54 protein-coding genes (1 of these 54 cut by a window edge) are annotated in these 55,543 nt (G+C 63.6%); 19 read left to right on the top strand and 35 right to left on the bottom strand.

Annotation, left to right across the window (positions count from 1 at the left end):
• The first annotated feature begins 189 nt into the window (after positions 1 to 189).
• Positions 190 to 318 carry a hypothetical protein gene (locus tag S4A8_RS15765; RefSeq protein ID WP_353220868.1) on the top strand — a complete coding sequence of 43 codons (129 nt, stop codon included), beginning with the start codon at positions 190 to 192 and terminating at the stop codon, positions 316 to 318.
• A 463-nt stretch (positions 319 to 781) separates the two neighbouring features.
• On the opposite strand, the gene glmS is transcribed toward S4A8_RS15765, so the two are convergent.
• The 17 genes from glmS to rsmG form a co-directional block, all read right to left on the bottom strand.
• Positions 782 to 2,614: a glutamine--fructose-6-phosphate transaminase (isomerizing) gene (gene glmS, locus S4A8_RS15760; protein ID WP_353220867.1), complete on the bottom strand. Its 1,833-nt coding sequence runs from the start codon at positions 2,612 to 2,614 to the stop codon at positions 782 to 784.
• A gap of 63 nt (positions 2,615 to 2,677) precedes the next feature.
• Positions 2,678 to 4,054 carry a bifunctional UDP-N-acetylglucosamine diphosphorylase/glucosamine-1-phosphate N-acetyltransferase GlmU gene (gene glmU / locus S4A8_RS15755; protein WP_353220866.1) on the bottom strand — a complete coding sequence of 459 codons (1,377 nt, stop codon included), beginning with the start codon at positions 4,052 to 4,054 and terminating at the stop codon, positions 2,678 to 2,680.
• A 32-nt stretch (positions 4,055 to 4,086) separates the two neighbouring features.
• Positions 4,087 to 6,585 (bottom strand): glucans biosynthesis glucosyltransferase MdoH, encoded by a 2,499-nt coding sequence (gene mdoH / locus S4A8_RS15750; RefSeq protein WP_353220865.1) that lies wholly within the window; start codon positions 6,583 to 6,585, stop codon positions 4,087 to 4,089.
• A complete protein-coding gene (locus tag S4A8_RS15745) occupies positions 6,582 to 8,189 on the bottom strand; it encodes an OpgD/OpgG family glucan biosynthesis protein (RefSeq protein WP_353179198.1) in 1,608 nt (535 codons plus the stop codon). The genes mdoH and S4A8_RS15745 overlap by 4 nt, the downstream gene beginning before the upstream one ends.
• A 131-nt stretch (positions 8,190 to 8,320) precedes the next feature.
• A complete protein-coding gene (locus tag S4A8_RS15740; protein WP_353220864.1) occupies positions 8,321 to 9,481 on the bottom strand; it encodes a hypothetical protein in 1,161 nt (386 codons plus the stop codon).
• 207 nt (positions 9,482 to 9,688) lie between these two features.
• The gene (locus S4A8_RS15735; RefSeq protein ID WP_353179202.1) at positions 9,689 to 10,102 is read right to left on the bottom strand and encodes a F0F1 ATP synthase subunit epsilon; all 414 of its coding nucleotides are present in this window, start codon (positions 10,100 to 10,102) and stop codon (positions 9,689 to 9,691) included.
• Positions 10,103 to 10,172: 70 nt separating this feature from the next.
• Positions 10,173 to 11,573 (bottom strand): F0F1 ATP synthase subunit beta, encoded by a 1,401-nt coding sequence (atpD, locus tag S4A8_RS15730; protein ID WP_353179203.1) that lies wholly within the window; start codon positions 11,571 to 11,573, stop codon positions 10,173 to 10,175.
• A 68-nt stretch (positions 11,574 to 11,641) separates the two neighbouring features.
• On the bottom strand, positions 11,642 to 12,502 hold the full coding sequence (atpG, locus tag S4A8_RS15725) for a F0F1 ATP synthase subunit gamma (RefSeq protein ID WP_353220863.1): 861 nt from the start codon (positions 12,500 to 12,502) through the stop codon (positions 11,642 to 11,644).
• A gap of 37 nt (positions 12,503 to 12,539) precedes the next feature.
• Positions 12,540 to 14,081 (bottom strand): F0F1 ATP synthase subunit alpha, encoded by a 1,542-nt coding sequence (atpA, locus tag S4A8_RS15720; RefSeq protein WP_353220862.1) that lies wholly within the window; start codon positions 14,079 to 14,081, stop codon positions 12,540 to 12,542.
• Positions 14,082 to 14,151: 70 nt separating this feature from the next.
• On the bottom strand, positions 14,152 to 14,688 hold the full coding sequence (locus tag S4A8_RS15715) for a F0F1 ATP synthase subunit delta (RefSeq protein ID WP_353220861.1): 537 nt from the start codon (positions 14,686 to 14,688) through the stop codon (positions 14,152 to 14,154).
• 2 nt (positions 14,689 to 14,690) lie between these two features.
• Positions 14,691 to 15,164 (bottom strand): F0F1 ATP synthase subunit B, encoded by a 474-nt coding sequence (locus S4A8_RS15710; RefSeq protein WP_353179210.1) that lies wholly within the window; start codon positions 15,162 to 15,164, stop codon positions 14,691 to 14,693.
• A gap of 53 nt (positions 15,165 to 15,217) precedes the next feature.
• A complete protein-coding gene (gene atpE, locus S4A8_RS15705; RefSeq protein ID WP_353179212.1) occupies positions 15,218 to 15,496 on the bottom strand; it encodes a F0F1 ATP synthase subunit C in 279 nt (92 codons plus the stop codon).
• Between the two features lie 54 nt (positions 15,497 to 15,550).
• The gene (atpB, locus tag S4A8_RS15700) at positions 15,551 to 16,390 is read right to left on the bottom strand and encodes a F0F1 ATP synthase subunit A (RefSeq protein ID WP_353179214.1); all 840 of its coding nucleotides are present in this window, start codon (positions 16,388 to 16,390) and stop codon (positions 15,551 to 15,553) included.
• Positions 16,391 to 16,442: 52 nt separating this feature from the next.
• Entirely contained in the window at positions 16,443 to 16,793 is a 351-nt protein-coding gene (locus S4A8_RS15695; RefSeq protein ID WP_353179216.1) for an ATP synthase subunit I, read from the bottom strand.
• A 182-nt stretch (positions 16,794 to 16,975) separates the two neighbouring features.
• On the bottom strand, positions 16,976 to 17,824 hold the full coding sequence (locus tag S4A8_RS15690; protein WP_353220860.1) for a ParB/RepB/Spo0J family partition protein: 849 nt from the start codon (positions 17,822 to 17,824) through the stop codon (positions 16,976 to 16,978).
• Positions 17,825 to 17,850: 26 nt separating this feature from the next.
• Complete coding sequence (locus tag S4A8_RS15685; RefSeq protein ID WP_353220859.1) at positions 17,851 to 18,696, bottom strand: ParA family protein; 846 nt, start codon at positions 18,694 to 18,696, stop codon at positions 17,851 to 17,853.
• Positions 18,697 to 18,760: 64 nt separating this feature from the next.
• Positions 18,761 to 19,408, bottom strand: coding sequence for a 16S rRNA (guanine(527)-N(7))-methyltransferase RsmG (gene rsmG / locus S4A8_RS15680; RefSeq protein WP_353220858.1), 648 nt, complete (start codon positions 19,406 to 19,408; stop codon positions 18,761 to 18,763).
• Positions 19,409 to 19,558: 150 nt separating this feature from the next.
• Here rsmG and S4A8_RS15675 point away from each other — a divergent pair, with 150 nt between their 5' ends.
• Positions 19,559 to 21,046 carry an acyl-CoA carboxylase subunit beta gene (locus S4A8_RS15675; protein ID WP_353220857.1) on the top strand — a complete coding sequence of 496 codons (1,488 nt, stop codon included), beginning with the start codon at positions 19,559 to 19,561 and terminating at the stop codon, positions 21,044 to 21,046.
• A gap of 407 nt (positions 21,047 to 21,453) precedes the next feature.
• Here the strand turns inward: S4A8_RS15675 and S4A8_RS15670 are convergent, their stop codons facing one another.
• Positions 21,454 to 23,148 (bottom strand): glutamine--tRNA ligase/YqeY domain fusion protein, encoded by a 1,695-nt coding sequence (locus S4A8_RS15670; protein ID WP_353220856.1) that lies wholly within the window; start codon positions 23,146 to 23,148, stop codon positions 21,454 to 21,456.
• 483 nt (positions 23,149 to 23,631) lie between these two features.
• Here S4A8_RS15670 and S4A8_RS15665 point away from each other — a divergent pair, with 483 nt between their 5' ends.
• Both S4A8_RS15665 and S4A8_RS15660 read left to right on the top strand, forming a co-directional pair.
• Positions 23,632 to 25,581, top strand: coding sequence for a sensor histidine kinase (locus S4A8_RS15665; protein ID WP_353220855.1), 1,950 nt, complete (start codon positions 23,632 to 23,634; stop codon positions 25,579 to 25,581).
• Complete coding sequence (locus tag S4A8_RS15660) at positions 25,565 to 26,299, top strand: response regulator transcription factor (protein ID WP_353220854.1); 735 nt, start codon at positions 25,565 to 25,567, stop codon at positions 26,297 to 26,299. The genes S4A8_RS15665 and S4A8_RS15660 overlap by 17 nt, the downstream gene beginning before the upstream one ends.
• Before the next feature lie 175 nt (positions 26,300 to 26,474).
• On the opposite strand, the gene S4A8_RS15655 is transcribed toward S4A8_RS15660, so the two are convergent.
• The 4 genes from S4A8_RS15655 to S4A8_RS15640 all read right to left on the bottom strand — a co-directional run bounded on the left by S4A8_RS15655 (position 26,475) and on the right by S4A8_RS15640 (position 30,918).
• Positions 26,475 to 27,980, bottom strand: a complete 1,506-nt coding sequence (locus S4A8_RS15655) for a WS/DGAT/MGAT family O-acyltransferase (protein WP_353179229.1) — start codon at positions 27,978 to 27,980, stop codon at positions 26,475 to 26,477.
• A gap of 303 nt (positions 27,981 to 28,283) precedes the next feature.
• Entirely contained in the window at positions 28,284 to 28,679 is a 396-nt protein-coding gene (locus S4A8_RS15650; protein ID WP_353179231.1) for an MAPEG family protein, read from the bottom strand.
• A gap of 66 nt (positions 28,680 to 28,745) precedes the next feature.
• Positions 28,746 to 29,879, bottom strand: a complete 1,134-nt coding sequence (gene prpC, locus S4A8_RS15645) for a bifunctional 2-methylcitrate synthase/citrate synthase (RefSeq protein ID WP_353220853.1) — start codon at positions 29,877 to 29,879, stop codon at positions 28,746 to 28,748.
• Positions 29,880 to 29,931: 52 nt separating this feature from the next.
• The gene (locus S4A8_RS15640) at positions 29,932 to 30,918 is read right to left on the bottom strand and encodes a YhdH/YhfP family quinone oxidoreductase (protein ID WP_353220852.1); all 987 of its coding nucleotides are present in this window, start codon (positions 30,916 to 30,918) and stop codon (positions 29,932 to 29,934) included.
• 131 nt (positions 30,919 to 31,049) lie between these two features.
• Between S4A8_RS15640 and S4A8_RS15635 the strand changes: the two genes are divergently transcribed.
• From S4A8_RS15635 to S4A8_RS15625, 3 genes are all read left to right on the top strand, one after another.
• Complete coding sequence (locus S4A8_RS15635) at positions 31,050 to 31,268, top strand: dodecin (protein ID WP_353179236.1); 219 nt, start codon at positions 31,050 to 31,052, stop codon at positions 31,266 to 31,268.
• Between the two features lie 43 nt (positions 31,269 to 31,311).
• The gene (gene pdxH, locus S4A8_RS15630; protein WP_353220851.1) at positions 31,312 to 31,956 is read left to right on the top strand and encodes a pyridoxamine 5'-phosphate oxidase; all 645 of its coding nucleotides are present in this window, start codon (positions 31,312 to 31,314) and stop codon (positions 31,954 to 31,956) included.
• 99 nt (positions 31,957 to 32,055) lie between these two features.
• Entirely contained in the window at positions 32,056 to 33,015 is a 960-nt protein-coding gene (locus tag S4A8_RS15625) for a L,D-transpeptidase family protein (protein WP_353220850.1), read from the top strand.
• 105 nt (positions 33,016 to 33,120) lie between these two features.
• Here S4A8_RS15625 and S4A8_RS15620 read toward each other — a convergent pair whose 3' ends face one another.
• A complete protein-coding gene (locus S4A8_RS15620) occupies positions 33,121 to 33,375 on the bottom strand; it encodes an Lpp/OprI family alanine-zipper lipoprotein (RefSeq protein ID WP_353179241.1) in 255 nt (84 codons plus the stop codon).
• Between the two features lie 185 nt (positions 33,376 to 33,560).
• Here S4A8_RS15620 and S4A8_RS15615 point away from each other — a divergent pair, with 185 nt between their 5' ends.
• Positions 33,561 to 34,682, top strand: a complete 1,122-nt coding sequence (locus tag S4A8_RS15615) for an enoyl-CoA hydratase/isomerase family protein (RefSeq protein ID WP_353179243.1) — start codon at positions 33,561 to 33,563, stop codon at positions 34,680 to 34,682.
• Positions 34,683 to 35,153: 471 nt separating this feature from the next.
• Here S4A8_RS15615 and S4A8_RS15610 read toward each other — a convergent pair whose 3' ends face one another.
• Complete coding sequence (locus S4A8_RS15610) at positions 35,154 to 35,354, bottom strand: hypothetical protein (protein ID WP_502950750.1); 201 nt, start codon at positions 35,352 to 35,354, stop codon at positions 35,154 to 35,156.
• 244 nt (positions 35,355 to 35,598) lie between these two features.
• Positions 35,599 to 35,979: a hypothetical protein gene (locus S4A8_RS15605; RefSeq protein ID WP_353179245.1), complete on the bottom strand. Its 381-nt coding sequence runs from the start codon at positions 35,977 to 35,979 to the stop codon at positions 35,599 to 35,601.
• 135 nt (positions 35,980 to 36,114) lie between these two features.
• Between S4A8_RS15605 and S4A8_RS15600 the strand changes: the two genes are divergently transcribed.
• Positions 36,115 to 36,561 carry an SRPBCC family protein gene (locus S4A8_RS15600; RefSeq protein ID WP_353220849.1) on the top strand — a complete coding sequence of 149 codons (447 nt, stop codon included), beginning with the start codon at positions 36,115 to 36,117 and terminating at the stop codon, positions 36,559 to 36,561.
• A gap of 12 nt (positions 36,562 to 36,573) precedes the next feature.
• On the opposite strand, the gene mscL is transcribed toward S4A8_RS15600, so the two are convergent.
• The 3 genes from mscL to S4A8_RS15585 all read right to left on the bottom strand — a co-directional run bounded on the left by mscL (position 36,574) and on the right by S4A8_RS15585 (position 38,252).
• On the bottom strand, positions 36,574 to 36,987 hold the full coding sequence (gene mscL, locus S4A8_RS15595) for a large-conductance mechanosensitive channel protein MscL (protein ID WP_353220848.1): 414 nt from the start codon (positions 36,985 to 36,987) through the stop codon (positions 36,574 to 36,576).
• A gap of 72 nt (positions 36,988 to 37,059) precedes the next feature.
• Positions 37,060 to 37,479, bottom strand: coding sequence for a hypothetical protein (locus S4A8_RS15590; protein ID WP_353220847.1), 420 nt, complete (start codon positions 37,477 to 37,479; stop codon positions 37,060 to 37,062).
• The gene (locus S4A8_RS15585; RefSeq protein WP_353220846.1) at positions 37,479 to 38,252 is read right to left on the bottom strand and encodes a glutathione S-transferase N-terminal domain-containing protein; all 774 of its coding nucleotides are present in this window, start codon (positions 38,250 to 38,252) and stop codon (positions 37,479 to 37,481) included. Before S4A8_RS15585 ends, S4A8_RS15590 begins: the two co-directional genes overlap by 1 nt.
• A 140-nt stretch (positions 38,253 to 38,392) precedes the next feature.
• Between S4A8_RS15585 and queA the strand changes: the two genes are divergently transcribed.
• Positions 38,393 to 39,421, top strand: coding sequence for a tRNA preQ1(34) S-adenosylmethionine ribosyltransferase-isomerase QueA (gene queA / locus S4A8_RS15580; RefSeq protein WP_353220845.1), 1,029 nt, complete (start codon positions 38,393 to 38,395; stop codon positions 39,419 to 39,421).
• 17 nt (positions 39,422 to 39,438) lie between these two features.
• Here the strand turns inward: queA and S4A8_RS15575 are convergent, their stop codons facing one another.
• A complete protein-coding gene (locus S4A8_RS15575; protein ID WP_353220844.1) occupies positions 39,439 to 40,233 on the bottom strand; it encodes a DUF1206 domain-containing protein in 795 nt (264 codons plus the stop codon).
• A gap of 95 nt (positions 40,234 to 40,328) precedes the next feature.
• Between S4A8_RS15575 and S4A8_RS15570 the strand changes: the two genes are divergently transcribed.
• Positions 40,329 to 41,186, top strand: a complete 858-nt coding sequence (locus tag S4A8_RS15570; RefSeq protein WP_353179257.1) for a phosphatase PAP2 family protein — start codon at positions 40,329 to 40,331, stop codon at positions 41,184 to 41,186.
• A gap of 10 nt (positions 41,187 to 41,196) precedes the next feature.
• Here the strand turns inward: S4A8_RS15570 and S4A8_RS15565 are convergent, their stop codons facing one another.
• Positions 41,197 to 42,993, bottom strand: coding sequence for a monovalent cation:proton antiporter-2 (CPA2) family protein (locus S4A8_RS15565; RefSeq protein WP_353179259.1), 1,797 nt, complete (start codon positions 42,991 to 42,993; stop codon positions 41,197 to 41,199).
• A gap of 77 nt (positions 42,994 to 43,070) precedes the next feature.
• On the opposite strand from S4A8_RS15565, the gene S4A8_RS15560 reads away from it, so the two are divergent.
• The 3 genes from S4A8_RS15560 to S4A8_RS15550 are packed head-to-tail and all read left to right on the top strand — an operon-like array spanning position 43,071 to position 45,558.
• Entirely contained in the window at positions 43,071 to 43,904 is an 834-nt protein-coding gene (locus S4A8_RS15560) for an MBL fold metallo-hydrolase (RefSeq protein WP_353220843.1), read from the top strand.
• A 47-nt stretch (positions 43,905 to 43,951) separates the two neighbouring features.
• Complete coding sequence (locus S4A8_RS15555; RefSeq protein WP_353220842.1) at positions 43,952 to 45,256, top strand: alpha-hydroxy-acid oxidizing protein; 1,305 nt, start codon at positions 43,952 to 43,954, stop codon at positions 45,254 to 45,256.
• Positions 45,257 to 45,267: 11 nt separating this feature from the next.
• Complete coding sequence (locus S4A8_RS15550; RefSeq protein ID WP_353179263.1) at positions 45,268 to 45,558, top strand: DUF3301 domain-containing protein; 291 nt, start codon at positions 45,268 to 45,270, stop codon at positions 45,556 to 45,558.
• A 9-nt stretch (positions 45,559 to 45,567) separates the two neighbouring features.
• Here S4A8_RS15550 and S4A8_RS15545 read toward each other — a convergent pair whose 3' ends face one another.
• Positions 45,568 to 46,143: a glutathione S-transferase family protein gene (locus S4A8_RS15545; protein ID WP_353220841.1), complete on the bottom strand. Its 576-nt coding sequence runs from the start codon at positions 46,141 to 46,143 to the stop codon at positions 45,568 to 45,570.
• Between the two features lie 287 nt (positions 46,144 to 46,430).
• Here S4A8_RS15545 and S4A8_RS15540 point away from each other — a divergent pair, with 287 nt between their 5' ends.
• From S4A8_RS15540 to S4A8_RS15530, 3 genes are all read left to right on the top strand, one after another.
• Entirely contained in the window at positions 46,431 to 46,952 is a 522-nt protein-coding gene (locus tag S4A8_RS15540) for an acyl-CoA thioesterase (protein ID WP_353179266.1), read from the top strand.
• A gap of 101 nt (positions 46,953 to 47,053) precedes the next feature.
• Positions 47,054 to 48,664 (top strand): OpgD/OpgG family glucan biosynthesis protein, encoded by a 1,611-nt coding sequence (locus S4A8_RS15535; protein ID WP_353220840.1) that lies wholly within the window; start codon positions 47,054 to 47,056, stop codon positions 48,662 to 48,664.
• A gap of 352 nt (positions 48,665 to 49,016) precedes the next feature.
• Positions 49,017 to 50,078 carry an Lnb N-terminal periplasmic domain-containing protein gene (locus S4A8_RS15530; RefSeq protein WP_353220839.1) on the top strand — a complete coding sequence of 354 codons (1,062 nt, stop codon included), beginning with the start codon at positions 49,017 to 49,019 and terminating at the stop codon, positions 50,076 to 50,078.
• On the opposite strand, the gene S4A8_RS15525 is transcribed toward S4A8_RS15530, so the two are convergent.
• From S4A8_RS15525 to S4A8_RS15510, 4 genes are all read right to left on the bottom strand, one after another.
• Complete coding sequence (locus tag S4A8_RS15525; RefSeq protein ID WP_353220838.1) at positions 50,067 to 51,302, bottom strand: patatin-like phospholipase family protein; 1,236 nt, start codon at positions 51,300 to 51,302, stop codon at positions 50,067 to 50,069. The two genes, S4A8_RS15530 and S4A8_RS15525, sit on opposite strands and share 12 nt — an antisense overlap.
• 174 nt (positions 51,303 to 51,476) lie before the next feature.
• Positions 51,477 to 52,640: a GGDEF domain-containing protein gene (locus S4A8_RS15520; protein ID WP_353220837.1), complete on the bottom strand. Its 1,164-nt coding sequence runs from the start codon at positions 52,638 to 52,640 to the stop codon at positions 51,477 to 51,479.
• A 180-nt stretch (positions 52,641 to 52,820) separates the two neighbouring features.
• Positions 52,821 to 53,330, bottom strand: a complete 510-nt coding sequence (locus tag S4A8_RS15515; RefSeq protein ID WP_353220836.1) for a GNAT family N-acetyltransferase — start codon at positions 53,328 to 53,330, stop codon at positions 52,821 to 52,823.
• Positions 53,327 to 53,782: an acyl-CoA thioesterase gene (locus S4A8_RS15510; RefSeq protein ID WP_353220835.1), complete on the bottom strand. Its 456-nt coding sequence runs from the start codon at positions 53,780 to 53,782 to the stop codon at positions 53,327 to 53,329. Before S4A8_RS15510 ends, S4A8_RS15515 begins: the two co-directional genes overlap by 4 nt.
• Positions 53,783 to 53,920: 138 nt before the next feature.
• Between S4A8_RS15510 and S4A8_RS15505 the strand changes: the two genes are divergently transcribed.
• On the top strand, positions 53,921 to 54,487 hold the full coding sequence (locus S4A8_RS15505; protein WP_353220834.1) for a cupin: 567 nt from the start codon (positions 53,921 to 53,923) through the stop codon (positions 54,485 to 54,487).
• A 1-nt stretch (position 54,488) separates the two neighbouring features.
• Positions 54,489 to 55,543: the 5' portion of an NAD(P)H-dependent flavin oxidoreductase gene (locus S4A8_RS15500; protein WP_353220833.1), read on the top strand. It continues 4 nt past the right edge of the window; only the first 1,055 of its 1,059 coding nucleotides appear in the window; it begins with the start codon at positions 54,489 to 54,491; the stop codon falls past the right edge of the window.

The raw sequence follows: 55,543 nt of genomic DNA, 5'->3' as shown, positions 1-55,543 counted from the left end.
CGCCCGCCCACGCGGCCGGCGAGTCGAGCGTCCTTCAGGCGTAGCTGCACACGGTGCCGGTGTGTTGCGGTAATCGCCAACGGCGAGCTGGACGATCCCGACAAGGCCGAAGCCCAGCTCGCTTCCGGCGGCGCGAGCCTGGCCGCGGTCGCGCGCGGGGCGCTACCAAATGCCAACTGGCGACAGCGCGTGGCCGAAGACACCGCCCAGAAGGCATTCGATACCGACATGATCCAGCCGCTCGCCACACTCGACAATCAGGCGGATTGGGAAACCAACCAGGCGCATATCTTCGAGCCTTTGCACAAATCACTTTAGCTCAGAGCCTGTTCATGATCCGCACGACGCCATCGGCGGCACCTGCGTGAATTTCAGCAGCCCCTTAGGTTCGTAGCCAGAACCTTGGTGTAACCGGCTCAATTCGAGCTAGATACATGCCGAACTTACGGAGAGGGTGCCGGACTCCGGAAGCGCACATCGAATCCGTAAGCCGGCGGTGCCGAGCCCACCATCACTGGTGCCCGTAACACCGGTCTTCCGCGCGTATTAACTGCCACAAGCCAGCCAAAGCAGTACGTCGTTAGCCAAGCAAGCAGCAAGAGCGGTAAATTAGCCGCCTGCACATTTCGTCGAAAAAAATTCACGACAGATGTACGGTTTCTTGTCGATAAAATCCCATGTCATTAAAAACAACCACTTAACTGGGGATTAGCGACGGACCTTATTGTCTATCGGACAGACCTTATTGTCTGACAACAAACGATATATGCGGCGAGTGTGGCTACTCCACAGTTACGCTCTTGGCCAGATTCCGCGGCTGGTCGACGTCGGTGCCCTTGGCGACGGCGACGTGGTAGGCGAGCAGTTGTAGCGGGACGGTGTAGGCAATGGGGGCCAGCGTTTCGTCGACGTGGGGCATGTCGAGCACGGTGATGCCGGGGCCGGTATCCAGGCCGGAGGCGGCGTCGGCGAACACGTAGAGCTTGCCGCCGCGGGCGCGGACTTCCTGGAGGTTGGATTTCACCTTTTCCAGCCAGTCGTTCTTGGGCGCGATGGCGATGACGGGCATCTTTTCGTCGACCAGCGCGAGCGGGCCATGCTTGAGTTCGCCGGCGGCATAGGCTTCGGCGTGGAGATAGGAGATCTCCTTGAGCTTGAGCGCGCCTTCCATGGCGATGGGATACATGGGCCCGCGACCGAGGAACAGGGCGTGATTCTTGTCGACGAATTCTTCGGCGAGGTTACGAATGGCGTCGTCGAGTTCGAGCACGCGTTCGACCGAGGTGGCCAGCTGATGAATATCCTCGGCGAGCGCGCGCCGATCGTCGGCGTTGCGTTCAAGCATGCCGGTGAGTAGCAGCAGGCACAGCAGCTGGGTGGTGAAGGCCTTGGTGGAAGCCACACCGATTTCGGGGCCGGCGTGGGTCATGAGCACCAGATCGGACTCGCGGGTGAGCGAGCTTTCCGGCTTGTTGCAGATGGCAAGTGTGGCCAGATAGCCGCCCTCGCCGCTGCCCAGCGATTTGGCGTAGCGCAGTGCGGCCAGCGTGTCGGCCGTTTCGCCGGATTGCGATAGCGTGACGAATAGGCAGTTCTTGGGCACCACCGGATCGCGATAGCGGTATTCGCTGGCCAGTTCGACATTGCAGGGAATACGCGCCATGGCTTCGAGCCAGTAGCGCGCGACCAGCCCGGCATGGTGGCTGGTGCCACAGGCGACGATATGGATGTATTCCACGCCTTGCAGCAGTTCACGCGCATCGGCGCTGATGCTCGAGGCGAAGATATCGTCGGCGGATACACGGCCCTGCCAGGTTTCGGCCAGCGCGCGCGGTTGCTCGTAGATTTCCTTGAGCATGAAGTGGCGATAGCCGCCTTTTTCGGTCGCCGACAGGGACAGGCCGGATTCCTTGACCGGCCGGTCGACCTGCGCACCGTTGCCATCGATAATCGTATAGCTTTCGTGGGTGAGCACCACGAGATCGTCTTCTTCGAGATAGACGAAATCGCGAGTGACCGGCAGCAGCGCCGCCACGTCCGACGCCACGAAATGCTCGCCGATACCCACGCCCAGCACCAGCGGCGAGCCGCTGCGCGTAGCGACCAGGGTATGCGGGTCGTCGCGACAGATCACGGCCAGCGCATAGGCGCCGTCGAGTTCTGCGACGGTGGTCCGCACGGCGGCGGCGAGGTCGCCACTGTCGCCCAGATGACTGTCGACCAGATGGGCGATGACTTCGGTATCGGTCTGCGAGGTGAATGCGTAGCCGGCCTGTTTCAGCCGCTCGCGCAGCGGTTCGAAGTTTTCGATGATGCCGTTGTGTACCACCGCGATGCGATCGGACGAGACATGCGGATGGGCATTGGTTTCGGACACACCGCCGTGGGTCGCCCAACGCGTATGGGCAATGCCGAGCACACCCGGGCGCGGCGCTTCGGCCAATTTGTCGGCCAGCGCCTGAACCTTGCCAACCGCACGGATACGATCCAGCGACCCATCGTTGACGAGCGCCATGCCGGCCGAATCATAGCCGCGGTACTCCAGCCGCCGCAGGCCTTCGAGCAGGATGGGTTCGACATTGCGCTGCGCACTGGCGCCGACAATTCCGCACATGGCGCTGATTCCTCTGGTCGATCGATCGCGCCGCAACCCGCGGCCCGATAGCAAGCGTATGGGTTACGAGTGGCCGGGGTTGTTCTTGCGCGGGCGCTTCCAGCCGTCGATGCTGAACTGCTTGGCGCGCGAGAGCGTGAGCGTATCGGGCGGCGCGGTCTTGGTGAGCGTGGTGCCGGCACCGATGGTGGCCCCCCGCTCGACGGTGACCGGCGCCACCAGCTGGCAATCCGAGCCGATAAAGGCATCGTCGCCGATGGTGGTGACGTGCTTGTTGGCGCCGTCGTAGTTGCAGGTGATCACGCCCGCGCCGATGTTGACGTTGGCGCCTACGACCGCATCGCCGACATAGCTCAGGTGGTTGATCTTGCTGCCCGCGCCCAGCCGGAGCTTTTTGGTTTCCACGAAGTTGCCGATCTTGGCGCGATCGGCCAGCTCGGTGTCCGGGCGCAGGCGCGCGAACGGGCCAATCTGGCAGCGCGCGCCGACGGTGGCATGCTCGATGACGGTATGCGAAAGCACCTGGGTATGATCGCCGATGGTGCAGTTGCGCAGCACGCAGTGCGGGCCGATATGTACGCCCTCGCCCAGCACTACCTCGCCTTCGATCACCGCGTTCACGTCGACCAGGCAATCGCGCCCGACGCGCAACGAACCGCGCAAGTCGAAACGCTCGGGGTCGCGCAGGGTCAGGCCCTGATCCATCAGCGCATCGGCCTGGCGGCGTTGGAGTAGCCGCTCGGCGGTGGCCAGGTCGCGCTTGTCGTTAATGCCCTGGGTTTCTTCCACGCTGCCGGCCTGGCCGGCGACGATCTGTACGCCGTCACCGGCGGCCATGGCGATGCAGTCGGTCAGGTAATACTCGCCCTGGGTGTTTTCGTTGGTCAGCCGCGACAGCCAATCGCGCAGATGGCGGGCCTGGGCACAGATCAGCCCCGTGTTCACTTCGCGGATATAGCGCTCGTCGCCGCTGGCGTCCTTATCTTCGACAATGCCCACCACGCGGTTGTTGTCGTCACGCCGAATCCGGCCGTAACCGCTCGGATCGTCGAGCACCACGGTCAATAGCGCCAGGGCATCGCGACCGGCGGCATCCACCAGATGCGATAGTGTGGCCGCGCGTACCAGCGGCACATCGCCGTAGAGCACCAGCACGCTGGCATCGTCGGGCACATCGTCGATGGCCTGGCGCACGGCATGGCCGGTGCCCAGCTGCTGCTCCTGATAGACCCAGTTGACCTCGAGATACCCCAACGCCGATTGCACCTGTTCGGCGCCGTGGCCGTAGACCACGTGAATTTGCTGCGGATCCAGCGTTTGTGCGGCCTCGACCACATGCTTGAGCAACGGCCGGTCGCCCAGCGGTTGCAGCACCTTCGGCAACGCCGAACGCATGCGTTTACCCTTGCCCGCGGCCAGGACGACGATATGCAGACCCATAACTAAAGACGATTCGACGGTTTGACGTGGGACTATACAGCCCGCGGCGATTCCTGCGTAGATGCTGCGGCCGGGCGCTCGGCCAGCCAGCCCTGCCAGGCGCTTGGCGCCTGAGCCCAGACTTCGCGATGCAGCCAGCGCATACGCTGCGGATCCGCCAGTAGACGACGCTGTTCGTCGGTATCGAGCACGTCCGGGCCGTTATCCAGCGCCCGTTCCGCTAACAGCTGACGATACTCGGCAATCGCCGCGGTAAGCGAACGGTCACGCCCCTGCATGCCGGTATGCAGGGCGTTGATGACCGGATCCACCACGGCCTGCGCAAAGCCGGCCTCGGCCGGCGCGCCCGCCTCCAGCTCGACCACGCGGGCCAGTTCCGGCGGCGCGTGGCGCTCTTCGGGAATGAGCTGCAGATCGTGGCGGCGCAACCAGATACCCAGATCGGCGCGCGCAGTGAGCACGGTAATCGCCGGGGCAATGAGCAGCGGCACGAGAATCGGTGCCAGCCAGGGCGCAAAACCCGGCGTATACCACAGCAGCAACGCACCCCAGCCCAGCGCCAGCAACATGCCCCAGATATGAAAACGCAGTGCGCGCGACCACGGCACCTGGGCATCGGCACGCTGCTGGGCATTCCATTTCACCTGCTTGCCGATGAGCGTGGTGAACACGAAACGTGTATGCGCGAGCATGCGAATAGGCGCCAGCAATGACGTCAGCAGGATTTCGATCAGAGTGGAGGCGACCAGATTGCCCACGCCACCGAACTCGCGCTGCTTGCGCTTGGCCACGATCATGACCACGCCCAGAATCTTGGGCAGAAACAGCACCACGAGCGTGGCCACGAACAGACTCACCGCCCATATCGGCTGCCATACCGGCCAGGCCGGGAACAACGCCCCCGCAACCGGGAAATAGTCCGGCGTGCGCACCGCCTCGAGCACCGCTTCGGTACTCGACAGCAGCAGGAATATGAACCAGATCGCAGCCGAGGTATAGGCCATCACCCCGTTGGCGAACAGCGCCCGATGGGCCGGCGCGAGGTTGTCGGAGAACAACAATCGGATATGCTGGATATTGCCCTGGCACCAGCGCCGGTCGCGGCCCAGCTCGTCGAGCAGAGTCGGCGGCACTTCTTCATAGCTGCCGGGCAGATCGTAGGCGATGAACACGCCCCAACCGGCACGGCGCATGAGCGCAGCCTCGACGAAATCGTGGCTGAGAATATCGCCCGATAGCGCCCCACGCCCGGGCAGGCGCGGCAACGCACAGTGGGCCATGAACGGCTCGATACGGATGATCGCGTTATGCCCCCAGTAGTGGGCATTGTCCAGATGCCAGAAATGCAGGCCGGCCGCGAACATGCGCCCGTACACGCGGGTGGCGAACTGCTGCACCCGCGCGAGCACGCTGTCGCGATTGACCGCCGTAGGCGGCGTCTGGATCAGCCCCACGCCGGGGTTGGCCTGCATGCGATCGACCAGCGCGGTCAGCGTATCGCCGGCCATGATGCTGTCGGCATCGAGCACGATCATGTAGCGGTAATGCCCGCCCCAGCGACGACAGAAATCGGCCAGATTGCCGCTTTTGCGTTTCACGCGGGCCCGGCGGCGCCGATAGAACAGCCCGCCGAAGGCATCGAGCGTGCGGCACGTCTCGGCCCAGGCGTTTTCCTCGGCGATCACCGTATCCGGCTTGACCGAGTCACTGAGCACGAAGAAATCGAACTCGTCGAGCCGGCCGGTCGCCTGTACCGATTCATAAATCGCGCGCAGACCGGCAAACGTACGGGTGACGTCTTCCTCGTAGATCGGCATGACGATGGCGGTACGTGCCGCGCCCTCGACCGGTGGCTTGCGCGGCGGTGGGCCGCTCGGCGCATCGCTGCGTACGAGATACCGATCACCCCGCCAGAGCACGAAAAAACCGGACAACGCCGTCCAGAAACCCACCAGAATCCAGGCAAACAGCAAAAACGCCGCGCCCAGAATGAAGGCTTCCAGCACGGTCGCACCGCGATGCGGCAAGACCGTGGCCATATAGGCTGCCGCGCCGGCTGCGGGAAAGGCGACCATCAGCGCCAGCAACGTCTGGCGCCAGCGCACCACGCCCTTGAGCCGGCTGGGTACCGACTTGGGCAACGCGTTACTGCCGCGGCCAAGCCAGGGCAGAATGCGCCACGGCCGGCGATCGATATCCGCCGGCGACATGGGCCAACGGTTGAGCGGCGGCATGGCGGCGGTACGCAGTGCCCCGGCGGTCGGCGCGCGCGTCTGCGACGCCTGCCCCATATCCGGGTAGCTGTCGTGCAAGCGGCCCATCAGCGCACGGTCGTCGGCCTCGAGCTCGGGCTGACCGTAGGCGTTTTCGAGTTCGGCATGCAGCAGGTCGAGCGCGGCACGCCGGTCTCCCGGCTGGGCATCGAGTACGCGGGCGCGCAGGCGGCGGCGTTTGTCGTCGGCCAGATCCAGATGCGAAAGATAGCCATCGATCGCCTGGGTCACCTCGGCGGCTGGGTTGGTATCGCTCACGGTGATAACGCGTAGCTCCAGGTCTCGGTCAACGCACCGCCATCGGCGCCGGCGAGATAGGCGCGCAGCTCAAGCGGCGTCTTCAACGAATCCGTGGGCACGAGGAAGGTTAATCGCCAGCCGCCGGTATGCGGATTGCGAATGGCCTCGATGTTGTTGATGGTCGCATCGCGCATGGCGTTCACACGCGGTTGCACACTAGCCGGATCGGTGAGCTTTTCCAGTTCGCCGCCGACGAAATCGATCGCCACACGAATGGTATTGCGCGGCTGGCCCGGGGTGACGGCGGCCCGGCCGATACGCGTAGCCGCGGTATGCGCCAACGACGCGGGACTGGCCAGTTCCATACCCCATTTGATCGTGTAGGCATAGTGCAGGCGCTCGCCGGCCGTCACCGGATCATTGGGTACCCAGTACAGCGCGACGTTGTCGTTGACTTCGCTTTCCGAGGGGATCTGGACCAGTTCCAGATGGCCCTTCCCCCAATCGCCTTCGGGCGTAATCCAGGCGCCCGGGCGTTTTTCGTATTCGTAGTCCAGATCCTGGTAATGATCGAAATCACGATCGCGCTGGAGCAGGCCGAACCCGCGGACGTTGTCGGCCGAGAGCTGGTTCATCGTCAACCGCTGCGGGTTGCGTAACGGGCGCCACAGCCATTCGCCGTTGGTCGCGGAGATGAGCAGCCCATCGGAGTCGTGCGCCTCGGGGCGATAATCGTCGAGGCGCGCAAGACTGTTTTCGCCCCACATGAACATGCTGGTGAGCGGGGCCACGCCCAGTTTCGTGATCGCCTTGCGCGTGAACAGCGTCGCCTCGACACGTGTGAGGGTGGAATCCCCCGGCGTAATCTCGAAGCGATAGGCACCGGCCGCACTGGGCGAATCCAGCAGGGCATAGGCAGTCACGGTCTTGTCCTGCGGCTTGGGCCGGACCAGCCAGAAGCTTACGAACGCGGGAAATTCCTCGCCCTTGTCGCTGCCGGTATCGATGGCCAGCCCGCGTGCGGACAGGCCATAGTGCTGATCGCTGCCGAGCGCACGAAAATAGGACGCGCCCAGAAACGAGGCGACTTCGTCGAGCTTGCCGGGGGTGCCCAGTTCGTGCAGAAACTTCAGACCGGCATAGCCGAGATCGTCGGGAATGCGGTTACGCAATTCGTCGTTGGGGTACTGGAAACGGTTCTTGTCGAACCGAAATTCGCCCACGTCCCCATCGTTGACCAGATTGATGCGCACGGCATGCGTGTAGTACGAGCCGGGGTGATAGAACATCACCTCGAAGGGCAGCTGCATGTCGTGCCAGAGCGCGCTGTCGGACTTGTAGCTGATCTGCTCGAGGGTGGAAAAATCGAAATCCTGCAGGAACTGCGGGATCTGGGCCGGCGCTTCGTAGGGCTTGCCCGCCAGCGCCTGGGCTTTGGCGACCACGGTGTCGTAGCCGAAGGCGCTGCGCTTTTTAGCCGCGTCGCTGCCGTCGGTGGTTTGTTGGGCAGCGTCCGGCTTTTTAGCCGGGGCAGACGAATCCTGTGCTGTTGCCGGCAGCGCCAACGCTGCGCCGAGCACGACGAAACCGGCAAGCATGCCGGCAGGCCAATGCCTTGTCATGTATCACTCCAATGTTGGCCGGCCACCCCGCCCTGCTGCTACCGACCCGGATAACGCGGGCGAGTTCCCCCTCGTCTACGCGTCATAATAACCCATCAAAACACGTGCCAGTTACACGCGGCCGCCGGAATCTAGCGCCGGCGCTGCCACGGCAGGCGCAGCGTTTCCGCCATGGTGCGAATACCCGGCAGGAGCGCACCGGTACTCTGAGTGAAATTGAGCGTCATCTGCAGGTCGTCGCCCAACTCCGGCGTGGGCGACCAACCGGCCGACAGATAATTGACGCTAAAATCGATACGGTCGCTCAGCTGAGACAGCCCCAGGTTCAGACCTGCGCGCGCGGCACTGCCATGAAGCTGATAACGGCTTTCGCCGAGGGCGAAGGTCGGCGACAACTCGGCCTCCAGGCCCGCGATGGTCAGACCGCGACTTGCCGACAGCCGCCAGAGCCGGCCGTCCACGGGCAGATCCAGCGGCGCGTCCATGCTCGCGTCGTACCAGCCGAGGCTGCTGTTCATGCGCCAGTCCCGCCATTGCAGCGTCTGGCTGGCCAGTTCAAGCGCCAGGGGCGTGCCGTTGTCCGCCCGGGTATCGATGGGCGCCCCCAGTTCCGCCCGTAGCTGCCAGGGCCGGCCGATATCTGTCGCGCGAGCATTGCGTGACAGGAGAAAAGTCTGGGCCAGGGCCGCCTCCTCGCGCAATGGCGATGGCTCGTGCAGACGCACGTCGTGGGACAACTGCCAACTGTCACCCAGCGGGCGGCTGGCCTGCAGGCCGAAACCACGATCGCCCGCAACCACCGAACTGCCCAGCGCATCGAATTGGGCATCGGCCTGGAAATACCGCAGCGTCAAATCGTTGGCGCCCAGCGACTGGGTCAGGCCGAGGCTGGCCGCACGCCCCGTGCGCACCGTGCCGTTATCCGCGGTGTTGTTCACCTGGGCGACTTCGGTGGCCAGATCGGGCATATACCAGCGTCCGCCCAGATCGAAGCGGTTTTCGGCCCGCAGCAATGTCTGGCCGCCCGCAAGGGTAGTGCCCTCGCCTTCGGTACGCAAGGCCGATAGATGCAAGCGCGAGCCATCGCTCGCGCCACCCTGCCACTGCAGGCCGCTGGTCAGATAGCGTTCGTCGCGGGTGCTCAGCGCATCGACGCCGAAGAAAGCTTCCGCGCGGCCCAGCCCCTTGCGCATGCTGGACAGATCCACTTCCCGTTCTTCACCGTGGATGGTGCGCTCGAACGAGGACGACATGAACGGGGAGATGGATTTCGTGGGTCCGGCGAGCGCCACTAACGGGCTCGCGAGCAACAAACCCAGCGCGAGCCGAATAGCGGTTCGAATTGCGAGGCCGTCCGACGGCATGCCGTATACCGAAACAGTAATGGAGTGTCGCAGTGCAACAACCTAGACGATTGTTGCGCAGCCGGCAAGTTAACCGTTATATCTCGCCTGATTTATTAGGTACCGCCGCGCCAGGCGAGCGGTACGCCCAACCGGCTAGTGGTTCGAACGCAGCTTCTTGACGATGCTCAGGCGCGCGGCCGCTTCGGCCAGTTCGGCCTGGGCCTGGGCAATATCCATCTTGTCCTCGGCCTTGGCAAGCTCTTCTTCGGCGCGCTGCTTGGCCTTTTCGGCCGCGGCCTCATCGATATCCGCGGCCCGCTCGGCGGTATCCGCCAGCACCGTGACCAGATGCGGCTGCACCTCGAGCACCCCGCCCGAGACAAAGAACTGCTGCTCGTCCTGGCCTTCCTGCTGGATACGAACCTGGCCGGGGCGCATACGCGTGAGCAGCGGCGCATGGCGCGGCGCGATCCCGACTTCGCCCAGTTCGGCGGCGACGAACACCATGGTCGCCGAGCCGGAATAGATCTGGCCTTCGGCACTGACGAGGTCAACGTGTAGTTTCATATCGCGGCTCTAGGAGAGGAAGAAGACCGATGCCACCGGCATCGGTCATGCCTTGCAGTTCAGGCGCCGATCAGGCCGCCTTCTTGCCCATATCTTCGCCCTTCTTGACGGCCTCGTCGATGGTGCCAACCATGTAGAAGGCCTGCTCGGGCAGGTGATCGTAGTCGCCGTCGACAATGCCACGGAAACCGCGGATCGTTTCGGACAGCGGCACGTACTTGCCGGGCGAACCGGTGAACACCTCGGCCACGAAGAACGGCTGCGACAGGAAGCGCTCGATCTTACGGGCACGGGCCACCGACAGCTTGTCTTCTTCGGAGAGCTCGTCCATGCCCAGAATGGCGATGATGTCCTTGAGCTCGCGATAGCGCTGCAGCGTCTGCTGCACATCGCGGGCCGTCTGGTAGTGGTCGTTGCCAATGACGTTCGGATCGAGCTGACGCGAGGTCGAGTCGAGCGGATCCACCGCCGGGTAAATACCACGCTCGGCGATACCACGGGCCAACACGACGGTCGCGTCCAGATGCGCGAAGGTGGTTGCCGGCGACGGGTCGGTCAAGTCGTCCGCGGGCACATACACGGCCTGCACGGAGGTAATGGAACCCGTCTTGGTCGAGGTAATACGCTCCTGGAGCAGGCCCATTTCCTCGGCCAGCGTGGGCTGGTAACCCACCGCGGAGGGCATACGACCCAACAGCGCCGAAACCTCGGTACCGGCCAGCGTGTAACGATAGATGTTGTCGATGAACAACAGTACGTCACGACCTTCGTCACGGAAGAACTCGGCCATGGTCAGGCCGGTCAGCGCAACACGCAGACGGTTACCCGGCGGCTCGTTCATCTGGCCGTAGACCAGGGCCACCTTGTCGATAACGTTCGACTCCTTCATTTCGTAGTAGAAGTCGTTGCCTTCACGGGTGCGCTCGCCGACGCCGGCAAACACCGAGTAGCCCGAGTGCTCGGCCGCGATGTTACGGATGAGCTCCATCATGTTGACGGTCTTGCCCACGCCGGCACCGCCGAACAGGCCGACCTTGCCACCCTTGGCGAAGGGGCAGAGCAGATCGATGACCTTAATACCGGTTTCGAGCAGCTCCTGGCTGCCGGCCTGGTCCTCGAACGTCGGCGGCGCACGGTGAATCGGCGCGGTTTCGTCGGCGCCGATGTCGCCGCTGTTATCGATCGGATGGCCCAGCACGTTCATGATGCGGCCCAGGGTCTTCTGCCCCACCGGTACCGAGATCGGCTTACCGGTGTTCTCGACCGTGGCACCGCGGGACAGACCTTCGGTCACGCCCATGGCAATACAGCGCACCACGCCGTCGCCAATCTGCTGCTCTACCTCGAGTACGAGATCTTCGCCGCCCTCGACCTTGAGGATCAGCGCGTCGAAAATTTGGGGCAACGATTCGCGATCGAATTCCACGTCCACGACCGGGCCGATGATCTGTACGACTTTACCGCTACTCATATCCGATTCCTCACCTGGGCAGCGCTCGCCGCTGCCGATCTGTGTCTAGGGTTTCGCCTGTTCGGGTCTTACGATACCGCGGCCGCGCCGGCCACGATTTCCGACAGCTCCTGCGTAATTGCCGCCTGGCGCTGCTTGTTGTATTCGAGCTGGAGGTCGTCGATGATTTCGCCCGCGTTGTCCGAGGCGGACTTCATGGCGACCATACGTGCCGCCATCTCGCAGGCGACGTTCTCGACGACGCCCTGATAGACCTGGGCCTCGACATAACGCACCAGAATCGACTCCAGCAATTCGGCCGGCTCCGGTTCGTAGATATAGTCCCAGTGATCGGGCAACTCTTCGTCGTCGTCCTCGGGCACCGGCAGCAACTGCTGGGTAGCCGGGCGTTGCGTCATGGTATTGACGAACTCGTTGCCCATCAGGAACAGCCGATCGATATTGCCTTCCCGATAATCGTCGAGCATCACCTTGATGGTGCCGATCAAATCCTCGAGATGCGGCCGATCGCCCAGGTCCGTGACCTCGGCCTTGATGTCCTTGATACGGCGAAAGAAGCTGGCCGCCTTGCGGCCAACCACCACGATCTCGACCGGGACGTTCTTCTTGTCCCACTCGCGCAGTTCGCCGAGCACCTTGCGGAACAGGTTGATGTTCAGGCCGCCGCACAAACCGCGATCGGTCGAGATCACGATCATGCCCACGCGATTGACCTCGCGCTCGACCATGAACGGATGCTGGAAGTCCGGGTTGGCCTGGGCCAAATGGCCGATGGTGCGCCGGATCTTCTGGGCATAGGGTCGCGCCGCCTCGACACGCTCCTGGGCCTTGCGCATCTTCGACGCCGCGACCATTTCCATGGCCTTGGTGATCTTCTGCGTATTTTCTACGCTCTTGATCTTGCTCTTGACTTCCTTGCCGCCGGCCATCAGTTGACTCCGTTGGTGGACTCAGGAACGCGCGGTGTTACCACGTATGCGTTTCCTTGAATTCCTTGAGCGCGCTGTGCAGTTCCGACTTGATCTCGTCGTTGTAGTCGCCGGTGTCGTTGATCTTGTCGACCAGCTCTTTCTGCTCGTTTTCCATGTACTGATGCAGCGCGGCCTCGAAGTCGGTGACCTTGTCGGCATCGACGTCGTCGAGGTAACCCTCTTCGGCCGCGAACAGCGAGGAAGCCGTCAACGCCACCGACAGCGGGTTGTACTGCTTCTGAATCATCAGCTTGGTGACACGCTCACCGTGCTCGAGCTGCTTACGCGTGGCATCGTCCAGATCGGAGGCAAACTGCGCGAATGCCGCCAACTCACGGTACTGGGCCAGCGCCAGACGAATACCGCCGCCCAGCTTCTTGATGATCTTGGTCTGGGCCGAACCACCCACACGCGAGACCGACAGACCGGCGTTCACGGCCGGGCGGGTGCCGGCGTTGAACATATCCGTTTCCAGATAAATCTGGCCGTCGGTGATCGAGATCACGTTGGTCGGCACGAAGGCAGACACGTCACCCGCCTGGGTTTCGATGATCGGCAGCGCCGTCAGCGAACCGGTCTTGCCCTTGACCTTGCCTTCGGTCAGCTTTTCCACGTAATCGGCGTTGATACGCGAAGCGCGCTCGAGCAGACGGGAATGCAGGTAGAACACGTCACCCGGATAGGCTTCACGGCCCGGCGGACGACGCAGCAGCAGCGAAATCTGACGATAGGCGACAGCCTGCTTGGACAGATCGTCATAGACGATCAGCGCGTCTTCGCCCTTGTCGCGGAAGAACTCGCCCATCGAGCAACCGGCATAGGGGGCGATGTACTGCAGCGCCGGCGAGATCGCCGCACCTGCAGCAACCACGATGGTGTGATCCATCGCGCCTTCCTGCTCGAGCTTGCGCACCACGTTGGCGATCGAGCTGTTCTTCTGCCCGATGGCCACGTAGATGCACTTAATGCCGGTGTTCTTCTGATTGATGATGGCGTCGATCGCGATCGCGGTCTTGCCGATCTGGCGGTCACCAATGATTAGCTCACGCTGGCCGCGGCCGATCGGGATCATTGCGTCGATCGATTTCAGACCGGTCTGGACCGGCTCGTCCACGGACTGGCGTTCGATCACGCCCGGGGCGACCTTTTCGATCGGCGAGGTCTGGCTGGTGCCCAGCTCGCCCTTGCCGTCAATCGGGTTGCCCAGCGGATCGACCACGCGCCCGAGCAGCTCGTCGCCGACCGGCACTTCCAGAATGCGTCCGGTCGTCTTGACCTCGCAGCCTTCCGAAATATGCGTGTACTCGCCCATGAGCACCGCGCCCACCGAATCCCGCTCGAGGTTGAGCGCGATACCGTAGGTGCCGCCCGGGAATTCGAGCATTTCGCCCTGCATGGCATCGGCGAGGCCGTGGATTTTTGCAATCCCGTCGGCGAGGCTCACCAGTGTGCCGACATTGCGCGACTCGGTCACGGAATCGAAGTTTTCGATCCGTTTCTTGATCAGGTCTGAAATTTCCGACGGATTGAGTTGCATTGACCTTATTCCTCTATATCCATGTCGCTGCGGCGAGCTGCCGCCAGCGGATGATCGCCTGTGGGTCGAGCTATTGCGCGAGCGACTGACGCATGCGCTCAAGCTGTGCGCGCAATGAACCGTCGATCACCAGGTCGCCGGCGCGGATCACGGCCCCGCCGATCACGTCTTCGTCCTGCTCGAACGTCAGCCGTACGCTGCGATCGAGCCGTTTTTCCAGCGATTTGGCCAAGGCCGCACGCTGCTCTTCGGAAAACTCGACCGCCGATGTCACGTTGACATCCACGCGGTGTTCGGCCTCGGCCTTGCGCTGCTCGTAGAGCGTGGCAATGGCGGGCGCAAGACTCAGACGCCCATTGGCCACGAGCAGCCGCACGAGGTTGGCACTGGATTCGTCCAGATCGTCGCCGCCAATCTCGATGACCAAATCGGCCAGCCGACTGTCGGCGATTTCCGGATTATCCAGCAGCAGGACCACGTCCGGGTTCGAGACGATGGCCGAAAGCGCATTCAGCGCCTGCGACCATTCATCCAGCCGGCCCTGGCTATCGGCCAGTTCGAAAACGGCCTCGGCGTACGGCCGTGCGAGCGTCTGCGTCTCGGCCATGGCTAACGAATCTCCGCGACGAGGTCGTCGATGATGTCGTTATGCGCCTTGGCGTCGATCTCGCGCTTGAGAATGCGCTCGGCGCCGACAACGGCCAGCGAGCCCACTTCTCGACGCAGATCTTCCTTGGCAGAGGCCACGGCCTGATCGACCTCTTCGCGGGCGGCGGTGACAATACGCTCGCCTTCGGCGCGCGCGTCCTCCCGTGCCCGTTCGAGGGTATCGTCGGCCTGACGCTGCGCATTGGTCAGGATTTCCTGAGCCTGCGTACGCGCCTTGGCGACCATTTCCTCGGCCTTGGCGGTGGCTTCGTTGAGCTCGCGGGCGCCGCGTTCGGCAGCCGCCAGCCCTTCGCTGATCCGCTTCTGGCGATCACGCATGGCGTTCATGATCGGCGGCCATACGAACTTCATTGTGAACCAGACGAAGACCGCGAAGACGATCATCTGGGCCAGCAGTGTGGCATTGATGCTCATGGGTTACCCCTGGCTTTCGTAACTCGACTTAAGCGACTAGGCGAAACCGGGTGTTAGCCGCCACCGGACTGCACGGCCGCCAGGAAGGGGTTGGCGAACGTCAGGAACAGGGCGATACCCACGCCGATCATCGACACGGCGTCGAGCAGGCCGGCGATCAGAAACATACGGCCGGTCAGCATCGGGGCCATTTCCGGCTGACGAGCCAGGCCTTCCAGGAATTTGCCGCCCAGCAGACCGAAGCCCAGTGCGGTACCGATGGCGCCGAAGCCGATCAGCATCGCAACGGCAATGGCGGTCATGCCCTGGACGTCAGCAATTGCTTGTTCCATTTTCTACTCTCCAGTTTACGAGTCAGTGGGGTCAGTGGTCAGTGAATGCGTCGATCAGTGGTGCTCTTGCGCCATGCTCAGATACACGATGGTGAGCATGCCGAAGATATAAGCCTGCAGTGTGATCACCAGAATATGGAAGATCGCCCAGCCGACGCCGAGCAGTATCTGCAGGATAAACATGGGCACGGCCAGCAGGCTGGCGCCCGCGCCGAGCGTAAACACGGCGATCAGAATGAAGATCAGCTCGCCCGCGTACAGGTTGCCAAACAGTCGCAGCGACAGCGATACCGGCTTGGCGACCGTTTCCACCACGAACAACATGAAGTTGAAAGGCGCAAGCCACGGGCCGAATGGGTGGGTAAGCGTTTCCTTGAGAAAGCCCAACCCTCCCTTGATCTTCACGCTGTAGAACATCATCAGCAAAAAGACCGAGATCGACAGCCCGAAGGTAATGTTCAGATCGGTCGACGGCACGACCTTGAGGTATTCGATGCCGCTGGCATGGGCCGCGGCCGGCAGCGCATCCACCGGAATGAGGTCCATGAAGTTCATCAGAAAGACCCAGACGAAGATCGTCAGCGCCAACGGCGCGATCAGCTTCGACTGACCGTGATAGATGTCGCGCACCTGGGTATCGGTGAAATCGACGACCATCTCGACGAAGTTCTGCAGCCCGCCCGGCTCAGTCGCGGTGGCTTTTTTGGCGGCCATGCGGAAGAAGAACAGAAAGAACACGCCCAGGATGATCGAGAAGAACAGGCTATCGACGTTGAGCACCCAGAAACCGCTGGCGTGCCCGTCGAAGGACATGCTGCTCAGATCGAACTTGAGGTTCGTCAGATGGTGCTGGATGTATTGGGTAGCGGAGCCTCCGCCTTCGGCACTGGCCATACGATTTGTCCTCGATGAAAGCCTATGTCGAACCCGCTGCCATTTGTGCCAGCTAGCGCGTCAATATGAGGGCGAGCCAGTAACAAGCCAGGCAAGCCACGTACGTTCCCAGCAGTACAAGAAACTGCTGGCCAAACAAAAGGGCTGCCGTGAAAAACAGCCCTACGGTCAATCCCAGTTTTCCCAACTCGCCCCAATAGAAGGCGCGAGCCATTTTAGATGCATCCACCTGACGGCGGCGCGGCAACATCCACAGTGCCATCCATAATCCCGGCACTGCCGCCACGACCGCGCCGAACAGGGCAGCGCCAGCCGATGCCGGACCGATCATGAGGCCGACAAGGCCAGCCATGATCAGACCGATTGCGACTTGCGCGCCAAGCACAGCCCAGGCGAGGCGCATATTACGCAGACGTGGTCGGGATATCACAACAGCAATCCCCCACCGCGACCCCGGACTGACACGCGATTTTCTCGCGGCATGCCCGGCGCTCGGCGGACTATAGACAAAGCGAAATGGAAGGTCAATCGCGTCGAAAACGCCTGTTATTTACAACAAAAGGCGTTCGCGCCGAACTCTTGGCGCTACTTGAGACGGTCGAGCAGGGTATCGAGTTCGCCCGCGTTCGGATAGTCGATGACCACCCGTGCGCGCCCGCCGCGCTGCGAGCGCACCGTGACCTTGGCCCCAAGGGATTCACCCAGCTCGCGCTCGAAGCGAACCAGCCGGTTGCTCTGGCGCGGCGCGGCATCGACATCCTTTTCGGCCATGGCCGAGGCGACCAGCGCTTCGGTCTGGCGCACGGTCAGCTGACGTGCGGCCACGCGCGCGGCCAGATCGGCCTGCAAGGCACTGGGCGCGCCCAGCAGCGCTCGGGCATGACCCATTTGGATATCGCCTGCGCGTAGCAGCGCCTGCGCCTCGGGCACCAGCTCGGCCAGCCGCAGCAGATTGGACACGCTCGCGCGCGAGCGCCCCACGGCCTGGGCACAGGCCGCATGGGTCATGCCGCATTCGTCGATCAGGCGACGCAGCGCCGCAGCCTCTTCCAGCGGGTTGAGGTCTTCGCGCTGAATATTCTCGATGAGCGCGACCGCCATCGCCGCTTCGTCGGCCATCGGCCGGACCACCGCGGGCACCGTAGCCAACCCGGCCAGACGCGCGGCCCGCCAGCGCCGCTCACCGGCGACGATTTCGTAGCCGCCCTCGGCTTCGCGCACGACCAGCGGCTGAACCACGCCCTGAGTACGAATCGATTGCGCGAGCGCCTCCAACGCCTCGGCGTCCATATCGCGACGCGGCTGATAACGCCCTGGACGCAGGGCATCGAGCTCGAGCTCGACGAGTTCGCTTGCGCTATCCGGGGTATCGTCGAAATCGTTGGAGAGCAGCGATTCCAGGCCGCGCCCGAGTCCGCGTTTTTTTTGTGCCATAGCCCGATCTTGGTTGAGAGGTGCGCTCAGCCGGCGCTACGACGGCGCCGGCCGAACAACGACGACACCGCCCGGCGCGCGCCCTTGCGCGGCGCGTCGATGACTTCGCTGTCGTCGCGCCCGAGGATTTCGGCGGCCAGCTGACGATAGGCCACCGCACCCGATGCCGTATCATCGTACTGCATGATCGGCAGCCCGTGGCTGGGCGCTTCGGCCAGGCGCACATTGCGCGGAATACAGGTTTCGTAGACCGCACTGCCGAAATAGTCGATCAGCTGGGCCGAGACATCGCCGGTCAGGCGATTGCGCGGGTCGTGCATGGTACGCAGCACGCCTTCGATGATCAGCTCCGGATTCATCATCTTGCGCACGCTTTCGATGGTTTCGAGCAGATCGGACAGGCCTTCGAGGGCGTAATACTCGCACTGCATGGGGATGATCACCCCGCGCGCGGCGGCCAGCGCGTTGACCGTGAGCATGGACAGCGCAGGCGGACAGTCGATGATCACGTAATCGAAGCTGTCGGAAATCTCGGCCAGGGCCTGCTTGAGCGCAAGCCGGCCGTTCTTGCGATCGCGCAGACCGACTTCGGCCGCGGTCATGTCGCCGTTGGCGCCCAGCAGAAAGAATTGCCCGTCGAGCACCACCTGCAGCGCTTCGGAGACGCCCTTGTCGCCGAGCAGAAAGTCGCAGACCGTGGCTTCGAGGGCGTTCTTGTCCACGCCCACGCCCATGGTGGCGTTGCCCTGCGCGTCCATATCCACCAGCAGCACGCGCTGTTCGGCCTCGGCCAGCGCGGCCGCCAGGTTGATACTGGTGGTGGTCTTGCCGACCCCGCCCTTCTGGTTGGCAATGGCGATGATGTTGCTCATGGCCGCTCAGTCTAATGGACTCGTGAAGCGGATGTTATGTGCAAGCCGGTTTGTACGCATGCCCCTAGATCAAGCCCGGTTCCAGAATGGCGAGATGCCGATCGGCCTCCAGACCGGGCACGCGCAGCGCAATCGTATCCACCGCGCGAAAATCCAGCGGCAGGTCGGCCAGCTCTTCGGCCGGGTCGCGCCCCTTCATCAGCAGAAAACGTCCACCCGGGGCGACCAGATGCCCGGCCAGGCGCGCGCAATCGCCCGCCGCGGCAAAGGCCCGACAGATGACAGTATCGAACTTGTCGGTGCTTTCCACGGCCTCGACGCGCTCCTGCACCACCGTGACGTTCTCGAGTTCGAGCCGCCGGCGCACATGGCGCAGAAACGCCGCTTTCTTGCGGTTGGATTCGACCAGGGTCAGCGCCATGCGCGGGCGCGCAATCGCGATCACCAGCCCCGGCAGGCCCGGCCCCGTGCCGATATCGGCCACCGACGCGCCGGTGACGAAATCCAGCACCGACAGGCTGTCGAGCAGATGGCGGGTGACCATCGACAGCGGGTCGCGTACCGCAGTGAGGTTGTAGGTCGCATTCCAGGTCGACAGTTCGCGCAAATACGCGATCAATTGCGCCTGCGCGGCGGCTGTTACGTCCACCCCCAATGCGTCGATGCCCTCGGCCAGCCGCTGTTCGCAGGCGCGCCAATCCGTCATCGCCATGCTGCTCCCATCGTGATCCATCCCCTTGTCTGCCGTGCAGGATAGCGATTTTAGCCGCATGCTTGGTCGCCATGAACAATAGGCGTGTCGCACGGCGGTGTTTTACGCTGACCGCCCGCACCCGAATACGCCCCTTCGCCCCGCCCGCCTATGACCGACCCGCATGCCCGTACGCGCGATAGCGCCCGCCCCGAGGCCGTGGCCAAACGCCACGCGCTGGGCAAACGCACCGCCCGCGAAAACATCGCCGATCTGTGCGATGCCGACAGCTTTCTGGAATACGGCGCGCTCGCGATCGCCGCGCAGCGCAGCCGACGCGCGCTCGACGAACTCGAACGCGACACGCCCGCGGACGGCCTGGTCGGCGGCGTCGGGCGCATCAACGGCGATTGTTTCGACAAGGCGCACAGCCGCTGTGTGGTCATGAGCTACGACTACACCGTGCTCGCCGGCACACAGGGCTACCAGAACCATCGCAAGACCGATCGTCTGGTCGAGATCGCCCGGCGCGAAAAACTGCCGGTGGTGTTCTTCACCGAAGGCGGTGGCGGCCGCCCGGGCGACACGGACGCCGCCCTGGTGGTCAATTCCGGCCTGGAAGTCACCAGCTTCTACACCTTTGCCCGCCTGAGCGGCGAAGTGCCGCTCATCGGCATCAACGCCGGGCGCTGTTTTGCCGGCAACGCGGCCTTTTTCGGCTGCTGCGATATCACCATCGCTACCCGCGATGCCAATCTGGGCATGGCCGGGCCGGCCATGATCGCCGGCGGTGGTCTGGGCGAATTCGGCCCCGAGGACATCGGTCCGGCCGACGAACAGGCCGCGATCGGCGTGGTCGATATCGTCGTGACGGACGAAGCCGAGGCGGTGGCCACGGCCAAACAGTGTCTATCGTATTTTCAGGGCCCGATCGCCGACTTTCGTGCCCCGCAGACAACGAACATCGGCGATCTCATGCCGGCCAATCGGCGTATGACTTACGACGTACGCCGTATCATCGCCGCGCTGGCGGATAGCGACTCGATGACCGAACTGGGCGCGACCCATGCGCCCAACCTGGTGACGGCCTTCATTCGTATCGCGGGCCGACCCTTGGACGTGATCGCCAACAACCCGCGCAGCCTGGCGGGCGCGATCGACAGCGCGGCGGCACGCAAGGCCGCCGCATTCATGCGCCTGTGCGATACCCACGGCATCGCGCTGCTTACACTGTGCGACACGCCCGGCATCATGGTCGGCCCCGAGGCCGAAAAGACCGGCACGGTCGCCCATGCCGCGCAGCTGTTCATCGCGGGCGCGAAGGTCAACGTGCCCTGGTACGCCATCGTGCTGCGCAAGGCCTACGGGCTGGGCGCCCAGGCCATGCTCGGCGGACACCTCAAACGGCCCGATTTCACCGTGGCCTGGCCCAACGGCGAATTCGGGCCGATGGGCGTGGAAGGCGCGGTGACGCTGGGCTTTCGGCGCGAACTGGCCGCGATCGAAGACGAGACCGAACGCGCAGCGCGTTATCAACAGCTCGTGGACGGGCTCTACGAACAGGGCAAGGCCGAAAACGTGGCCAGCTATTTCGAAATCGACGACGTGATCGATCCGGCCGAATCCCGCCGCTGGCTTGCGGGGGCGCTTGGCAGCTAGCTTTCTAGTCCGCGAATGAACGCCAATAAACGCAAATAAGGCATCCGTTTAGTTGGCGCCACCGGGCTGGGTTTTATGAAGAAGTGTCCGCAGATCGACGCCGATCCACGCAGATGAAAAGCGGGGCGCGTCCTCGGCGCTCGCTCAAGACGGCGGCGCCGCGCAAACCCGGCGCCGCCAGGCACTCGATCTAGATCTGTGTTGATCTGCGTCGATCTGCGGACAGTGGCTCTCGAATCCCCTGTGCCGCCGACACGCTGAGTCGCGCTGTAACCTGCGGATAACCCTTCTGACAAAGCTCAGCACGCGGTGTGAATATCGGACCACCCGGCCTCGCGCGATCCGTCTTTCACCTTATTCGCGTGTCTTCACGTTCATTTGCGGCCTGCTCGAGAGATCGAACCCAGTCAGCCGCCCGCTTCGATCTTGGCCCAGGTATCGCGTAGCGGCACGACCCGGTTGAACACCGGCTGCCCCGGCGCGTGATCGAAGCGATCGGCGACGAAATAGCCGATACGCTCGAACTGAACCCGGTACTCCGGCTCGACCATGGCCAGATCCGGCTCGATCGTGCAGTTTTCGTACACGGTGAGCGAATCCGGGTTGAGGTCGTCGAGCATGTCGCGATCGCCGCGGCCGGGATGTTCGGCAGCAAATAGCCGGTCGTACTGGCGCACCGTGGCTTTCTTGCCGTGGCTGGCCGAAACCCAGTGGATCACGCCCTTGGGCTTGATGCCGTCGGCGGGGTTGTCGCCGAGGGTGTCCGGGTCGTAGGTGCAGTGAACCTCCACGATCTCGCCGGCATCGTTCTTGATTACGTCGGTGGCCTCGATGACATAGGCGTTGCGCAGGCGCACACGCTTGCCGAGCACCAGACGCTTGTATTTCTTGTTCGCCTCTTCGCGGAAATCCTCTTTCTCGATCAGGATTTCACGGGTGAACGGCAGGCTGCGCTCGCCCAGATCGTCGCGATTCGGATGGCCGGCGGCGACCAGCTGTTCGACGCCGTCTTCAGGGTAATTGGTGATTACGAGCTTGAGCGGGTCGAGCACGCACATCGCGCGCGGCGCGTTGTTGTTCAAGTCGTCGCGGATGGCATGTTCGAGCATCGCGGCATCGACCACGCCATCGGTACGCGCTACGCCAATCGTTTCACAGAAGTTTCGGATCGCCGCCGGTGTATACCCGCGTCGGCGAATACCGGCGATCGTGGGCATGCGCGGATCGTCCCAGCCGTCGACGACGTTCTCGTCGATCAGCCGTTTGAGCTTGCGCTTGCTGGTGACCGTGTAATTCAGATTCAGGCGGCCGAACTCGGTCTGAACCGGACGGGCCGGCACCGGCAAGTGTTCGATGAACCAGTCGTAGAGCGGGCGATGATCGGCGAATTCCAGCGTGCAGATGGAATGGGTCACGCCCTCGATCGCGTCCGACTGGCCGTGGGCGAAATCGTAGGACGGGTAGATACACCACTTGTCGCCGGTTTGATGATGCGCAGCATGCCGGATGCGATAGATCACCGGATCGCGCATGTTCATGTTGCCGGCGGCCATGTCGATCTTGGCGCGCAGCGAGGCCTGGCCTTCGCCGAATTCGCGCGCGCGCATCTTTTCGAACGCGGCGAGGTTTTCTTCCGGCGTGCGATCGCGATAGGGGCTATTCGTGCCCGGCGTATTCCAGTCGCCGCGGTATTCGCGTGCCTGCTCGGACGTCAGCTCGTCGACATAGGCATCGCCGTTTTCGATCAGATGCAGGGCGTATTCGTAGAGCGTATCGAAATAGTCCGAGGTAAAACGAACATGCCCGTCCCATTCGAAGCCGAGCCAGTGCACGTCTTCCTGAATGGAATCGATATAGGCCTGCTCTTCTTTTTCCGGGTTGGTGTCGTCGAAACGCAGCCGGCAGCGCCCGCCGAAGTACTCGGCCAGGCCGAAGTTCAGACAAATGGATTTCGCATGGCCGATATGCAGAAAACCGTTCGGCTCGGGCGGGAAACGGGTCACCACCTCGCCGACGTGGTCACCGCGCTCGATCTGCTCGGCAATCATGTTGCGGACGAAATTGTTGCCCCCGGCGTTGGAAGAATCGACTTCTTTGGGCATCGGTATCGGCGCTGGTGGTGAAAAAGCGCCCCTAGTATAGCGACCCGGAACAATCGATAAAGCTTGAACCCGGCAACGATTTCGCGCCGTGACCACACCCGGGCGCCCGGCAATGGGGCGAAACCGCCCGAGACCGTCGATCCGGCGTGAGCCCGGCTGAGGGCGGCATGGCACATACGCTTTGCGCAATGGCGCTTGGCCCCGGCGGCAGCGCCGGTTGGGCATCGATAACGGGAGCGGCCAGGGCCAATCGGCAGACGGTTCGTTGCTCCGAGGCCAACAGCGCACATGGGCACAAGCAGCCGCTATGATCGCGACTGTAGTCGAACAGCCGGGCGGGCGCCTGGGTGGCGGTCCGCGACCATACGTTGCGAACCGCGACCGCCAACATGGCCGAGCAGGCCGCGCCGTGCGCTGATCGTCTATTCATTTGCCGGGCCGGCCGCCGCTGCGCCGAACCGGCACAGCTGACGGGGGCGACGCGTGAACAAAGCGGCCTGGGTCTTGGCAACGTTATGGTTGTGGTCGCTTTCGCTGGCCGCGCTCGCGACGCCGCTGCAGATCGGCCCGGATATCGCCTATACCGTGGTGCAGGACCCGCAAGGCAGTTACAACCTCGATAGCGCACGTCAGCGTTTACTGGCACCCGCCAGCGTGCCGCAACGACAGGTATTCGCCCGCGATTACACCACGGCTGCCTACTGGCTACGGTCGGTGCTGCCGCGCAGCGCATTCCACGGATCGGCGCTATGGATGGAAATCAAACCCAGCTTCGTCGACGACGTTCAGTTATTTTATCGCCCGCTGGGCAGTGACGGCCCCTGGCAACATCGCACCACCGGCGACAACGCCCGCATGCCACGATCCGACCTGGACTATCGGTTTCCCGTGTTCGTGATTCCGGCCTTGCCGGCTGACGCATCCGGTTACGAGATCATTTTTCGGGTGGCCAATCGCGGTCCGTTGCTGCTGCGCCCGACGCTCTGGCAGCCCGCGGCCTTTGTCAGCGATGCCGCACGCTCGAGCGCCTGGCAAGCCTTCTATTTCGGCCTGGCATTCTTCTCGACGCTGGCGGCCGTGACCTTGGGGCTGGTCTTCAAAAGCCGGCTATTCTGGTCGGTCGCCGCACTGGCCGGGCCGTATCTGCTGCTGGCCTGCCTGGAAGGCTATGCCGCCTGGCTCGTGCCGCAAGCAGGACGCTGGCTGCAGGACATGCTCACCGCGGCGCTCACCTTGTTGCTCTACCCGTGCCTGCTCTGGGCGCCGGTCGAGGCGCTCGATATCCGGCACCGCCGGCCACGGCTCTATCGCCTGTTCGGCATCACCTGCGGCTTGTTCGCGTTGTTGCTGATCTTTTCCATTGGCACGGATTTCTATCCGAACGCGATTCGTATCCAGACCGTGGTGTTCGCTGCGACCTCGTTGGCCTTGTTCTGGGCGGCGATACACATTCTGCGCAACGAACGGCCCGATCTGTCGACCGTGCTGCTCAGCCTCGGCCCCTTCGCCATGCTCGCCGTGTCGTTTCTGGGCATGCTCTCACTGCGCGAAATCGTGCCTTACCGGCTGACCCTGTATACCGTATGGCAGTACGTGCTCATGGCGAACATGCTGTTGGTGATGGTGGTGGCCTTGATTCAGGTTCGTAAACAACGCCAGCAGGCGCTAGCCAGCCAGCGCCTGGAAGCGGATCTGCGTATCGAGCGCGAAGCCCGTTTTCGTCAGCGCCAGTTCCTGGGCATGGTCGCCCACGAGTTTCGAACCCCGATGGCGGTGATTTCGGCGTGTCTGGCCAATCTGAACGCACAAACCGACGATCGCGCGGCGTTGCGCAAACGCCATGAGCGCATTGCACGGGCAACCGATCGGCTGGTCCAACTCACCGACACCTGTCTGGCCGATGCGCGTCTGGCCGCCGACCGGCTCTTGGTCGACCGGCGCGACGTGTCGCTGACCGCCCTGATGACCTCGGCGGCCTCGCTGGTGGACGTCAGCGACCGGCATAGCTGGCGCCTGAGCTTTGCCGGCATCGATATCGACGACGACGCGCCGGTCAACGACCGCGCCTTCGTGGACGATGCGCTGCTGCGTATCGCGATTTCCAATGTCGTCGACAACGCCGTGAAATATACCGCGGGTGGGCGAATTCAAGGCGACGTGTCGCGGGCGAACGGACACTGGCGGATCGCCATCGCGGACGCGGGGCACGGCATTGCCGCACAGGCCGTGGCCACGCTATTCGAGCGCTTCAGTCGCATGCCGCAGCCCGAACATACGGTGCGTGGCTTCGGCCTCGGCCTGCACGTCAGTCGCCAGATCGCACGCGCGCATGGCGGCGAGCTGGCACTGGAGAGAAACACACCGCAAGGCTGCCTGTTCGTGTTCACCCTGCCCATTGTCGATTCGAGTCGTGCCCATGACGCCCTCGGCTGAAACCCGTCTGGCAATCGTCGAGGACAACGAAGACCTGCGCGAGGAGCTGCTGTATTTCCTGCGCCATCGCGGCTTCAGTGTCTGGGGCGCACACAGCGCGGAAGCGTTCTGGAAACAGCTGCACCGCTCGCCGGTCGATATCGTGCTCATCGATCTCGGCCTGCCGGGCGAGAACGGCTTCGGCATTGTGGAATATCTCTACGAACTCGGCGGTTACGGTCTGATTGTGGTCACCGCGCACGGCGCCGAGCGCGACCGGCTGCGCGCACTCAATCTGGGCGCCGACTTTTTCCTGGTCAAGCCGGTGAATTTCGCCCAGCTCAGTACACGCATCGACGAACTGGCCAAGCGCCTGGCCCTGAGCAGCGCCGAACACGACACGCCCGGGCTGGCGCATTCCCTGGATGCAGGCTGGACGCTGGCGGCGGTCGAATCGCAGCTGCGCTCGCCGGCCGGGCGCTCGCTCGACCTGTCGCCCAAGGAGCTGGAGCTGCTGCGTATTCTCCTCGGCGGGCCACAACAGGTGGTAACCAAACAGGCGCTACACGATCTGTTGTTCGCCCATGCACCCGATGAGGATGTTCACCGGATCGACGTCATTCTCAGCCGGCTGCGCCAAAAAGCCCGCGAACAGGGCATGCAACTGCCGATTCGATCGATATTCGGCCAGGGGCTGGTTTTCGCGGCGTCGGCGACGTTTTACGAACCCCCGAATTAACCCGGCCCGGATAGACGATTTTTCGGGGTGCACCCGCGTAGGCAACCGCTTGCGCGCCGCCGCCGTGAGCCGCGTTGAAAACAGCTGACCCGGGGGCGCTGTTTTGGTGCCGGACGACTAATAGCCTGAAGCCGGTGCGCGTGGCGCACCGGCCTATCGACATCGAGACGATGCGTTATTGGCTGGTCTGGCGTTTCGCGGGCGATTTGCGCCGCTGGGCGGTGCTTTTTTTCTTCGCCGGCGCCTTGGCCTCGTCCTTGGGCTTGTCTTTCGCCCCGGTATCGCGGTTGCCATAGGTGTCGCGCAGCTCATCGAGCGTTTCGCCGGCATAGACGGCCAGCCGCTGCATCGAAGGTAGCGTCTCGCGACAACCGATGAAGCCGAAACCCAGCGTATCGGCATAGCCATGGACAGTGATATTGAGCGCTTGCCCGTGGGTGACCAGCGAGGTGGGATAGAAGGCTTCCATTTCCGCGCCGTGGATATACAGCGGGCCTTCCGGCCCCGGCAGATTCGATACCGTGACATTGAACACCGGCCGCGTACGCCCGCCCATGCCGGTGACCAGCGACAGTACATAGGGCGCCATGAGCGCGATCGTGTACTGGGTGATGGCGGCCGCCGAGAGCTTGCCGAGTTCGGTCTTGGCCCGCCGGGTCGAGCGCGCGACCGCTTCCAGACGCTGGGCAGTGGATTCGATATCGGTGCCCAGATTGGCCACGATGAAGGTCAGCGCATTACCGGCCTCCTGATCGTCGGCCGGGCGTATCGATACCGGGATACCCGCGGTCAGCGGCTTGTCCGGCAGTTCGCCGATCTCGCGCAGATAACGGCGCAGTGCGCCGCCGCAAATCGTGAGCACGATGTCATTGACCGTCACCCCGGCATTCTCGGCCAGACTGCGGAACTCGGTCAGCGAATACAGCTGGGTGGCATAACGACGCTGGGATTGAATCCGCGTATTCAGAATCGACGAGGCCGAGGAAAACGGCAGTCCCGCGGTGCCGGTTTCCGAGCGCGCACTTTTGAGCATGCTGCGCACCACGCGCGCAAAACCCGGCAACGAGCCGACCTGCTCGGCCGCGCCGCCCATCAATTCCGCAACCGCGCGGTACAGGCCCGGCCGCGTTTCGCCGGGCGAACGCTTGCGGCGTTTTTTCGGCGGCAGCGCCCAGAACGGGGGGCGTTCGGTGTCGTTCGGATCGTCGGTCAGCGCCTTGGCCAACTGGCGCATGCCGGCCACGCCGTCGATCAGCGAATGATGCAGCTTGATATAGACGGCAAAGCGATTGCCCTCGAGGCCTTCGATGAGATGCGCTTCCCACGGCGGACGCTTGAAATCCAGCGGGTGGCTATGCAGACGCGATGCCAGCTCACCGAGCTCGCGTTCGCCGCCGGGCGCGGGCAACGCCGAGTGGCGAAAATGGTATTCGACATCGATTTCGTCGAGCAGCTCCCATTCGGGGGCGACCGTACGCAGCGCACCGGAGCGCAACCGATGATTCCAGGGCGAATAGGCCTTCGAGAACTGGTGATAGTGCTCGACGATACGCCGCGGCAGATCCTTGGGTGCCCCCTCGGGGATCTGGAAGGTCAGCAGGCCGCCGACCTGCATGGGCGCGTTTTCCGTTTCCACATTGAGCCAGGCCATATCGACCAGGTTCAGGCGTTTTGTCTCCATCAACGTGTCTCCTTTTCGCACGCAATGCCGGGCATCTATATCACTGCGGGATGCCTTGCCGGCCGCGACTCAAGTCTACGCCGTCGCGGAATGTGAAAATAGATATTTTTATTATCGGCACTGCATCGTTACGCCTGGCCGCCGGACATTCGGCGCCCGGCCCTACTGTGCGCTCTTTTCAGGGCTTTCGCATCCGGATGATTGCATACGCGAAAAGGCGCGCGACGCCATCGCAGCATCGCGCGCCCGTCACGTTCGCAAAAGGTTGCCGCGGTATGCGGCACGCGGGTCATCGCCAGGTGATCAGCCGATGGCAGCAACGATGAACAGCGCCAGCACACAGGCCAGACCGCCAAACCACACCATGCTGCGCAACGTGGCCCGGTCGCTGATATAGCACCAGCCGTAGACCAGCCTCAGCACGATGAACAACACCGCGAAGAAGTTGATCGCGCCAATCGAGCCGCCGGAGATCACGGCGATGATCACCGCCGCAGCAAACGGCGGAAACGCTTCGAAAGAATTCAGCTGCGCCCAGTAGGCGCGTTTCTGTGCGCCGTCGCTGAGCTGCTCCAGCCATTGCCGCGGGTAGCGATTCTCCTCCAGCCCCATCTTGTTGCGGCCGGCCAGCTTGGCGTAAAGCACGAAGCCGAACGGCATGAGCGCGGCAACGAGCACGCACCAGTAAGCCAGAACCATCGTCATCTCCTTTCGTTATTGTCGATCGATGCTGCACCAGCTTACCGGCGCATGCCGTGCATGCGTCTAGGCGCCCCGCTGGTCGATGGGCCGGAAATCACGCACTTCCGGGCCGACATATTCCGCATTCGGGCGGATCAGGCGGTTGTCGGCACGCTGTTCGAAGATATGCGCACCCCAGCCGGTCAGCCGCGAGATCACGAAGATCGGCGTGAACAGCTGGGTGGGAATGCCCAGGAAGTGATACGCCGTCGCATGATAGAAATCGGCGTTCGGGAACATGCCCTTCTCGTCGTGCATGACCTGTTCCAGACGCTCGGAGATCGCGTACAGGTTCTGCTTGTAGGGGTCATCGCCGGCGAGCTTCTTCGACCATTCCTTGATGATGCCGTTGCGCGGATCGGCCTTTTTATAGACACGATGGCCGAAGCCCATGATCTTTTCCTTGTTCTCCAGCATCTTCTTGAGGCCGGCTTCGGCGTCGTCCGGGTCCTTGAAGGTCTGGATCAGCTCCATGGCCTTTTCGTTGGCGCCGCCATGCAGCGGCCCGCGCAGCGCGCCGATCGCGCCGGTGACCGCCGAGTAGAAGTCCGACAACGTCGCGGTGATCACGCGGGCGGTGAAGGTCGAGGCGTTGAACTCGTGCTCGGCATAGAGGATCAGCGACGTCGACATGCACTTGATGGCGTCTTCGCTGGGTTTTTCCCCGTGCAGCAGATGCAAAAAGTGGCCGCCGATCTTGTCGTCGTCGGTATCCACATCGATACGCTTGCCCGATTCCACGAAGTGATACCAGTACATCAGCATCGACGGAAAGCTCGCCAGCAGCCGATCGGCCACGTCGTTCTGCTGCTTTTCGGCATCGTTTTCCTGTTCGATGGTGCCCAGCACCGACGCACCCGTGCGCATGACGTCCATGGGATGGGTGTCGCGCGGCAACACCTCAAGCGCGGTCTTCACGCCATCGGGCAGGCCGCGCATGCCGGCCAGCCGCTTTTTGTAGTCGTCGAGCTGGCTTTGCGTGGGCAGCTCGCCGTAGAGCATGAGATAGGCGACTTCCTCGAATTCGGCCTTGGCGGCCAGATCCTCGATCAGATAGCCGCGATAGGTCAGGCCGACGCCCTTCTTGCCGACCGTACAGATCGCCGTCTTGCCGGCGGTGACACCGGCCAGGCCGGCCGTATTTTCAGTCTTGCTCATTGCCCGAAACTCCTGGGATTGTTCTTGAATCGACGTGTGGCTTGCGCCGTTGTCATGCCTGGATATCGACGACCGTACGGCCGGTGTTTTCACCCGCCATGATGGTGTCGCACACGCCGTGAACGTCGGCCAAGCCTACGGTTTGTGTCGCGATCGTGTCCAGATGTGCCGGCTTCTGGTTGCCCGAGAGCATGCCCCAGATTTCTTCACGCCAGGTATTGGGGCATTCCACCGAATGAATGCCCAGCAGCGATACGCCGCGCAGGATGAACGGCATCACCGTGGTCGACAGCTTGGGCCCGCCGGCCAGACCGATCGCGGCCACATTTCCGTAGGGCTGAACCTGGGCCACCATATTGGCCAGCAGATCGCCGCCGACGGCGTCGATTGCGCCGGCATACACCGGCTTGCCCAGCGGCTTGCCGTCGAGATCGAGCGCGTCCGGGGTGATCACGTCAGTCGCGCCGAGCTTCTTGAGGAAGTCGCCTTCGGCGTCGGCCTTGCGCGATACGGCCACGACTTCATAGCCGGCCTGGGCCAGGATATCGATCGCGAACATGCCCACACCGCCGGTCGCGCCGGTCACCAGTACCGGGCCATCCTCGGGTTTCTGGAAGTTGTCGGTCATGCGCTTGACCGCCATGCCGGCGGTGAAACCGGCCGTGCCCAGCGCCATGGTCTGCCACAGCGTCAGCCCGTCGGGCTTTTTGACCACGCACTCGGCGGGAATACGCACATATTCGGCCAGGCCGCCGTCGCGGGTTTCGCTCATGAACCACCCGGTGACCACCACTTCGTCGCCGGGCGAGAAGCGATCGTCGTCGCTGGATTCGACCACGCCGGCGACATCGATGCCCGCATTGAGCGGGCGTTTGCGCGCGATCTTGCCCTTGCCGGTGATCGCGAGCGCATCCTTGAAGTTGAGCGAGGAGTAGTGCGACTTGATGACGACATTACCGTCGCTGAGCTCGTTGAGCTCCATGTCGGTGATATCGGCGCTTGTGCCGTTGTCGGTATCGACGATGCGCAGTGCTTTCATTTTTTGGCCTGTTCGTGACTAAGAACTCAGGCCGCCGTTTGTATCATATTGAACGACTGTTCGCCGTCGCTTGAGGCCTTGCGGACTCGGGCGTAGGCTTGCCGGGGTTTAATTTCCAACGAGAACGATTCATGAGCGATAACGTATACAAATCCGTGGAACTGACCGGCTCCTCGGAAACCAGCCAGGAAGACGCCGTGCGCAAGGCGATTGCCGAAGCCTCGAAGTCGATCGCGAACATGCGCTGGTTCCAGGTCACCGGCGTGCGTGGACATATCGAAAACAACGAAGTCGCCCACTGGCAGGTGTCGGTGAAGGTCGGCTTCACCCTCGAAGACAAGGCCGGTTAACCGCTGCTACGGGAGTTGGGGCGTGAATAGAGGATCCGACTCGATGACTGACGACGCTCCAAGCCCGTGGCAGGGCGAGCTCGACCGGCGCGATCTCATCGAAGAGAACGCGCCGGTCGATCCGCTGGCCCTGTTCGACGACTGGTATCGCCTGGCGCAGACGGCGGCCATGGTCGAGCCCACCGCCATGACCCTGGCCACGGTCGATGCCAGCGGCCGGCCTTCGGCGCGCATCGTGCTGCTCAAGGGCTTCGATGCCGATGGGTTTCGTTTCTATACCAACTACCTCAGCCGCAAGGGCGAAGCGCTGGCCGCGAATCCGCAGGCAGCGCTGGTGTTCTGGTGGGAAGCGCTGGAACGCCAGGTGCGTATCGAAGGCCGGGTGCACAAGCTCGATGCCAGCGCATCGGATGCCTATTTCGCCCGTCGTTCGCGCGGTAGCCGCCTGGGCGCGCACGCTTCACCGCAAAGCCGTGTGATTGCCGACCGCGCCGAACTCGAACAACGCGTGGTCGATGTCGAAGCCCGGTTTGCCGAGCTGGACGTCCCGCGCCCCGATCATTGGGGTGGCTATGCGCTCGTACCGGATATGTTCGAATTCTGGCAGGCCCGGCGCAGCCGCCTGCATGACCGGCTGCGTTATCAGCGCAGTGCCGAGCACTGGCATATCGACCGGCTCGCCCCCTAAAACGACACCGCGAGCGTGCGCGACCGTCACCCTGCGAATTGGGTACAGTCTGTGTGCTTGAACCGTCGCCGATACCGCTCGCCCTATGGAACCGATGCTATGACTTTGCGCATGCGCGTGCCCCGTTTCGTACTGCTCGCTTTCGCAAGCGCCATGCTGGCGCTCGCCCTGGGCACGGGCGCGGCACAGGCCGCGATCTACAACATGCCGCCCGAAGGCTCGGACATCGTCGGCAAGTTGCAACACATCAAGACCTCGGCCGACGACACCTTCGTCAAGCTCGCGCGGCGCTATAACGTCGGCTATCGCGAACTGCGCCTGTCCAATCCCGATGTCGATCCCTGGCTGCCTGGCGAGGGCACGCCGATGGTGATTCCCACCCGCTACGTGCTGCCCAACGTGGCGCGCAAGGGCATCGTCATCAACATTCCGGAAATGCGGCTGTATTACTTCCCGCCCGAGGGCAGCGAGTATGCCGGCAAGGTCGTGACCTATCCGCTGGGCATCGGCCGCGAGGGCTGGTCGACGCCGCTGGCCAAGACCACGGTGGTGCGCAAGAAAGCCGACCCGACCTGGACGCCGCCGGCCTCGATCCGTGCCGAACACGAAAAAGCCGGCGATCCGTTACCGGCCGTGGTGGCCGCCGGCCCGGACAATCCGCTGGGCCAGCATGCGCTGTATCTGGGCCTGCCGTCCTACCTGCTGCATGGCACGAACAAGCCGGCCGGTATCGGCTTGAAGGTCTCGCACGGCTGTATCCGGCTTTACCCGGAAGATATCGCGTCACTGTTCGCGCTGGTGCCCACCGGCACGCCGGTCAACATCGTCAGCGAGCCCTACAAGATGGGCTGGGAAGGCAATACGTTGTATATCGAAGCACACCCGCCGGATGCCAACGGCGACGCGCCGGTGCGCTCGTTCACGCCCTGGGTGGAAAGCCTGATCTCGGCGACGGCCGATCACCCCAAGGCGCCGATCGACTGGGATCGTGCCCAGGCCGTGGTCGAAAAGGCCGACGGCATGCCCGAACCGATCGGAATCAATATCGACGGGCGCTGACGTACGCCTTACCGGCCGATCTCACAGCCGGCGACCAAAAAAAAACCCCGCACAAAGGCGGGGTTTTTTCGTGCGACGGCGCGAACGCCGTCAGCGCTCGCGCACTTACTTGCGCTGCGAGGACTCGAACATACGCTCGATGCGCTGCGAGTTCGCCTGGGCGGCGGACTTGGCTTCCTGCGCGGTCTGCATGGCGCGGTTGGCCGTGCGCTGCGCTTCATTGGCAGTCGACTGGGCGGATTCGGCCTTGCGCATGGCCTGATCGACCTGCGACTGCATGCCGTCGGTGTTGCTCGCGCAACCGGCAGCAGCAGCGACAACGCCAACAACAAACGCGGATTTCAGCAGCGTCTTGGTCATAGTAAGACTCCTGTCTTTCATTTCTTGCATATAACGTCAGGCCAACCGCCTGACAAGGCGCGTATAAGCTATCACAGCCATACACTTTTGTAGATTACATTGTACAGCTGGAAAAACAATTTCTTGTGCATGGCGGCGTTGCGCGCGAGCATGCGCGCCAGACCTGCACGGCAACGAACTCGCCCATGACAGACTCCGCCATTATCTTCGATGAAGTCGTGAGCACCAACGGCAAGCGCATCGGCCATGTCACGCTCAATAATACCAGCGCACTCAATGCCTTGACGCTCGACATGCTCGAGCCGCTACACAAGCAGCTCACGGCCTGGGATACCGATGCCGAGATCGCGGCGATCTTCATCGATGCCAACGGCGACAAGGCCTTCTGCGCGGGCGGCAATATCGTCGCGCTCTACAAGGGCATGACCGGCCAGGGCGATCCGGATTATCCCGACCGTTTCTTCACCCTCGAATACCGGCTGTGCCACGCCATCCACATGCTGGCCACCCCCTGTATCGCCTGGGGCAATGGTCTGATCATGGGCGGCGGCATGGGCGTGTTTTCGGCGGCCTCGCACCGTATCGTGACCGCTACATCGACCCTGTCGATGCCGGAAATCAAGATCGGCCTGTTCCCCGACTGCGGTGCGACCTGGTTTTTCAACCGCCTGCCCGGCCGGCTCGGTCTGTTCGTGGCCCTGACCGGCGCCAGTCTCGAGGCCCAGGACGCGCTGCTGGCCGGCCTGGCCGATCGCGCCATCGATCACGACGCCAAGGATACGGTCTTCGATGCGCTGACCCGGATTACCGACTGGAACCAGCCCCATGCCGCGGTCGACCGCGTTTTGCGCCAGCATGCCCGCGAATACCCGGCCGCACTCGGCGAATCGAAGCTGCTCGAACACGCCATGACCATTCGCGAGGCCACCGATGCCGCCACGCTGGCCGGCATCGTCGCGGCCATCCGCAAACTCGCCGAGGCCGACGACCCGTGGCTGGTCGAAGCCGCGACCAACCTCGACGGCGGCTGCCCGGTCACTGCCCATCTGATCTATCGTCAGCTGCGGGATGGGCGCTATCTATCGCTCAAGCAGGCCGTGATGCGCGAACTCAAGATGGCGCTGCAGTGTGCTCGCCATCCCGATTTCGCCGAAGGCGTACGCGCGCTGCTGGTGGACAAGGATCGCGAGCCACAGTGGATTTTCGAATCGGTCGCCGCCGTACCGGCCGACTATATCGACGCGCATTTTCGCGCCCCCTGGGACGGCGACCACCCGCTGCGTGATCTGCCCGACGTCAAACCCTGAGACGAATCGATCGAATCGTTCTCGAGAGTGGACGCGGCTTTGCGGGTGGCGTAGCCGCGGCTCGTGGCTCGAACGGTTCGGTTTTAACCGCAGATTTAGGCAGATCGACGCAGATTAAGAAAGGGCTTGGTTCGAGGCCTTGGACGTTCGGGCAGCGGCTGGCCACCGTGAGCATCGCGGCGTCAGGCTAGCCGCTTGTGATGAATCAATCACCGAAGCCGGCTTATCGGCGTGTCTTTTATGACACGCACGGAATCAGGCTTGGTCGAACGGTTCGCTTCTTTAAGCTGCAGGATTGACGCAGCTCTAGCATCGTGGGTTTGCGGCCACGGCCGGGGTTAGCGCTCCCGGTTGGCTGGCAGGGAAAGACTGGCAAGCACCTTGTCGGCGTCGCTTATCCGATCTGCGACCATCTGCGCCGATCTGCCGACAGATGCCTTCCCTGTAACCGACTGGCCGGGTCCTGCGGTGTCAGGACGAACAGCTGAACACCAGTCCGCGAACCCAGTCGGGCGGTAACTTCGCGTAGACCTCATGTTCGGGCGGCTCTTCGAACGGACGCCGCAGAATGGCGTGCAGACGCTCGATTTCGCTGTAGTCGGCTTCGTCGGCGCGGTCGGTGGCGTTCTGGGCCAGATAGTTACGCACGTACTTGGGGTTGGTCAGGCGCATACGCTCGGCGTGGGCGTCGGTGTGCCCCAGGCGCTCGCGACGCCGCGATCGACAAATTCGTCGACAAACGGCGCATTGCTCGCGTCGGGCGCGGCCTAAACATGGCCCAGCGCACGAAATATGCGCATGAAATCGGCGCCGTCCGCGGCCATCGTGCGTAGCAGCTCGGCTGGCGGGCGGCAACTGGCACGCGCCGATACGGGCCTACGCGCTCGACGCGAACAATTGTCGCGCGGGTGCCGGCTTAATCGCGTTCGTCGTCGCTCGCCGGTTCGCAATAGGTCGCATTCGGGTCGCCACTGCCATCCTGGATCGGCACTTCGCGCGAGTCAGCGCGCGCACGACATTCAGCCTGACGACGCGAGGCCTCGACGCGCCGGCGTTCGCGCTCCAGCTCGTAGGTCTTGCGCGCGTTTTGCAGCCGTTCGATATCGGTGGAGAGCGTATCGTCTTCGCGATTGCTGGCCCCGCCCGGGCGCTGTGGCTCGCCCACGGCCTCGAAGGCATCGACGGGTTCGTCCAGCGGATTCGGCGGTGGCGGCTCGGGATCGCTGGCGCAGCCACTCAGCCCGATGCAGGCAACCGCAGCCACCAGTGCCAGCGCAGGTAAATACGGAACGGCCATCACGTTTCCCCCAATAAGTATTTGTGGATAAAAGTCTAGAACAAAACGCGGCTTACAGGGGGCAATGCGCTCGTCATCCCGCGCGCATGCCGAAAAACGATAAGATCGCGTTTAGAATCGAGCCCGCGAGTTTTCATGCAGAAGCTTCATGTCGCCCAGGTCTTCGCCGTCGATGCCGGGACCGCTTTCGATGTCATCAGCGACCACGCCGGCTATGCCAGCCTGCCCGGCGTACGCCGGGCCTGGCTGCGCCGCGAAGGCGATGAGCACCGCGACGGCGTCAACGCCGAACGGGTCATCGATCTGGGGCTGGCGCGTATCGTCGAGCGTATTACCGAATACGAGCCGGGGGTGGCACTGGGCTATCGCATCATCGCCTCGCCATTGCCGATCGTGCATCACGGCGCGCGCCTGACCTTCGAAGCGCTCGAGGGCGCCACGCCGCGCACGCGGGTGCACTGGCATTCGACACTGGAGGCGGTCACGCCGCTGGTAGGCCGCGGCGTGGAGTTCGCCGTGGCCCGACAGATGGTCGTGGCCTATCGACTGGCACTGATGATCTGGGCACGGCGGCTGCGTTGAGCCGCCCGGGCTTTATTCCCGCGCATTGCGCTCGCGCAGGGCATCACGAATTTCGGTGAGCAGGGTTTCCTGCACCGAGGGGGCGGGTGGTGCGCTGGGCGCTTCGGCTTCCTTGCGCTTGAGCGAGTTCATGGCCCGCACCACGACGAACATCGCAAACGCCACGATCACGAAACTGATCACCGTCTGTACGAACGCGCCGTAATTGAGGGTCACTGCCGGCGTTTCGCCCACGGCCTGGCGCAGGGTCACACTCAACCCGGAAAAATCCACGCCGCCGATCAGCAGCCCCAGCGGCGGCGAGATGATGTCGGCGACCAGCGACGACACGATCTTTCCGAACGCCGAACCGATCACCAGCCCCACGGCCAGATCGATGACATTGCCGCGCACGGCGAATGCCTTGAACTCAGTCAACAAACCCATGATTCGCCCCGATGTTTGCAACGCGTATGCGTCGCTGCGAATCATAGTCCGTGCGCGGCGGCTGCGGCAGTGTTATTCCCAGCCAATCGGCTCGTAACCCTGTTCGGCCAGGCAGCGATTCACATAGCCACGATAGACCGGCGCCGGATCATTACGGTCGAACATGCCGCGAATCAGCCCGGCGGTGGCACCGCCGGCCGCCCCGGCGATCGCGCCCCGAGTGGCGCTGCCATAGATCGCGCCGCCGACAGCACCGCCCGCACCGCCGATCGCACCGCTTTCGGCCGTGCGTCGGGCGACATCGCCGTGGGAATAATCCAGCCCGGCCGCATCGGCGCGTCGCATGCAGGCCTCGATGGCCTGCTGACCGGCCGCGTCACCGCGCTGCTGCAGGGTGGCGTTGGGATAAAGCACCGGTTTCTGGCTGGCACAGGCCGTCAGCGCCAGCAGCGCCGCCGTAGCCAGTCCGAAACGCCATGATCTTGCTTGCATCAGTTTTGCCTCGCTTGGCTGGCGTAGGTCGTATGCAGGTAGCGCACGATGTCGTCCGATTCGTACATCCGCGTATCGGTATTGGGGTCGATCAGGTACGGCACCTGCAAGCGCCCGGTCTGTTCCATCATCTGCTTGCGATTGCGCCCTTCGACCGGCGTATCGGCAAAGAACTTCTCGCGCACCCAGGGCGGGCCCATATCGGCATTCACCGCCTTGCCCATATTGCGCAATACATAGGCCAACTCCAGTTCGCACAGCGTTTCGCGCACGATGCGCGAAAACGGGCTGGATTCGAAGCTGTAGAGTTCCAGCGGCTGCGCCGGGCCGTCGCCGCCACCTTGCGCACGCGTGCCGGCAAAGCCGCGCAGTGCGCTGGCCGCGCTGGAGCCCAGTTGTGCGCGCCGACCCGGCGCGCTGGCCTGACGGCGATGTCCCGTGCCGTAGTGCGCGCGCAGATGGGCGATGATATCGGCCGATTCGTAGAGCACGTCGCCGGTGTTGTCGTCGACGAGCAAGGGGAACTGCATGCGCCCGCCCACGCGTTCGGCTTCGGGCCGCCAACGGCTGCCACCGCGCGGACAGGGATAGATCACCGCATCCAGATCCAGCTCGGTGAGCGTTTCGCGCACCAGCCGACAGAACGGGCAACCTTCGTATTCGTAGAGTTTGAGCATTGTTTCCGGCTGACGCGATGTGCGTGCCGCCTTGGTGCCACGCCAACCGCGGGCCGTGCTCGCGAGCGTGGACGTGAGTGCGTTGATCAACTGCATCCCGGCGTCTCTTAGCATCGAAAACACGTAGTTTACGCGTGCTTTCGTGCGCCAGGCTGAACGCCGCGACTTGTCGGCGCGCGCGCATCTGGCCAGAATCCGCGGCCCGCGCCACTCTTTGCACGAATCGGGCCGAAACGATGGACAAGCACGACTTCGACTACCACCTGCCGGCCGAGGCGATCGCCCAAACGCCGCTGGCCGAGCGCAGTGCCTCGAAGCTGCTCACCCTCGACCGGCACACGGGCGCGCTCGTCGATGGCCGGATCCGCAACCTGATCGCGCGTCTCGCGCCGGGCGATCTGCTGGTATTCAACGATACACGCGTGCTCGCCGCGCGCCTGTTCGGCCACAAGGCCAGCGGCGGCGCAGTCGAGGTGATGCTCGAGCGTATTCTCGATTCCAGGCGTATTTCGGCCAAGATCCGGGCCAACAAACCGCCGCGGGCGGGCACCGTAATCGAAATCGGTGAGACCACGCTGCAGGTCGAAGCGCGCGAAGGCGAGCTGTATACGCTCGTTCAGACGAGCGGCGCGTCCATCGCCGACATGCTCGACCGCCACGGCCACGTACCGCTGCCGCCGTATATCCGGCGCGAGGACACGCCGGCCGATCGCAGCCGTTACCAGACCGTCTGGGCACGCCACGACGGCGCCGTGGCCGCACCGACCGCCGGGCTGCATTTCGATGACGCCCTGCTCGCCGCACTGAAAGCCCAAGGGGTGGAATTCGGCTATGCCACGCTGCATGTCGGCTCGGGTACCTACCAGCGCCTGCGCGAGGGCGATCTGGCCGATCAGCGCCTGCATGCCGAACGCGTACACGTGCCTGCCACGCTATGCGAACAGATCGCGTCCGCGAAGGCGCGCGGAGCGCGCGTGGTCGCGGTTGGCACCACCGTGGTGCGCAGTCTGGAAAGTGCGGCCCGCCAGCCGGGCAGCGAAGGGCGTATCGCCCCCTTCGAGGGCGAAACCGCCCTATTTCTCAAACCCGGCGACGCCTTTCACGTGGTCGATGCCATGGTCACCAATTTTCACGAGCCGCAATCGAGCCTGCTGATGCTGGTGAGCGCCTTCGCCGAGCGCGACAACGTATTCGCGGCCTACGAACACGCCAAGCGCGCGGGCTACCGGTTTCTCAGCTACGGCGATGCCATGTTCATCGGCTAGCTACCGACGGCCCTGGCCTAGACGGCGCGCCCGAGCCCCACGCGGCGTACCCAGGCTTCGATCAGGCTATAGGCTCCGAAAGCGAGCACGCCCAGGCCCAGCGCGCCGAGCAGCAGCCGGCCATAGCTTTGTTCCTGCACCCAGAGCATGACCCCCTCGATACCGCGTGCTTCGGAGGCATCGAGGGTGAGCGCGGCATTGATCACGAACGCGCCGATGCCCACGAACAGCAGCCCGCGTGCGATCAGACCCACCCGGCTGACCGGATCGATCCAACGCATCGCCGCAGCCGGGGCATCGAACCAGCGCCGGAACCCGCCGCTCCAGCCCTTGTGGATATGCGCGATGCCGGCGCCGGCAATAATCACCCCGCCGATCACCACCAGCGTCGGGCCGAACGGCCAGTCCAGGGTGCGCGCCACCGCGCTCTGCACGGGCTTGCTGTTGCTGTCGCTCAGGCGCATGGCGATCTCGACACAGGCAAAGGCCAGCGAGGCATGCATGATCGCGCTCACCAGCAGGCCGATACGCACGACCAGACCACCTGGCTTCCAGCCGTGTTCGTCGACATCCAGGGTGGTTTGCACCAGCCGCCACACGCTATAGGCGGCCAGCCCCACCGCCAGGCCGATCAAAGCAATCTGACCGCCGGAATGGGTACTGATTTCCTGCATCGCGCCGCGCACATCGCGGGCCTGTTCGAACTCCAGCGCCGCATTGATGGCGAGCACGCCAACGGTCACATAAACCAGCCCGCGTGCGGCGTAGCCGATCCGTGCAATCCAGCGCACGCCGGAACGTGTGTAAGTCATTCGTTCGCCCTTGTTTGGCCGGATGATCGTGGCCGTGTCACATGCCTGCAACAGCGTGGGTATACTCGCGCCAAGCTTTGATTCCCGGTATTACCATGGCGCCCCTGCCATTCTGGCAACTATTGCTCGGCTTTGTCGGTTTATTGGTCATAGGCCATTTCGTGGCCTGGTGGCTATGGCGGGCGCTCGCATTTTCCGGGCCACGCCTGGGCCGCGGTATCAGCGGCCTAGCCTATCGCCGCCGCCTGCTGACCACCCTGCAACGCCGCGCACCGAAAACCACGGCGGTCGTCGGCGCGCGCCTGAGCGTCGAACGGTTCACCGGTCTGCCGTTGACCCTGTTCGTCGGCCTCGCACTGTATCTGATCGTGCTCGCTGCGGGGCTGCTCGAAGACCTGTTCGAAGGCGAGGAACTCGTGGCGTTCGACCAGCACGTCAATGAAGCCCTCGCGGTGCTGCGCGATCCGCACTTCCTCAAGCTGGTCAACGGCATCACCTCGCTGGCCAATCTGGAAACCCTGGTCGCGATCACGATCGTATCCATCGGTTTTCTGTGGGCACACCGACGTTTCAGCTATATCCCGGGGCTGCTGCTGACCGTGATCGGCTCGCAATCGATCGCCTATATCGGCAAATACGCCATCGATCGCGACCGGCCGGATTTCCTCACCTTCGCCAGCGCCAGCACGCCGTCTTTTCCCAGTGGCCATGCCACCGGCGCGATCGCCGTCTACGGCTTCATCGTCTATGCCATCGCCCGCGATATGCCGGGCGTGCGCCGGCGCTTCGAGCTGGGCTACTGGGGCTGTGCGCTCATCGCTTCGATCGCCGCCAGCCGCGCGATTCTGTCGGTGCATTTTGCCAGCGATATCGCTGCCGGGCTGCTGGTGGGCGGCTTCTGGCTGTTGTCCGGTTTTGCGCTGACCGAATTCCTGCGTCAGCGCGAACATTGACCGCAAACGCTTATTTGCGCGCCTCGTCGTCGGCGTGATCGGCGGCATCGCGCTCGAACTGTTCCTCGAGCTCCTGGGCGGCTTCCATCACCAGCTTGGCATAGCGGGTATCGTCGTCGGCCGCTTCGTAATGCTCGAACAGCCGTTTTTCATCATGGCTGCGAAACATGCGTTTGGCGCGGTCGATTTCGTCGGACTTGAAGCCGAGCATGCGCATTGCGTCGCCCGCCAGTTCCAGACTGGATAGAAACGTTTCGCGCTGGAGCACGGTAATACCCAGATCCATCAGCTCGTAGGCATGGCGGCGATTGCGTGCCCGCGCGATGATCTTGAGATGCGGAAAATGCTCGCGCACGGTACGCGCGGTGGCCAGCGACGCCTCGCGATTGCCGATGGCCAGCACGAACACACTGGCCTCGTCGGCCCGGGCGGCACGCAACAGCTCCAGGCGCGACGCATCGCCGTAATAGACCTTGTTGCCGTACTTGCGCACGAAATCGACCTGATGGACATTGATTTCGAGCGCGGTAAAGCCGATATGCTTGGCCCGCAGCAAGCGTGCCACGATCTGGCCGACACGCCCGAAACCGGCGATGAGCACCGGATGCTCGGAGCCGTCCGGGGTATCGAAGGTCGGCTCGCTCTTGGGCGTACGCCAGTCGTTGTAATAGGCCACGAGTTTCACGAACAACGGCGTGAGCACCATCGACAGGGTCACCGTCGCCACCAGCAGATCGGCCTCGGCCTGCACGAACAGGCCGCCGGCCACGGCCGTCGACAGAATGACGAACGCGAATTCACCGCCCTGCGGCAGAAAGGCGGCCAGCCCGCGCGAGGCGCTCCAGCTCAGGCGGTGGCGGCGCCCCAGAATGAACAGAATGGCGGCCTTGACCGCGATCAGCCCCAGGGTCAGCCCGAGCAGGAACAACGGCTGGGCCGCGATCAGCCCCAGGTTGATCGACATACCCACGGCAATGAAGAAAAGTCCCAGCAGCAGATCCTTGAACGGATCGACATTGGCTTCGAGCTCGTGGCGATATTCCGAATCGGCCAGCAGCACGCCGGCCACGAACGCGCCGAGCGCGACCGAAATACCGGTCGCATTCATTACCACGGCCGTGCCTACCACGATGAGCAGGGTCATGGCGGTGAATATCTCGGGCATGCGCGTCGCCGCGACCAGCCGGAAGATCGGGCGCAACAGATAGTGACCGCCAACCACCATCGCCGCCATCACCAGCGCGATCTTGCTGGTTTCCCACAGGGCACCGAGAAAGCTCACCGACTCGCTACCCGAAGACAGCAACGGCAAGAGCGCGAGAATGGGAATGACGGCCAGATCCTGAAACAACAGGATCGCGAATGCCGCACGCCCGTGCTTGGCGGTCAGTTCACCGCGCTCGGCCAGCAGTTGCAGGGCAAAGGCGGTCGAGGATAACGCCAGCGCCAGCCCGGCCACGATCGCCGGCGCGGGCGGCAGCGACAGCAGCAACGAGGCTGCCAGCGCCAGCGCGGCCGCGCTCAGACCGACCTGCAATCCGCCCAGCCCGATGATGGCCTTGCGTAGCGCCCATAATCGTTTGGGCTGCATCTCCAGGCCGATGATGAACAACAACAGCACAACGCCGAATTCGGCAATATGCAGCACTTCCTCGACTTCGCTGATCAGCCCCAGACACCAGGGGCCAATGACCACGCCCGCGCCCAGATAGCCCAGCACCGAACCCAGGCCCAGGCGCTGGGCGATCGGCACGGCCACCACCGCCGCAGCCAGAAAAATCGCGATTTCCTCGAGTAACGGCTCCACCCTGTCTCCCGGTCGATCGCCAGTACGGCGTTACTTCAGGCATGATTCTAGCGGAAGCTCGACAAGAGAAAGACGCGATGCCGGCAACGAGAATTCATCACCTGAACTGCGCGAGCATGCATCCGCTGGGCCGGCCGTTACTGGAGCACCCGGGCCAACTGCAGGACTTCCATGGCCTGGTCTGTCATTGTCTGCTTATCGAAACCGAGGCCGGGCTGATTCTGGTCGATACCGGGCTCGGCGTGGCCGATGTCACGCAGGGGCGCAGCCGGCTCGGCGGCATGTTCTCGCATGTCGTACGCCCGGCGCTGCGCCACGAGGAAACCGCGCGCCACCAGATCGAGGCGCTCGGCTTTTCGGCCGACGACGTACGCCATATCGTACTCACCCATCTGGATGTCGATCATGCCGGCGGCATTGGCGATTTTCCGCAGGCACGCGTACACGTACTGGCCAGCGAATATGCCGCGGCGCAGCCACGTCGCCATATCAAGGAACGCGATCGCTACCGGCCAGCCCAATGGGCGGCAACCGACGACTGGAAACGCTACGAAGTCGATGGCGAGCGCTGGCAGGGTTTCGACGCGGTGCGTGCGATCGTCGATAGCGAGCCCGATATTCTGCTGGTGCCGTTGACCGGGCATACCCGCGGGCATGCCGCGATCGCCGTACGCGCCGAAACCGGCTGGCTGCTGCATGCCGGCGATGCCTATTTCCATCGCGACGAAATCGGCCAGCGCCCCTGTTGCCCGTTCGGACTCAAGGTATTCGAGCGCCTGATGGCCGTCGACAACCGCGACCGCGCCCGTAATCAGGCACGGCTGCGTGAACTCGCGCTCAGCGCATCGGATATCGACATATTCTGTAGCCACGATCCGGTCGAATTCGCCCGCGCCAGCGGCAGCCGTTGAGTCGCAGTTGCTAAGCTCGTGGCCACGGCCCGACAACAACAATACCCATGAGCCAGCCCCCGCAACCCACCGGCGCGCTTGCCCGTCAGCAGGCGATCTATAGCAACGGCATGTCCGGCGCCCGGCCGACGGTGCCGACCGACTATGCCGCGCTGGAAGCCGCGGCCGAAAAGGCGATGTCGGAACAGGCCTATGCCTATATCGCCGGCGGTGCCGGGCGCGAATCCACCATGACCGCCAACCGGCGTGCCTTCGAGCGCTGGCGCATCGTGCCGCGCATGCTGCGCGATGTCGAAGCACGCGACACCACGACGACATTGTTCGGCCGGCGGCTGAATACCCCGTTCGTGCTGTGCCCGATCGGCGTGCTCGAAATGGCCCATGCCGATGCGGATATCGCGGTCGCGCGGGCCGCGGCCGCACGCGGTGTGCCGATGCTGTTCTCCAATCAGGCCAGCCGCTCGATGGAGGAGTGCACCGCGGCCATGCAGGGCATCAATCCCGATGCGCCGCGCTGGTTCCAGCTCTACTGGTCGAAATCCGACGCGCTGGTGGAATCGCTGGTGGCGCGGGCCGAGGCCTGCGGCTGCGAAGCGATCGTGGTGACCCTGGATACCACGTTGCTGGGCTGGCGCTCACGCGACCTGGATCTGGCCCATCTGCCGTTTCTGCTCGGCCAGGGCATCGCCCAGTACACATCGGACCCGGTATTTCGGGCCAGCCTCGCCGACGTGCCCGACGATGGCCCGCGCCCGAAGATCAACACGCGCACGCTGCGTAACGTCCTCGCCGCGGCCCGACATTATCCGGGCTCGAGCCTGCGCGCGCTGACCAGCGGACAGGCGCTGGCGGCCGTGCGCCAGTTCATCGCCACCTATTCACGCCCGAATATCACCTGGGCCGATCTGGCCTGGCTACGCCAGCGCACCAAGCTGCCGATCGTGCTCAAGGGCATTCTCGATGGCGAGGATGCGCGGCTCGCCGTCGAACACGGCGTGGACGGGCTGATTGTGTCCAACCACGGCGGCCGCCAGGTCGACGGCGCACGCGCCAGCCTGGATGCGCTGGTCGAAGTGGTGGCCGCCGCGCCCGAGCTGCCGGTCATCCTCGACTCGGGCGTGCGCGGCGGCGCCGACGTATTCAAGGCACTGGCGCTGGGCGCGAGCGCGGTAGGCATCGGCCGGCCCTATGCCTATGGTCTGGCCATCGACGGCGAAGCCGGCGTGGGCGCGGTGCTCGATAACCTGGCGGCCGATTTCGAACTGACCATGGCCCTGGCCGGCTGTCGCGATATCGATGCCATTCGCGCGGGCGCGAGCCGGCTGGTGCGCGACGACCACCGCGCGGACTGAGCCGGCCGGCGATGTTCGAGTTCTTTCCCTGGCTGATCGGCCTGGCGCTGGTCGCCCTGTTCTGGTGGCAATCGCTGGGCGCGCGCTCGGCGGCCCGGCGCGCTGCGCTCGCGGCCTGCGAACAGGCCGAGGTGACGTTTATCGACGAACTGGCCTTTCAGCGCATCTGGATCGGGCGCGGCGCGCTGCGGCGCCGCTATCGCTTCGAGTTCTATCGCCGCGGCGACCGACGCTATTCAGGCCATGTGGACATGCACGGCCAGCGCGTCGCCCATATCGAAATGGAACCCTACCCCGTTTGATCGCGGCGCCTATCCCGCCTGACGCGGATCGGTTTCGGCCACCATCGGCTTGTCCTTGAACCGATTCTTGAGCGCGAGGAGCGCGCCATGATCGGCGAAGTCGAACAACTCGCGCATTTCGACCCAGTCGATCAGGCAATACAGACAGATGCTCGGATAATGCCATTCGTCGAACGCGCCGGCCGCGGCCATCTCCGACAGGGCATCGATACAGCGGTCGATGCGCTCGTGCTGAAGGCGGTAGAACAGGATGTCGGGCCCGGTGGCCAGACCGGATTTCTTGGACAACGCGATGGTCACCATGGAATCGTTGGCGCCGTCGATGAGGGTGAGCTGGTTTTCCTGGGCCCAGGACAGCGCGGCAAACCCCATCTTCTCGGACAGATAGCGCGCGATCACCCGCGAGTCGTAGATTGAATGATCCGCGTCGATGAGCATCGGCACCTTGAGCGCGGGGTTGTTGCGACGCAGCTCGTCGCGATCGGCGCCATAGATATCCAGGGCCTCGAACGCATAGTCGCTGCCACCGAGCAGCAGGCGTATGCGGCGTACATAGGGCGAAGTCGAAGAACCAATGAGTTTCATGAGCGATGCCTCGTTTTCGCACAGGCGTTTGGGGTGTCCCAGTCTACAGCTTCGCCTGGATTGCGCGTGCGGCTCGGGAATCTCTGTATCACCCCTCGCGGATCGCGTCCGAGTCCTCAAAATGCGTTGCGACAAGACGTGCGAGCGCAGCGCCTGCCTCATTGGCAGGGCAAGCCCGCACAACGCGGTGGCAGCGCATTTGAGGCCGAACCCCGTAGGGGCCGTCGGCGCGACCACGACAGGTTGTGCAGAGATTCCCTAAACTACGACCAAAGCCTTTAATCGCCATGCGCATGAACGACAGCCAGAACGGCCACGGGGACGTCAACGACAACACCGAGATCACGCTGCGTTTTCTCGCCGAACCATCCGACGTGAATTTCGGCGGCAACGTGCATGGCGGCAACGTCATGAAATGGATCGACCATGCCGGCTATACCTGTGCCGCCAACTGGAGTTCGGCCTATTGCGTGACCGTCTATGTCGGCGGCATCCGCTTTCTCAAGCCCATCAGCGTGGGGGATCTGGTCGAACTCAAGGCCGAACTCATGCATACCGGACGTACCAGCATGCATATCTCGGTGAGCGTGCATGCGCGTAACCCGCGCGACCGGCAGCGGCGCTTCACCACCCACTGTATTCTCGTGTTCGTGGCCCTCGACGACAGCGGCAAACCGCAACGCATACCCGCCTTCGAGCCCGCCAGCGAACGCGCGCATCACCTCAATGCCTATGCCCGACGCATGATCGAACTGCGCGAACAGCTACGCAGCGAATCCGAATCCTTTCTCGGTGCAGTCAAGGCCTGAGGCGCGATTGGCGAGCGCGGGCCTGCGCCTGGCGCCAAACGCGATGGGGAACCCTCCCGGCCACTGCCTGTCTTGTCTTTCGAATTCATCACGAGCGACCCATGAATCGACGCAACCTGTTGAAGGCATCGCTGGCCTTGAGCGCCCTCGGCCTGCCCGCATTCCCGACATTCGCCCAGAACGCACGTACCGATGAGCACGGCGAACCCTTCGATTTCGATCGCCTGAAACAGCGCGCCAAGGCATTGGCCGCCAAGCCGTATCACGACAACGCAGAAACGCTGCCGCCGACGCTGGCCAATCTCGAACCGCTGAAATACCAGCAGATTCAGTACGATCCCAAATACGCGATCTGGCGCGACGCGCCCAACACCGACCTGAGCCTGCGTTTTTTCCATGTCGGCATGCAGTTCAACCTGCCGGTGCGCATGCACGTGATCGACCCGGACACACAGCGCGCTCACGAGATTCATTTCGACCCGAAACGTTTCGACTACGACAGCTCCGGTGTCGATCAGGCCCAGCTCAAGGGCCACGATTTCGGCTATGCCGGCTTCAAGCTGATGCGCCGTGACGACGCCGACCATATCGGCGAGATCGGCGCCTTTCTCGGGGCGAGCTATTTCCGGTTTCTCGACAAGAACCAGCAGTACGGCCTGTCGGCCCGCGGGCTGGCGATTGATACCGCCACCGAACAGACCGAGGAATTTCCGGATTTCACCGCCTTCTGGTTCGAGCAGCCGCACGACGGCCAGCAGGCCATCGTCTATGCCCTGCTGGACTCGCCAGGGGTGACCGGCGCCTATCGCTTCAAGATCGATCTGGTCGAAGACGGCACGGTCATGGACGTGGACATGCAGCTGCATACCCGCCATCAGATCGGTCGCCTGGGGATCGCGCCCATGACCAGCATGTTTCTCAAGGGCACCAGCCAGGCCCAGGCGCGCGATACCATTCATCCGCAGGTTCACGACTCCGACCGCCTGGAAATGTGGCGTGGCAACGGCGAATGGGTCTGCCGTCCGTTGTTCAACCCCAAGACGTTGCAATACAACGCGTTTCCGGACGAAAACCCGCGCGGGTTCGGGCTCGTGCAACACGATCACGATTTCGACAACTATCGCGACGACGTGGCCTGGTACAACCGCCGACCCAGCCTGTGGGTCGAACCCACCAGCGATTGGGGCAAGGGCCAGATCGCGCTATTCGAACTGCCCACGGTGGGCGAAACGGTCGACAACATCGGCGCCTTCTGGATTCCGGAGGCACCGGTCAAAGGCCAGCAACAGCTCGATTTCAGCTACAAGCTCTACTGGCTGCCGCTGCCGCCGGTTCAACCCACACTGGCACAGGTGGAAAAAACCTGGTCGGGCATGGGCAACGTGCCCGAGGGCTGGATTCCCGGCGACAGGTCACCGTCGGAATATGCCCGCCGTTTCGCGGTCGACTTCGTCGGCGATCCGCTCGACAACCTGCCTGCAGACACCCAAGTGGAAGTGGAGGTCGAGGTGTCGCGCGGCAAACTCGGCATGGTTCAGGCCCGGCGCTTCGAGCCGATCAAGGGCTATCGCGCCATCTTCGACTGGGTGCCGGACACCCATTCCGACGAAGCGGTATCGATCCGGCTGTATCTACGCGCCGGCGATCGCGCGCTCACCGAAACCTGGCTGTATCAATGGGTACCGCCCAAAGCCGACGAACGCTACTACTAGGGCCTGTTAACACTAACGCCAATCGTCGCGTTGCCTTCCAGAAATTCGCCAGGCGAGGCGCGAGGAGAGATGTTTGGTGAGCCAAATGAACGACGAGCAACGCTGCATGGTGGATTTCTGGACGCAACCCGTAGGGACGCGGGCCATTTTTGCGCAAGGCGGCATTGCAGCTCGCTCATATCGCAAAGCCAGATCTCGCTCACCGCGCATTGTCTTGCACGAAAATGGGCCGCGGCGCGGCGATTTCGTTCGTGTTAACAGGTCCTAGCCTTCGCATGCATGACCGCGCAACGCTGCCGACAGACGCGGCGCCGAAGGCAGTACCGACAGCGCACGATTCGGCGCGCTCGGCATGAATAGCTTGTGGCTCAACCTGTTATGGCAGGCGCCGCTCGCGCTGGCCGTGCTATTGATCGCTGTCTGGGGCACGCTGGCCCTGTATTTTCGCGGCCCCGACGCGCAGACGCTGCGTATGCTGATCATCGCCCTGTGGGGGATCGCCGCATTGGCCGGGCTTGCCGGTATCGTCGGCATACATGCCGGCAAGCCGGCCATCGCAGCGCTGTCGTCGTTCGTGCTGGCGACATGCGCGCTCGCCCTGTGGTGGCATACGATCCAGCCACGCCAGGATCGCGACTGGGCGCCGGATGTGGCCCGGCTGCTACACGCGCGCATGGACGGCGATATCGTCACCCTGGACAACGTGCGCAACTTCGTCTGGCGCAGCCGCGAGGATTTCGACGCGCACTGGGAAACCCGCCAATACGATCTATCGCAGCTGACCAGCGCCGATCTGATCGTGTCCTATTGGATGGGTCCGGCCATTGCCCATACGCTGGTCAGCTTCGGCTTTCGCGATGGTCGTCAGTTGGTATTTTCGGTGGAGGTACGGCGCACCCGCGGGCAGAAGTTTTCGGCCATCGGCGGCTTTTTTCGCCAATCCGAACTGGTGCTGGTGGCGGCCGACGAACGCGATATCGTACGTACCCGCAGCAACGTCCGCGGCGAAACGGTGTATCTCTATGCGGTCGCGCTCTCGCCGGCTGCCATGCGTTCGCTGTTCGAAGCCTATCTGGCCGAGGCTGACCAGCTCGAAGACGCGCCGCGTTTCTACAACACGCTCACCTCCAACTGCACGACTCTGGTCTACGACATGGTCAAGCGCATCGTACCGGGGCTGCCGTGGGACTACCGGCTACTCGCCTCGGGCCGGCTGCCGGACTATATCTACGACCTGGGCGCGCTCAATACCGCCTATCCGCTGGCCGAACTCAAGCGCCTTGGTTATATCAACGACCGCGCCCAGGCCAGCGACCACGATGGCCGCTCCACGCCCGGCTTTTCGCGCGCCATCCGCGAAACCGTGCCGCCCGCCCCCGAGACGAGGGCACCAAGCCACGGCTCAGGTACGTAGAAACGTCTCGATTTCGTCGCGGCGTGCATGCGCGTCGCGATAGCCGATATCGATCAGCGCACGGGTGTATTCCGGGTCGAACAATAAATAGCTGGTCAGGTCCGCGCTCTTGGGATCGGGGCTGCCCAGGGTTTCCAGCATGAAACGCACCGAACGCGGCATGCGCGACACCAGCTGGCTGGCGATATCCGCGAAATCCTCCGAGGGCGAGATGACCAGCGGCTCGACCACGCGCATGGGCTCGTGCACCTGCACATCCACTGCTTGCGACTCGCTGCCGCCATAGGCACGCACCAGTTCATTCATGCGCCGCAGATGGTCGAGATCGGCATCGAGATGATCGAGAAAGATTGCGTTGAGAAATACCCCGCAGATCTGCGACAACGGCGGTCGCGGCGGCAATCGGCTCGCATCGAGGCTGTCGACATGGGTAGCCAGCTCGGCCTCGGTAAGCTCTTGTTCACTCTTGCTGCAACGAATACCGATCGCCAGCACGCGCCGCGCGCCCAGTCGGATTGCCGGGCTCAAGGGGTTGGTCAGACGCATGGCGCCGTCACCGAACCAGGCCTGGGTTCCGCCGGTATTGAGCGCGACCGGGGCGAACACGAGCGGAATGGCCGCCGACGCGCAGACATGGTCGGCCGTGATCGTCGCCGGCAAGGCGATACGCCGGCTCTTGTGCCAGAGCGGGTGGTGGGCCCGGCCTTCGATAAAGGTATAGGACTTGCCCGAGTGATAGCCGGTGGCAGTAATCGCCAAGGCGTAGAGCCGGCGCTGGGCGATCGCCCGGCGAATGCCGGCGACCGGCAGTTCGCGTTCGAGCAATCGCTTGAGCGGCGTGGCATCGAGCAACGACTGCATACGCCCGGCGCCCAACCAGGGCCGCAGGGTGGCATCGCCCAACAGGCGTGCGACGTTGCCGGCCAGGGCGCGCATATCGGTACGATAAACCTGATCGGCGGTCAACGCCGACCACAGCGCGGCCAGATGCGAGGTGGCATCTTGCAGGCGCTCGCCGCGGGCCGCGAGCGCCGCTCCGTTGATCGCCCCTGCCGAGGCGCCGGCGATGATGTCGAACGGCGCCGGGGCCTCGCGCAGGGCGGGTATCTCGCCGATGCACTTGAGCACGCCGGCCTGATAGGCACCACGCGCGCCACCGGCCGTCAGTGCCAGCGCGGTCAGATTGGACGGCACACCGGGGTGGCGCACCACGTGCGCGCTCATGCCGACCTCGACCGCAATTCGTTATTCCCGTTCATCGATAACCGCACTCCGGCCTGCAACGCGTCACGCGTGAGGCTTTGAACCACGGTTCTGCTCAAGCAAGTTGGATGCCACAATGCTGCAGCGCGGCATAATCGTGGCAATAGGCGCGCGCAGGCAGGTTTCAGCCGCTGGTCATGGCGCGTTCAAACGTGGCCGCGTCCGGGCGCCGGCATCGGCAGCCGCCGAACTGCGTTCGGCGGCATCCGGAATGCCGTGCACACGATCGCGCCCGGCCTGTTTGGCTTCGTAGAGCGCCTCGTCGGCATTCTGGATCAGCACATCGATATCCGGCGTCTGGCGCGCGCCGGGCCGATAGCTGGCCACGCCGATACTCACGGTCAGCGCCAGCGTGTGCGGTGCCTCGGGTAACCCCTCAAACGGCTTGTCGGCCACCGCACAACGCATGCGCTCGGCAGCAACAAGCGCGGCGCGATGCGAGGTTTCGGGCAGCAACACGACAAATTCTTCACCGCCATAGCGCGCGATCAGGTCGCTTTTGCGCACATGGGGTTCGATCGCATCCACCACATGGCACAACGCGGCATCGCCGACGATGTGTCCGTAGGTGTCGTTGACCTGCTTGAAATGATCGATATCGATGAACAGCAGGCTCGCCCGGCGCTGGCTGCGCCGGTGGCTTTCCAGAATGCGTTCGCTTTCGATGAAGAAACGGCGCCGATTGGCCAGCCCGGTCAGCGCATCGGTCACCGCCAGCCGCTCGACGCGTCCGCGATAGACGAACACGCGCCAGTACAGGTATTCGCATAGCAGCTGAATACCCACCACCGGCACGAAACCCATCCACACATAGGCGTTATAGATATCCCAGGGCAGCGCTGCCAAACCGAACGGCGCCAGCATGAGCGGAAACACACAGACACCGGTCATCACGGCCACCGCGAAACGGATCGAGTGTCCCACCAGCAAAAACGGCAGGAAAATGAAAAAGTAGAGAAAACCGCCAATGCCGTACTGCGAACCGCTATCGAGGCGCGCCAGCACCATGATGAACGTCAGCGAAACCAGCAGGGGCACGCAAACAGCCGCTACTTTTGCCAACCGGGCATGAATGTTGTTCCAGCTTGCCACCAGCCAGACGACGGCCATGAGCGACTCGATCAGGCGCAGCCGGATGGTATCGCGGGCATGCACCGGGTCGATCGCGTGATCCCAGGCGATGGTCGTACACAGAAAGGCAGCCGTGATCAGCAGTGCCACACGGGTAAAAAGAAGAAAATCGTTACGCTTGGCGGCCAGATAATCCGCGCGGTGGATTCTGCGCAGCCAGAACGTCACGTTCCTGAACTGTACTGCCAGCTTTTTGGCTCGATACTCCCGGCGCATGCACTCCCCTCGTGCCGTTTCGCGCGTGCGCGATGGTCCCCGTTGGGTATCTTATTACCGGTACGCCCAAGACAATACCTTTAGGCGGGCCGAGGGCCGCTGGCATCGCGCCATACGCCGGCGCGCGAGCGACTACCGCCCCGGCAGATCCACCAGGCGCTTGTACATCACCAGTGCATCGACCTCCCCTTCGGTGGGATGACGAAACGCACCCGGTAGCCGACCGGCGATATCGAAACCGTGGCGCTGCCATAACCGGATCGCGCCGGTATTGGTGGCCACGACCAGATTGTATTGCATGGCACGAAAGCCCAGCGCGATCGCCTCGCGCTGCGAATGCTCGCACAGGGCGCTGGCTACGCCGCGTCCGCGTGCATCACGGGCGACGATATAGCCGCAATTGCAGACGTGATTGCCGCCGCCGGGCTGATTGAACTTGAGAAAATAACTACCCAGCAGCGCCCCGTCGGCTGCGTTGACGGCTACGAACGTTCGCAGCGGCGTATCCATCCAGAGCGTGCGTGCGTCGGCTTCTTCGATATCCACTGCGACCGCATAGGTTTCACCGCCGCGAAATACCGGCTCGATGATCGGCCACAGCGCGGGCCAATCGTCGGCCCTGGCCTGTCGTATCGCAATCATTCGAAATGTTCCTGGCCGGCATGATCGATCAGCACATCCGGCGCGCCGCGTTCGAAGCGCTCGCGCAGATCATCAGGAATCGGCGTCTTGACCAGCGGTTCGGCCTGCATCATCACGTACACCGCTTCGGCCTGGCATACCGGCGTGGCATCGGCCGCGCGCACGATCGTGTAGCCGATGGTGAACGAGGTCCGGCCGAGTTTGATCACTTCGACCCGCGCTTCGAGCACGTCGTCGAAATGCGCCGGGCCCTGCCACTCGAGGGTGAGCTTGACCACCTGATTATCCAGCCCCCGGGCAAGCAGCGCACGATAGTCGCGCCCGAGTGCACGCATGAACTCGGTCATCGCAAGATCGACATAATCCGCATATCGCGCATTGAAGACCACACGCTGGGCGTCGCATTCGTTATAGCGCACGCGAAATCGGTAACGAAACGGCATCGAGGACATGGCATTCTGAGTGTTGACGTGAACATGCGCCGCGGCTCGCGGCCTGTACCGGCCGCAGTCTTTACGCGCACCGATACCGCCGCGCACATTAGCAGGCCGTGCCAATCGTCGCAGTTCGCCCCGACCTGTTTGCTGCCCATGAACGATTTCCAAGACGCCCCCACGCCCCCCACAGCAGCGAATGCGCCAGAGCGCCTGTGGTTCGAGGACGACGGCCGCACGCCGAACAGCCGTTACCCGGTACTGTGCTATCGCGGTCTGACACTGGCTGATGGCTCGCCGGCCGACGCGCTAGAAGCGCTGTTCGCCCACAACGGCTGGCCGCCGCAATGGCGTGGCGGCGTGTTCGATTACCACCACTACCACGCCCGCGCCCATGAAACTCTGGGCGTGGCGCGCGGCCAGGCCACCCTCGTGCTGGGCGGCGAGGGCGGACGCGCCATCGACCTCCACGCCCGCGATGTGCTCGTACTGCCGGCCGGGACCGGCCATTGTCGGCACAGCGCGAGCGAGGACTTCGAACTGGTCGCTGCCTATCCACCCGACCAGCAGAACTGGGATCTGTGCCGACCGGGCGACACCGATATCGCCACCGCCCGGGCCACGATCGCCGCCCTGACCACGCCGGGAAACGACCCGGTCGGCGGAGCACACGGCGCGCTGACCCGCGACTGGTGCGAAACCAACAAACCACGAGAGCTATGACATGAGCTGGCAAAGCGCATTGACCACCCGGCTGGGTATCGACCATCCGATCATCCAGGCGCCCATGGCCGGCGGCACGACCACCCCGGCCCTGGTGGCTGCCGTGTCCAATGCCGGCGCGCTGGGCGCGATCGGTGGCGGTTATATGGCCGCCGACGATCTGGCCGCGGCGATCGCCGAAACGCAGACCGCCACGGATCGGCCCTTCGCTGTCAACCTGTTCATTCCACAGCCGTTTCAGATCGATAACACGCGCATCGAACAGGCCAACGCCCGGCTGAATATGTTCCGCAGCGAACTGGGCATCGAACGGCCGGCCGCACCGCGACGCTATGCGCAGCCGTTTGCCGATCAGTTCGATGCCGTGCTCGAAGCCGGCGTGGCCGTTTTCAGCTCGACGTTCGGCCAGCTCGAGCGCACGCGCATCCAGGCGCTACAACAACGCGGCACCTGTGTGATGGGCACGGCCACGACCGTTGCCGAGGCCCAGGCCCTGGCCGAAGACGGGGTCGACATGATCGTCGCCCAGGGCAGCGATGCGGGCGGGCATCGGGGCAGCTTTCTCGCCAGCGCCGAACAGTCGATGATCGGCACCCTGTCGCTGGTGCCGCAGATCGTGGACCGCGTCGATGTGCCGGTGATCGCCTCCGGCGGCGTCATGGACGGACGCGGCATGGCCGCCTGCCGCATACTCGGCGCGGCCGGCGTACAGATGGGCAGCGCGTTTCTGACCTGTGCCGAAAGCGGCGCCAAACCGGCCCACAAACAGGCGCTGCTCGAATCGGCCGAGCGGCCGACCAGCGTCACGCGTGCGTTTTCGGGCAAAGCCGCACGCGGACTCACGAACCGCTTCATCCAGCATATGGCGCCGATCGAATCCGCCCTGCCGGATTATCCGGTGCTCAATGCCTGGACCAAGGATATTCGGGCTGCGGCCGGCCAAGCCGACCGCGACGAGTTCATGTCGCTATGGGCCGGCCAGGCCGCAAGCCTGGCGCGTGCCATGAGCGCTGGCGAACTCGTGGACACCCTCATGCGCGAATACGACGCCTGTTT

The sequence above is a fragment of the Salinisphaera sp. S4-8 genome (assembly GCF_040361235.1).
Classification (GTDB): domain Bacteria; phylum Pseudomonadota; class Gammaproteobacteria; order Nevskiales; family Salinisphaeraceae; genus Salinisphaera.
Note: the sequence above shows the minus strand (reverse complement) of the source record. Positions and strands in the feature narration are given on the sequence as shown.

What these genes read in the sequence shown, in the direction of transcription:
- glmS (WP_353220867.1), bottom strand. Translation starts at nt 2,614, where the DNA reads ATGTGCGGAATTGTCGGCGCCAGTGCGCAGCGCAATGTCGAACCCATC.
- glmU (WP_353220866.1), bottom strand. Translation starts at nt 4,054, where the DNA reads ATGGGTCTGCATATCGTCGTCCTGGCCGCGGGCAAGGGTAAACGCATG.
- S4A8_RS15745 (WP_353179198.1), bottom strand. Translation starts at nt 8,189, where the DNA reads ATGACAAGGCATTGGCCTGCCGGCATGCTTGCCGGTTTCGTCGTGCTC.
- S4A8_RS15735 (WP_353179202.1), bottom strand. Translation starts at nt 10,102, where the DNA reads ATGAAACTACACGTTGACCTCGTCAGTGCCGAAGGCCAGATCTATTCC.
- atpD (WP_353179203.1), bottom strand. Translation starts at nt 11,573, where the DNA reads ATGAGTAGCGGTAAAGTCGTACAGATCATCGGCCCGGTCGTGGACGTG.
- atpG (WP_353220863.1), bottom strand. Translation starts at nt 12,502, where the DNA reads ATGGCCGGCGGCAAGGAAGTCAAGAGCAAGATCAAGAGCGTAGAAAAT.
- atpA (WP_353220862.1), bottom strand. Translation starts at nt 14,081, where the DNA reads ATGCAACTCAATCCGTCGGAAATTTCAGACCTGATCAAGAAACGGATC.
- S4A8_RS15715 (WP_353220861.1), bottom strand. Translation starts at nt 14,688, where the DNA reads ATGGCCGAGACGCAGACGCTCGCACGGCCGTACGCCGAGGCCGTTTTC.
- S4A8_RS15710 (WP_353179210.1), bottom strand. Translation starts at nt 15,164, where the DNA reads ATGAGCATCAATGCCACACTGCTGGCCCAGATGATCGTCTTCGCGGTC.
- atpE (WP_353179212.1), bottom strand. Translation starts at nt 15,496, where the DNA reads ATGGAACAAGCAATTGCTGACGTCCAGGGCATGACCGCCATTGCCGTT.
- atpB (WP_353179214.1), bottom strand. Translation starts at nt 16,390, where the DNA reads ATGGCCAGTGCCGAAGGCGGAGGCTCCGCTACCCAATACATCCAGCAC.
- S4A8_RS15695 (WP_353179216.1), bottom strand. Translation starts at nt 16,793, where the DNA reads ATGCGCCTCGCCTGGGCTGTGCTTGGCGCGCAAGTCGCAATCGGTCTG.
- S4A8_RS15690 (WP_353220860.1), bottom strand. Translation starts at nt 17,824, where the DNA reads ATGGCACAAAAAAAACGCGGACTCGGGCGCGGCCTGGAATCGCTGCTC.
- S4A8_RS15685 (WP_353220859.1), bottom strand. Translation starts at nt 18,696, where the DNA reads ATGAGCAACATCATCGCCATTGCCAACCAGAAGGGCGGGGTCGGCAAG.
- rsmG (WP_353220858.1), bottom strand. Translation starts at nt 19,408, where the DNA reads ATGGCGATGACGGATTGGCGCGCCTGCGAACAGCGGCTGGCCGAGGGC.
- S4A8_RS15675 (WP_353220857.1), top strand. Translation starts at nt 19,559, where the DNA reads ATGACCGACCCGCATGCCCGTACGCGCGATAGCGCCCGCCCCGAGGCC.
- S4A8_RS15670 (WP_353220856.1), bottom strand. Translation starts at nt 23,148, where the DNA reads ATGCCCAAAGAAGTCGATTCTTCCAACGCCGGGGGCAACAATTTCGTC.
- S4A8_RS15660 (WP_353220854.1), top strand. Translation starts at nt 25,565, where the DNA reads ATGACGCCCTCGGCTGAAACCCGTCTGGCAATCGTCGAGGACAACGAA.
- S4A8_RS15655 (WP_353179229.1), bottom strand. Translation starts at nt 27,980, where the DNA reads ATGGAGACAAAACGCCTGAACCTGGTCGATATGGCCTGGCTCAATGTG.
- S4A8_RS15650 (WP_353179231.1), bottom strand. Translation starts at nt 28,679, where the DNA reads ATGGTTCTGGCTTACTGGTGCGTGCTCGTTGCCGCGCTCATGCCGTTC.
- prpC (WP_353220853.1), bottom strand. Translation starts at nt 29,879, where the DNA reads ATGAGCAAGACTGAAAATACGGCCGGCCTGGCCGGTGTCACCGCCGGC.
- S4A8_RS15640 (WP_353220852.1), bottom strand. Translation starts at nt 30,918, where the DNA reads ATGAAAGCACTGCGCATCGTCGATACCGACAACGGCACAAGCGCCGAT.
- S4A8_RS15635 (WP_353179236.1), top strand. Translation starts at nt 31,050, where the DNA reads ATGAGCGATAACGTATACAAATCCGTGGAACTGACCGGCTCCTCGGAA.
- pdxH (WP_353220851.1), top strand. Translation starts at nt 31,312, where the DNA reads ATGACTGACGACGCTCCAAGCCCGTGGCAGGGCGAGCTCGACCGGCGC.
- S4A8_RS15625 (WP_353220850.1), top strand. Translation starts at nt 32,056, where the DNA reads ATGACTTTGCGCATGCGCGTGCCCCGTTTCGTACTGCTCGCTTTCGCA.
- S4A8_RS15620 (WP_353179241.1), bottom strand. Translation starts at nt 33,375, where the DNA reads ATGACCAAGACGCTGCTGAAATCCGCGTTTGTTGTTGGCGTTGTCGCT.
- S4A8_RS15615 (WP_353179243.1), top strand. Translation starts at nt 33,561, where the DNA reads ATGACAGACTCCGCCATTATCTTCGATGAAGTCGTGAGCACCAACGGC.
- S4A8_RS15610 (WP_502950750.1), bottom strand. Translation starts at nt 35,354, where the DNA reads ATGCGCCTGACCAACCCCAAGTACGTGCGTAACTATCTGGCCCAGAAC.
- S4A8_RS15605 (WP_353179245.1), bottom strand. Translation starts at nt 35,979, where the DNA reads ATGGCCGTTCCGTATTTACCTGCGCTGGCACTGGTGGCTGCGGTTGCC.
- S4A8_RS15600 (WP_353220849.1), top strand. Translation starts at nt 36,115, where the DNA reads ATGCAGAAGCTTCATGTCGCCCAGGTCTTCGCCGTCGATGCCGGGACC.
- mscL (WP_353220848.1), bottom strand. Translation starts at nt 36,987, where the DNA reads ATGGGTTTGTTGACTGAGTTCAAGGCATTCGCCGTGCGCGGCAATGTC.
- S4A8_RS15590 (WP_353220847.1), bottom strand. Translation starts at nt 37,479, where the DNA reads ATGCAAGCAAGATCATGGCGTTTCGGACTGGCTACGGCGGCGCTGCTG.
- S4A8_RS15585 (WP_353220846.1), bottom strand. Translation starts at nt 38,252, where the DNA reads ATGCAGTTGATCAACGCACTCACGTCCACGCTCGCGAGCACGGCCCGC.
- queA (WP_353220845.1), top strand. Translation starts at nt 38,393, where the DNA reads ATGGACAAGCACGACTTCGACTACCACCTGCCGGCCGAGGCGATCGCC.
- S4A8_RS15575 (WP_353220844.1), bottom strand. Translation starts at nt 40,233, where the DNA reads ATGACTTACACACGTTCCGGCGTGCGCTGGATTGCACGGATCGGCTAC.
- S4A8_RS15570 (WP_353179257.1), top strand. Translation starts at nt 40,329, where the DNA reads ATGGCGCCCCTGCCATTCTGGCAACTATTGCTCGGCTTTGTCGGTTTA.
- S4A8_RS15560 (WP_353220843.1), top strand. Translation starts at nt 43,071, where the DNA reads ATGCCGGCAACGAGAATTCATCACCTGAACTGCGCGAGCATGCATCCG.
- S4A8_RS15555 (WP_353220842.1), top strand. Translation starts at nt 43,952, where the DNA reads ATGAGCCAGCCCCCGCAACCCACCGGCGCGCTTGCCCGTCAGCAGGCG.
- S4A8_RS15550 (WP_353179263.1), top strand. Translation starts at nt 45,268, where the DNA reads ATGTTCGAGTTCTTTCCCTGGCTGATCGGCCTGGCGCTGGTCGCCCTG.
- S4A8_RS15545 (WP_353220841.1), bottom strand. Translation starts at nt 46,143, where the DNA reads ATGAAACTCATTGGTTCTTCGACTTCGCCCTATGTACGCCGCATACGC.
- S4A8_RS15540 (WP_353179266.1), top strand. Translation starts at nt 46,431, where the DNA reads ATGCGCATGAACGACAGCCAGAACGGCCACGGGGACGTCAACGACAAC.
- S4A8_RS15535 (WP_353220840.1), top strand. Translation starts at nt 47,054, where the DNA reads ATGAATCGACGCAACCTGTTGAAGGCATCGCTGGCCTTGAGCGCCCTC.
- S4A8_RS15530 (WP_353220839.1), top strand. Translation starts at nt 49,017, where the DNA reads ATGAATAGCTTGTGGCTCAACCTGTTATGGCAGGCGCCGCTCGCGCTG.
- S4A8_RS15525 (WP_353220838.1), bottom strand. Translation starts at nt 51,302, where the DNA reads ATGAGCGCGCACGTGGTGCGCCACCCCGGTGTGCCGTCCAATCTGACC.
- S4A8_RS15515 (WP_353220836.1), bottom strand. Translation starts at nt 53,330, where the DNA reads ATGATTGCGATACGACAGGCCAGGGCCGACGATTGGCCCGCGCTGTGG.
- S4A8_RS15510 (WP_353220835.1), bottom strand. Translation starts at nt 53,782, where the DNA reads ATGTCCTCGATGCCGTTTCGTTACCGATTTCGCGTGCGCTATAACGAA.
- S4A8_RS15505 (WP_353220834.1), top strand. Translation starts at nt 53,921, where the DNA reads ATGAACGATTTCCAAGACGCCCCCACGCCCCCCACAGCAGCGAATGCG.